The following is a 57,671-nucleotide window of genomic DNA, read 5'->3' as shown; positions in this document are numbered from 1 at the left end:
AAGCCATTCTTTATCGGAGCATTCTTCTCCGGTATTGCAGGAGCGATCACCGCAGTAGCCGGAGCAGGGGCGCCGGCGCTTATCGGTACCAGTCTGCTGACCATGTCGGCTTATATTGGAGTTGGATTTGCAGGCTTCTGCGTTGCATGTGCGATCGCATATTTTGGTTCTGCAATCGTTACGTATCTGTTCGGATACAGTGACAAGATGCTTCTTGATGGAACGCCGGAAGTCTCTGCTGCTTTAGGGGATGCGAAAAATGAATCAATAACAGCGCCTGTGAGCGGTAAGGTAATTCCATTATCTGAAGTAAAGGATGAAACATTCTCAAGCGGAATGCTGGGGAAAGGAACGGCGATCATTCCGGCTGACGGTATGGTATATGCACCGGTAAACGGAACCATCATTACGGCATATCCACATGCAGTTGGCCTGATCACGGAATCCGGTGCTGAGGTGCTCGTTCACTTTGGACTGGATACTGTGAAACTGGATGGGAAATATCTGGAACTGAAGGGAAAAACCGGTGATAAAGTAAAGGCCGGTGACCTTATGATAGAAGCAGATGTTGACAGTATGAAGCGTGAGGGATACGATGTTACAACCATAGTATTGATCACCAATACCGATAATTTTGCAGATATTCTGCCGACATCAGAAAAGGATATAAAAGCCGGAGATGTAATTTTAAATTGCATTTCCAGGTAATAGAAATACCGGAGGTTTCCTATGAGTAAGTTAAAAATACACGAGAATGGAAGAAATTTTATATTAGATGGACAGAACTTCTTTTATCTTGCGGATACCGTGTGGAGTGCATTTACCAATGCAACCATGGAGGAATGGGAGTTTTATCTGGAAAAAAGGTGGTCCCAGGGCTATAATGTCCTTCAGATAAATACGCTTCCGCAGTGGGACAGATGCCTGACTGATGTAAATATATATCCATTCTATACAGAAGACGGTCAAAGATATGATTTTGAACGGTGGAATGAGGATTATTATACCCGGGCGCGCAAGATGTGTAAAATGGCAGTTGACAAAGGCTTTCAACTGTCCCTGGTGGTACTGTGGCTGAATTATGTTCCCGGTACATGGGGGAGCAAAATGGTTGACATCAATGTAATGCCTAAGGATTTTGTCCGTAAATATGCCGAAAAGGTCGTTACAGAATTCGATGAATTTGACCCGATCTATCTTATAAGCGGGGATACGGACTTTGATACGAAAGAAGCGGTCGAATATTATGAGATAGCACTTGATACAATATGTGAGAAATCTCCAGAGTCTTTAAAGGCAGTGCACGTGAAAAGAGGTTATGATTATATTCCGGAACAATTTCTGGACAGATTAAGTTTTTATATGTACCAGTCAGGACATAATGCCGATGGGCAGGAAATGGCTTATGCGCTTGCGGAACATTTTTACAGGAATTATCCCAGAAAACCCATTGTAAACGCGGAGCCCTGTTACGAACAAATGGGTTACAGCCGTAAACGCTATGGACGGTTTGGGCCTTATGATATACGCAAAGCTGCATGGAGCGGAATTCTGTCCGGCGCATGCGCCGGAGTTACCTATGGAGCCCATGGAGTATGGAACTGGAAAAAGACCGGGAAAAGGCAGAATCCGGTATTGGGAGAAGGATTTGATGAGTCATTCCCAGTGCAGGAGGCGATTCATTTTCCAGGGGCCTGGGACTATGGATTTATCAGGGATTTCCTGGAAACCAGGGGGATCGTAGAGCTTAAGCCTGTGAATGAGCTGCTGATTGATCATTCACAGGAGATTCGAATGGCTCAGACCGAGGATGAAAGATATTTGATTTATATTCCATATACTACGAATCTGGTGATTGGAAGATGTCTGGAAGGATACCATGCAAAAGCCATAGATCTTGCTGACGGACGAACAGCAAGAGTTCCGGTGGAATGTGAAAATGACCGGACATTGATTCATATACACGGTTTCCAGAATGATGCATTGATTATTTTATGGAAATAAAATAGAAACATGGAGGGCAGGTTCTTTGGAACCTGCTTTTTCATTGATGCATAATAAGAGGAAAGTGACATTTCATGAAAGAGGACAAGAGATGGATTAATTTTTTATTTCGTGGTAGAATACAGGTAATTATAACGTTAACAGAAATTCTTAAGAGGTCGGAATATGAAATTTATCAGGAAAATTCCTCAGGAGGATTGCGGCAGGACGAAACAGTTATCAGAAGATGGCTGGATTAAGCTAAAGGAACCGAAAACGGTTGAGGCAGCCATCCTATGGGCTTTGCCGCTTTCCGTTCTATTGATGCTGCTTAGCTGCATATGGTGTTATTTTCTTTATCCGTCTTTTCAGGCGCTTGTAAAGGGAGAAACAGAATTCATGATAGAGTTTTCCATTGGTTTTAAAAGCCTTTTGTATGTGGCCGGGGTCATCGCTTTTCTTCTGGTACATGAACTCATCCATGCCTTATTTATTCCCAATGTATGGCGCTCCGATCAAACCTTCTGGGGATTTAACGGTGTTTTTGGATTTGTGTATACACAGGAAATGATCTCAAAGGGACGTTTTCTTCTGATATCTGTTATGCCATTGGTTGTACTGTCTTTTATTTTTCCGTTCATAATGTCAGCTGCAGGCAGGATGAATGGGTATATCATGTTTTTAAGCGTGTTGAATGCGGGAGGAGCCTGCGTGGACTTTTTAAATATCATACTTGTATCCATACAGGTTCCAGGCAGCGGAAAGATCGTGTCCAATGGGTTGGTTACATTTTATCAATAAATAGAACATGCCGGAAAGTCCTGCGCAGGACTTTCCGGCATGTTCTGTTTATTGTGTTATTTTCCCGTTTTTAAAGAGAAGAATCATCTCATGGGTCAGGCTTATGTTGGTAAAGCCGTCGGGGATTTCCTCCGGAGTCATCCACACTGCTGCGGATAACTCTGTTTCATCCAGATGAATTTGTGGAGAACCATCCAGTTCTGCCCAGTATCCCACCAATAAGGAATCGCTGAATGCCCAGGGCTGGTTCTTGTAATAACGGATATTCTTAACCCGGAGCCCCACTTCCTCCATCACTTCCCGCTTTACGGTCTCTTCCAGGGTTTCTCCGAATTCCGTATAACCGGCGATCAAAGCGTACCGGGTGTATTCCCTTCCGGCATATTTGGTTAACAGAAGCTTTCCTTCATGTAAAACAGCAACAATGACAGCGGGAGCGATCTTAGGATAAACCGTATTCCCGCAGGAAGAGCAGACCATGGACCGCTCTTTTTTGCTTTTCATCATGGAAGAACCGCAGCAGCCGCAAAACCGGTTGGATGAATAGAACCGGTGAAGCTGTTCGGCAGATGCAGCCGCGAAGGAGACCCACATAGGCTTTAAGTCCCTTATGATGCTGGTTTTATAAAAGCTCAGGGAATCGTTTTCTTCTAAGGAGACACAGGTTTCATCGATAAGAAAGAAATTCATTCGGTCAATGGAAAAAAGATAATCGCAGTGGGACATGGCCTCCTGTTTTAAGTCTTTTAATGCTTCAAATCGGGGAGGTTTCGGGGAATTCTCTTTTTTAAGCAGGAGGCGGCCATCCTGAAAATACAGAAAATAACTGTCTTCCCGGGGAGTTTTTATTTCAAATTCGTTATGGAATACATGTGGGAAAATTTCCTGAATCATATGTGAAAAACCTTCTTTTTGATTATTTATCTTTCAGACATTTTAAACTATTTTAAGTTCCAGAATGCATTCTGTCAAGCTTGGGTCCCGTAAATAAACCTTGAAAGGTGAAAAATTTTACATCTGCCCACCTTCTTCATTAATCAGAGTGTTCCAAAAGCCCCTGTGTATACAATGTGGCCAGTTCTATAAAATATTTTTCCGGTTTGGTTAAGTAACTGCCTTTTAAAAATGCGACACACCGCATCCAGCTCTGGCGGGGAGGAACGGAAAAATATGCGACCGGAGCATCCGGTTCTACGTAAGACTGAGGAAAGAAGGAGGGGCAGACCTGGTTTTTAACCATATTGACAACGGTTAAGGTGCTGGTTGATTCAAACAGTATCTGCGGGCAGAAACCGGCAAGCTCAAATGACCGGCTAATCATGTCTCTCATTTTGGTTTCTCTGGAGATTAAGGAAAAGGATTCATCTTTCAACAGCCGCAGGTCAATTTCAGGGAACCGTTCCCAGCTTCTCTCACCGGCCAGATAAGCAAGGGGATGACTGGCCGGAAGCCCGAGAATCATCAACTCGTCCGCCATATCAAAATATTCCAGCTCAGGATTCTTTGAATCGCTGGTGTAGGTCAGGCATGCCAAAGAGACCTCCTTCCGGAGCAGAAGCCACGGAGATCTCTCCTGCAGTCTCTTCCGTTATATCATGAATAATCTTATAAGTTTCCTGTTTCATATCTACCATCCGGTGAGCCGTAGCCAGATAAGTCCGTCCGGCAAATGTGGGTATCATACTGTGCTTTCGCCGCTCAAAAAGCTGGATTTTTAGTTCCTTCTCCAATCGGAGAAGCTGCTGGTTTAAGGCAGACTGTGTCAGATAGAGTTTTTCGGCAGCCTTCGAAATGCTCTGCTCTTGTTCAATAGCAATGATATTTTCAATCATGCGTAAATCCATAATACCCCTCCATTTTTTGAAATATATTCCATGTGTAGACGGAATTTGTGCATTATTTCTTCGATATGGGCTTATTAGACTTAATTTATATAAGATAAAATATAAAAAACAATAAGTTGGAATAAGTCTACGCTGATATTATAATCAAAATACACAAAAAACTCAAGCCGGCTGAGAATAAATAGTGCAAATATGAGAAGGAGAGAATGATATGTCATTTCGCTGTACAAAACCAATTCTACATCCAGTAAAAACTCTGGCTTATGAGCCATGGGAAATCGCAATTAAGCCATTCCAGGTGTCTCCTCAGACCTGGTATGTATCAGGACAGACCTGGGTAGGCTGCTATCTGATTGATACGGGAGACGGGCTGATTCTAATTGACACTGCGATTCCGGAAAGCGTGTATCTGCTGGTGGATTCCATTTACCGGTTAGGGTATAAACCGGAAGATATTAAAAAGATTTTACTGAGCCATGCCCATTTTGACCATTTTGGAGGAGCGGCGGCTATGAAGAAGCTGACCGGAGCACAGCTTTATATGTCAAAGGAAGATTACGATTTTTATAAAGCCTGTCCGGAGGAGACCATGGTGTTGGATCCGGATTCCCATCCGCAGGATTTTGAAGCAGATGCATTTTATTCCGATGAAGAGCCGGTCAGATTAGGAAACATTTCCATTCAGACCATGCTCACTCCGGGACATACCATTGGCTGCACCAGCTTCTTCTGGAAAGAAAAAAATCCGGAAAATGGGGAGACTTATGCGGTTGCCATGCACGGGGGCGTAGGCGCTAATACCATGAATGATGAATACTATTCTACCAGCAGGTATCTGACCCCGGATTTAAGAATCAGATTTATTGAGGATTCTGAAAAGCTGAGAGCAATTCATGTAGACATTGCTCTGCCCAGCCATCCAAACCAGATTGAGATTGTGGACCGGGCAGGTCAGTATACCCATAAGAACCAGCCATATCTGGATGACACAGTTTGGCCAGATTTTATTGATAAGAGAATTCGGCAGGTAAAAGTGCTGATGAAATAACGGGAAAGGGCAGACTCGAATGAGAAAGTGGGAGAAAAACTATGGAAATGTATATTGTTTTAGCGGTAACAGTGTTTATGATGGTTTCGTTTATTTTACATAAAGTACCATTCGGCGTAACCACAATGGTTTGCTGTCTGGTACTTGCTATGACCGGTATCATGGATATCCAGACGGCCTTCAGCGGCTTTGGAAATAAGATTGTGGTATTGATCGCTCCTATGTTGGCCCTCAGCACCGTGCTGACGAAGACCAGCCTGGTTGTCAGAATCAGTGAGATTATGAATTGCATAAAAGGAAGACAGGGAATGCTGCTGGTTTTTTCCTTTTATCTCGTGGGCGCTATTTTTGCGCAGTTCATTCCAACAACGGCTGCGATCACAATTTTAGTCATATTCCTGGCAACCTTGGATAACACCGGCGATATTACGCCCAACCGCCTGCTTCTGCCGTTATTGGGCGTTATGGTTGCATGGAAATTCCGTTTCCCGATCGGTTTGGGTGCGTCGGTCTTTGCCACGGTTAACGGCATGTATGAGGGGATTATTTCAAACCCGGAATATCAGCTTACCATGCTGGATCCGTTTATCTTTTCTATTCCTTCCATAATCGTGCTGACACTTTACTGCCTGTTTTTCTGGAAGTTGATGCCGAAGGGGAGGGAGGTCGACCAGTCCAAGCTAAAGGAAACAAAGAAGAAAGAAATGCTGTCCCGCGGACAGGAGACGCTGGTATACATTGTATTTGTAATCGTTATGCTTCTGATGATGCTTAATAAATGGACCGGTAATCTGTTATATCTGGCTCCGGCTTTTGGTGTTCTGGTGCTGATTTATGCGAAAATCCTGAAGGTTGAAGAAGCAGTAAAGGACATGACCGCCGATATGGTATGGATGATTGCAGGCGTTCTGGTCGTAGCGGATGCCCTTGGGAAGTCAGGAGCAGGCAATGCTATCGGAAACCTGATTCTGAGCCTTTTAGGCGACAACCCAAGTTCCATGAGCGTAATGCTGCTGTTCGCAGCAGCTACGGTTATCATGACCACCTTCTTATCCAACATGGCGACTCAGACGGTTCTGATCCCGATTGCAGCATCTGTGGCTCTGGCCGGTGGCTGGGACCCAAGAGGAATCGTTCTGATTATCGGTACCTGCAATTACTTTGCACTTGGATTCCCCTCTGGTTCCGGGGAAGCGGCTGTCTGTTATGCAGCCGGCGGCTACAATCCGATGAAGGTGTTGAAATTTACCTTTCCATTCATGATTCTTGCGATCGTGACCTGTGCGGTTGCGGCCAACTTCATGTATCCGATTTACTGATGGAAATTCGTCAGATAACGAACCTGTATTAATATTTTAACCTTATCAAGGAAGTTCAAGCTCTATGAGCAAGTAGCGAAGCGGATTGCGAATATCCGCTTTGACTTCCCTTTTTAAGCCGGAAGTCAGGGCTGAAATCCTCAAACCAGGATTTCAGCCCTGACTTTTTCTACCTGGGTTGGAGGTGCCGTTTTGCAATGCATTTGACAAAATGGGATTATAGCTGTCGTGAAATCAGCCTTCGTAAGGGAATACCGATTACAACTGCGATGACAGTGAGGATGATATCCTTTGGAATAAATGCGACCATGGAGTAAGCAAATACGCCCCAGACAGACATATCTCCGGATAATGCCGCCCATTGAAGGCCGCCGATTGTTTCATTGATCAGCGTACCTAAAATGGGAAACAGAAACGTAAGGAAGGTGTTTAAATGCTTGCTGCCTGTTTTGGGCCTTATCCCGCATAAGAGCGCCATCAAAGGCCAGGCCCATATGTAGCCGCCGGTAAATCCAAATAAAGAATTTAACCCCCCTTGGAAATTTGCAAAAATGGGAAGGCCCACGGACCCCAGAAGGATATAAACAAGGGTCGCTAAAAAGCCAAGCCTCGATCCCAGGATCGTGCTTACAAGTGCCACGCCGAAAATCTGGATGGTAATCGGAACACCTGTAGGCATGGGAATGGATATCTGGGAAATCACGGCAAGGACAGCCGCAAATATCCCGGTCAGAACCAGTTCCTTTGTTGAAATCGGACGCTTAACGGCTGATGCCGTATCCGTTTGAGAAAATTGTGCTGCATTCATAATGTCAGACTCCTTTATCGTAGTATGAAATTCTATTGAAATGGTAACACATGAAAAAATAGATGTCAACTATAAATAAATACGAGGTTAACAATGAAAAAGAATGGAGGTAAAATGAAAATTTATAGGTAAAAAGAGATATAAAATATGAAAAAATATGAGGCTTGATTAAACATAATACACAAATAGGAAAAAATATAAATATCTGGAAAAATAACCGGTTTGTAACCAGCCTGATGTATACTGATACAAAAATGTGTAACCTTTTTTAGCTTATAAATAGATACTGATATTGAGGGGGAAGGGAAATAAAGGAGGATTTGGGTATGAAGGGCGCTATAAGGAACGTACACCGCTTAAAAAGGGTAATTGCCTGGTTACTGACAGCTGCAATTGTTACCGGAAACATATCACAGCTTACCGTTACTACGGCATACGCTGCGGAAACATCGGAGCGTAAAACCGCATCTTCTTCCAATGCGGGGAAGGCATCTCCATCAGAAGCGACCCCGTCAGAGGCAAGGCGGATCATTGATGTCAGGGTCACTCAGTCTGCTATTGAGAAGGTTTTAAAAAAGGATTTTGACAACAGACCGGAATTAAAGGAGGAACTGGTTCCTTTTGAAGGGGAACAAAAGGAACTGGTAATACAAAAGCTGTATGAAGAGCTGGAGGAGAAGACCCTGGTGCTTCAGAAAAAAGTAGGAAAAGCCATGTATATGGTAGTGGTTTCCGATACTCTGGATGGAGAGCCGTTTTTTGAAACCGAAAAATCGGAACGGATCAAACAGGAATCTGCTCTTCAAAATGTTCGGATCATTGGTGTGAACGGCTATAAAGACCGGGAATGTGAATTCCGGCTTCGGATCTTAGGCGATGATTTAACAGTAACGAATGCTGAGCTGGAGGAGTACGAAGTTGTTGGAGAAAATGCACAGGAAGAAGCGGTCACGAAAACTTCGGCGGCCGGAGATCATTCCGGCAGCTCCGGTATCAGGGAAACAACCGCTGTAACAGAAGGAGAGACAAAGGCGGATGAGACCAATGTGGCAGAAAAAAACAGTACGGAACCGGTTGAAGAAATCCGGGAAAAGGCCGGAGAAGTTAAAACAGATGACACAGCGGATGAAACAGAGGATGCAGCGGAGGATTCAATCGAAGCTGTTGAGGCTTCTGAGGATGTGGTTCATGAAGAGGATGTGAACCAGGAAGAGGAAATCAGCAATGACAATGCTTCTGATGATGAAAAATCCGATGAGAGAGATGCCGGGGCGGACGGCGAAGCGGTTTCCATAAGCAGGCGCATCACAGGAGCGGATGGAGTTACCTTAACAAAGCATGAAGTTCCTGTACTTTTCCGTACCGCGGATTCGCTTGCAACGGATTCCGAAGCAGCGGGTGAAACTTTTTATCAGGAAGAGCCTGATATTATTTCCGTAGGTGAAACCAGGGTCTTATCAGAAGAGGAAAGAGCTGCTCTGATGGGAACGGATGCAGACGAAGGAAATGACGGGAAAAAAAGCGTAAGTTTATTCTCCTTTACCAGCCAGCCATCATTCAGCATGGTGGTCCGCAGCTTAGGAATCACAACGTTAAACACGGAAGTGAGCGGTGAAGAGGAAAAGCTCACGCCTTATGAAACCGCTCTGACCTATTATGGACCGGATTCCACAGAAAAGAAGGATACCGTTGAAATTAATCTGGCACAGAGCAAAACCGGCTCCATAAAGGCGGGAATTCTGTATACCTATACCATCACCTATACCATGCAGGCAGCGCCCCTTTATGAATATGCGGCAGGCGGGAAGCTTTCCCTGTTTGATACCTATGAGAACTCAAGGATTGAATTTACCGTTCCTGCCGGCATTGCGTTAGAGGAGCAGGCAGGAAAAGTGAAACTGATCTCCTCCAACGGCAACAGCAAGGTCTATGAAATCCGTGTGGGGGATGAGCAGAATGCGATCCGTCCGGGTAAGTCAGACAGCATTGCCATAAATGCGTTTATTGACGGGAATGGGGAAAGAGCGGTAGGAGAACACTTTAAGTTACCTGAGGACAGCGTTGCTTTTTATGCCGATGTTAAGGTTGCAGATAAGACAGATAAGGACAATGTTACCTACCCGGGAAACATTGAAACGGTCACTTATGCGGAACAGCCGGAGAACACCTCATTGATACTTCAATCCGATGATGTATGGCATATCAAAAAAAGAGTATATCCCAATGATCAATCTTATACGGTCGTAAGGGATGATGCCGGGAATCCGGAGTTTGTGGACATTACGTATCTTATTGAAATGGGTATATATGGAAGCTCGGGCGAAATATCCAGGCAGCCGGGAGGCACCATTTATCAGACGTATGGACGGACCGGTTTTCTAAAGGATAGCTTTCAGATCACAGATTCCTTAAAAATCACTACACCCAATGCCCCGGAGGCCATGAAGCCTGTCTCTGTAACCGCAAAATGGGGAGATGGCTCGAAGGTGAATTTCACTGACAATCCGGATGGGTCCATCACCATCGATGAATTCAAGACACAGGGGCAGAATGCGGCAGACCATATATTTGTCTCAGAATCAGCGCCTACCTACAGTTCCTATCTGGTAACGGCCCGCTATCCATATGAACCGTTTTTACTGAAGTACAACGATGAACGGGCTGGAGATGATTCGGTATTTACGGTCAACAATTATGCCCGGCTGGAGTACACCAAGCTGGGAACAGCTCAAAAGGTGACGGAAGACTCTGCTGCGGCTGTTGCAATACATGAAGTTAATAAACCGGCTGTGATTAAGATTAAAAAAGAGATTGATGAAGGCGTTGGGGTCATTCAGAAATATGGTCTGGCCATGGAGAAGGAATACCCCGGGATGGCAGGTTTTGAGATATTTTCCCTGGATTCGGACAACAAACGGATTCCGTACACTAACTACACGGTTATAGACAGATATAACAAAAAAATTGACAGTGATAAAATTGTAGTTAATCCATCAAACGGGGAAACGGAAAACGGTTATTATACTACAGGCGAGGATGGTTCCATTCGGGTTCAGGTTGATCCGGGAACGTATGTCATTAAGGAAGTGAATCAACCGGTAGGAACCGAATTCAGCTCCGCGGCGGTAGGAACTGCAGCCGTTGGGAAAGAGGAAGACATTAAGGTCACTCTGAAGGCAGGGGAAACTGCAGAGGTTACGGTTATTAACGGAGTCATAGGTAAAGGAGCCATAGAATTTTATAAGAAGGCCCGTACCTGGAACAGCGCGGATCTGGCTGACAAGGATCTTAATTCCCTGGAGGGAGCGGAATTTTCTCTTTATCAGAAGAATAAAGAGGGGAAGCTGGAGGAAGTCAAAACTGTAAAATCGGATGGGAACGGAGCTGTCTTATTTAAGCCGGTCACACCGGGCCAGTACGTTGTAAGAGAAAAGAGCGCCAATGGCTATATCGTTGATACGAAGGATTATGCTGTAACCGTGGCTGCCGGCCAGACTTCTCCAATCAGGCAAAATGGGAATTTTATTGTTAATACATTAAATGAAGCAAAAGTAAATGTTAAGAAGTGGATTCAAAACGATCAGGGCGGTTATAGTAAGGTGCCGGAAAGCTTCCGGGGAGATTTTAATGACAGATTCTGGTTTGAAAAATCCACAGATGGGATCACATGGACAAAAGTAAGCATTGATTCCAGGGTCACGTATTCTCTTGACGGCAGCAGCCGGTTTATGGCCACACTTCCTGTTTCCGATGGGGATAACCGTAAGATTCTTTACCGCGTTGCAGAGGAGGTGCCGGAGGGATATTCAGACGGCAATGGATATGGAAACGGCTATTCCTGTGAAACAAAGGATAACAGGACCTATGTTTATAAGACCTTTTCGTTAGAACCTTTAAAGACAGCTTTCGTTGACCTGAAAAATAATAAAGGAGGTACGTTAAAGCTTCAAAAGGAAGCATGGTCAATCAATTACGGGTCGTTAGACAAGAATGCTTCAAAGCGGGGATTTCAGTTTAAACTTTATGCTGCATTTAAGTACAGCGGCTATTTATATGAAGTATCGCCCGGAACCATCTATACCACGGACAGCAACGGTGAAATCACAGTCAAAGGCCTTGATGTTACCAAAGATTATTATTGGTGTGAGGTCGGAAGCGACGGCAGGCTGGAAGTGGATGATACTGGAAAAATGAGGAATATGTGGACTTTTGAAGGGATCAAGCCTTTTATCGGTCCTTATGAGGTAAACAGGGAAAGTGATACGTCTGTAAAGGCATACAACATTCCGCAGAAGATCCCTTACTGGCTTTATAAAACCGATATTACAGATAAAGACAATGATATTTCCGCAGAGTTTGAAATAACAAAAAAGGGGAGTGGAGAAGTCGTATGGAAAGATTACGTTTCCAGGGACGGCAGATATGTTTCCCTTGATCCGGGAACCACTTATACTGTCGAAGAGATAACGCCGCCTTTCAATTTTGAAAAAAGTGGGAATCGTGATATTACGACTCCGTCCGGGCCTGTAACAAGGGAAAAGCTGGAAAAATGGTTTGGGGAGAACAGCAAAGAGACTCGTCTGACCTTTGAAAACAAGCCATATAAATCGGTTCTGATCAGAAAGATACAGTATTATACCGGTGACCGTGAGGATGAGAGTGCCAGAATCCCATTTGAAGTTTATGTAAAAAACAATGGCAAATTCGGAAAGACGGGCAGCCTCTACTCCAATGAACTGACCCCGCTTGCTCCCGGAACGTATTATTTTAAAGAAGTTGTTCCCAGTGGATTTATCAATTCCTATTACCTGCTGTCCGATAAGGCGGAAGGGATTCATCCGGATTATGAAGTTCGCGGGACTGATGTGTACTATGGGCCGGTTATTGTAACTGCTGCATCAGCAGCCAATGAAAAGAATCAGGAAATCAATCTGGGAAAAGGAAACAAACCGTTAGAGAATTACCAGGACTATGGAAAGGTAACAGTAACCAAAAAGGATGCCTTAAGAAATACTGCCCTGAAAGGAGCGGTGCTTGGTATATTCAGGGCGGACCAGTTTGATGTGAATCACTGGGCGGACAGCATAAAAAAACCGATCCAGAAGTTAACCACCAGTGGAAACGGCCAGGTGACCTTTGACAGCAGGAATTTGAAAATTTTTGATGGCAGCGGAAACAGGATCTCCTATGTTATTGCTGAAATCACACCTCCGACCGGTTATCTGCAGTCCTATGAAATTCTTACTACTGCGCTAAAGGAAGGCACGGTCATCACTACGGTCAACGGAGATGCGGGCGGCAGTGCCCTTGTCATTCAGAATGAACCAAAGCTGACCATCCGCACTCAGAAATACTGGCAGGATGAATGGAGTTATCAGTTCTATCCGGTTGACCATGTTCTTGGAAATGTAAAGCTGGCGCTTTATAAGGTAAACCAGGCCGGCATTGCGGAGTATGTTAAAACGGAAACCACCAATGCCTATGACGGCATTGCAACCTTCTATGATATTAACCGGAATGATACCTATTATGTGGTTGAAGTACGGGTTCCGACCAGGGAAGAAACCGGATTTGGCTTTGACTTGAATATGAAAGATAAAACACCTTTGGCGGAAGGAAACGGAGAACCTCCGAAGACGCTTTCGGCAGCAGACTTAGAGGCAGGAAAATACAATGCGGTTAAATATACGGGAAAGGACCTTGTAAATACTGCGGATTCTCTGATCCAGTATACCGGTCCGCTTTACAACTATAAGCCCTGGGTTCAGTTTCATATATTAAAGACCTGTGATGGGATCGCAGCCGACGGAACCCGGCACACGCCGGAGCCGGTTAACGGAGCGAAGTTCACCCTCTATAAGATGAAGGCGGAAAATAAGAATCTGTCTAAAATCAAATTAGAAGATCTGGAGGATGAAACCCAATTTGAGAAAGTAGACAATTATGAAAGCGGTACCCGGATCGATCCGGCCACAGAGAAAAGGGCAGACGGCCAGTTTGATACGGCCATTCTGGAAACCGGCAAGGTATACTGGCTGGTAGAGGAAGAGGCAGCTCCTGGCTATAAATTACCTGGCGGACGTCAGATCGTAGCCGTATTTGCACCGGAAAACTCCGGATATAAGGATTATAAGGGAATGCTGCATTTGTATAAAAGCGGCCGCAATGAAAAGATCGCTGTGGTGAAAAACCAGCATGGGGAAGACCCGGGTGGACTTTCTGCGTACTATTTCCAGATTGCATTAAATAAATGGCTGGGGGATGATACAAAACCAAATGCTGAGCCAACGCTCTTGGGTGGAGCGAAGTTCCGGATATGGCTGGTGGATCCTGAGACAAAAGAAAAGCTGCTTCCCATTGAAGTGGTTGAAACCGGTCTGGAATCGGATGATCATTATAAAACAGGCTATGCTCTTTCCCAGATGATCAACATGGGGAAGCTAAAAACTGAGCTTGAGAATAAGGGGCTTGATCCGGAAAAAGTTCTTAAGCTTGATGAAGGCAGGGAACAGGTAAAGGCGGTCTTTGCCCTGGAAGAGGTTTATGCGCCTTCCAAGGTCCAGATGGATACAACGCTTCATTATCTTGAGGCAGCGGTTCCGAAAAATAAGGATTATATTGATGAACAATATTTCTGGAAGACAGGAAAACCGGAGGCGTTCCGCCTGATAAATAAGGTGTCCGGGGAATATCCGGTAACATTTGTAAAATACGGATACCGGCCTGATACCGGCACTTTTGGTAAAACAGATGAGGAACTGGCTGGCCTGGACATTGATAAAACTCCGTTAAGCGGAGTGAAATTTGAAGTCTGGCAGTATCAGTGGAAGGATACCGGCTACAGCTATGTTAAAACGGGAACTTATACGACCGGAAGCGATGGCCGGGTAACGGTTCCGGGTGGCTTAAAGGCCGGGCATTACAGGCTGAAGGAAACTCTGACAGGCGGGCAGCAGAAGAAATATATCACCATGTATACCGGCCAGAGCAATCTTTGGAGATATTTTACGGTAGGGAGCACGCCTTCCACTGTGACTGTTTACAATCCGGAGAAGCCGGATCTGGAGATTGAAAAAACCACATGGAACGGGGATCCTTCCATAAGCCTTAACGGAATTGCATTTACCATCCAAAAGTCCGGGAGCAGTGAGATAAAAGCTGTTACCGGGAAAATGGAGGACGGCAGATTTGCTGCCAGCTTTAAAAACCTGGACAGCGGCGTTTACACCATAAAGGGAGAAGCCTTAAGTGTTGATGCGGCAAAAGCCGTAACCAATGTTTATTTTGAAACGTCAGCGGTAAATGTGGGATATATGGCCAAAGCCGAAGGGGAAAAGGTGTATTTAACTCCTGCAGGAGACAGCGTGACAGGTAAGACCGTGTCCGCAGCCGTTAAAAATCCGCGTCTTGCGGAGCTCGTTATCCATAAAACAGATGCGGAAACGAAGGAAAGTGGCCCGGTGATGGCAGGAGCTTCCTTTCAGCTGGAATATTTGAAGTTCCGGTCAGGCACTGACTTAATCGGCGGCGTGCTGCAGAATGTGCAGGATGAAGGTTATCAGAAACCGGAACAGGGCTTTGAGGCCATATCAGGAAGTCTGACCGATAACGGAGACGGCACCTATGCGCTTAAGGACTGTTCGCCGGGCTGGTATAGGATTACGGAACAAAAGGCTCCGGAAGGTTATACGGCTGCCGCACAGCCAATGGTTACGGCTGTTGTGGGAGATATGGCAGCAGGCTATGAAGAAACGGCCGATGTGACCTTTGAAAACAGAAAGAAAGCAGAATTAACAGTAACCAAAAGGCTTGATTTCGGCGATGGTTTCCGGAACGATGGGGACATCGCGCAGAAGCTTCCGGCTGAAATCGTATTTGATGTTTACACGTATTCCGATCATGCTTATAAGCGGGTATTGGATGAAGGAAATAAACCGGTCCAGGTAAAAATTCGGAACTTTAGGGCTCAGGATGGTTACTATACCGCAGCCGGGACCGTACTTCTTCCTCAGAATCCGGAAGGCGGTGCCTACTATCTGAAGGAACAGGAAAATCCGGACTGGATGATTCCGGCAGAAGGTGGAATTCAAAACGGAACGCTTTGGGCAGACGGCTATATTCAGGCAGGAACGGGAGCCGAGTTTACTTCCGGCAGCCCGGTATCCGTTGTGGTTAACAACCAATATGCGAAGGCAAAGGTAAGCCTGACCAAGGTTGACGGTGCGGATCCTTCAAAGAAATTATCCGGGGCAGCCTTTAAGCTGTATTCCGATCCGGATCTGACCAAGGAGGTCGGTGATTTCACGGAAATCGGGCAGAGCGGTGTATACGAAATTGTATTCTCCACCAAGTCTTATAACCCCGGAACATATTACGTAAGAGAAGTAAATGCTCCGGCAGGCTACATTGCGATCCAGACAGCCATACCGGCGGAGGGGTTAACAGTCGAAACCGGTATGGAAAGCCCGCTCACCGTACAGAATCAGGGCGGCATTGATCTGCAGATCACCAAATACAGCGGGAATGGAGGCACGGAATCATTAAAAGCCGGATTAGACTTTGAACTCTACCGGAAATCCGGCAGCGGCCCGTGGAACTATGTTGCCGGAGGAACCACCGATTCCGGGGGTGAACTGGCATTTCGGGGGTTGGAGCTTCCGGCAGGCGATTCTTATGCCGTTTATGAGGTTACGAAGAAGGAGCAGGGGTTTGAAACATACCGTATGGCTTCCTTTGAAGGGGAGGAAGGAACCATCCTTCCGACAACCGCGGATGTGATAAAGAACGGGGAAACAATAACCGGTGTTGACCTTTATGTGCTGACAGGAAGCGGAACCGTTTCTCCGGGTGTATATGGATTTAAGGCCCATAACCAGGAAGCTCTGCCTTTAAAGCTCATTAAGAACGATGTAAATAAGTCTGATAATCCGGATGGTGCAATTACAGCATTTATGAAGGTTACAGACGCAGAAACCCGCAGACAGGTGGGGGATTTAATCGCCGTACCATATGGGGAAACGGGCACAACCATACAGCTGTTGCCGGGAACCTATGAGATTGAAGAGACTGCGGTCACCCGGAACAGCCAGGGCTATGTCATCAACAAGGATGATGCCAGAACAATTTATAAGAAAGAAGTAACAATTAAAGAAGGAGAAATTCCCGGTTCCTGCGAGTTCACAAATGTGAAACAGAAGACCGGAGTAACACTGGATAAGACATCTTCCGCAGCTGCGTTAAAGGATCTTTGGTGGAATGACGGCCAGACTGTAACCTATACGCTGACTCCGAATGTGACCAACAGCATACCGCTGGATCAGTTTGTGATCAATGATACAGGATTGCAGATGCTGGATGCAGGTAAAAATGTTCTTTCTGAGGATGAGTATACCTATGAAAAATATACGATCACCTCAGTAAAGCCGGGAAAAGCGGCGGAGCAGAACCGGATCAGGGACGCAAAGACAGGAACCATTATGGCGGATGTGACTTTCTATGATTTTAATGGAAATCAGGTGGGAGAAGTGCAGAGTGTCCGCGTATCCGGTGACGGTGAGATCAGTCCGGTAAAACCGGCCGGCGGCAAAAAGGTGAGATCCTTCCGGATCAGCTACCGGAATGACACCCTGAAAGGCTCTACGGAGAACCAATATGTTCTCGGCCAGGATTTTGTGCCCGGAAGCGTAGAGGTCACGGTTAAGCTGAGCCGTCAGGATGCAAAGCTGTCCAATGGAAATTATAAGAAAGAAATCAAGTATATCCGTAATCAGGCCGATGCGACCATGTACTTCAGGAAATGGGATTGGAACGGAACACTGACCCAGGGTCAGGAAACGAGTGAGGCAAGGAAGGACTGCGACCTCCAGGTTGTTCAGAGCCAGGCGCCGGTTATCTCGGTAAAAAAGAGCGTTGATCCGGTCAGAAGCATACAGCCGGATGATACCCTGACATATACGCTTTATGTAAAGAACGCTACCACAAGTGACGATTCCGGCATTGTACCGATGAGAAGGCCGGTCCTCATTGACCATGTTCCGCCTGGAGTTACCGTTTCCGGAGAATCCAACGGAGAAAACCGCCTGTTAAAGGCCGTTGAGTTAAAGGATGGACCGAAAGGAGTTACGATTGAAAAAACCATCAGAAAGGTTGATGCGAAAACCGGTCAGGAGACTCTGTTCATTCAGCTGGATGGGGAGTTAAAGAAGGGGGAATCCGTAACGGTCCAGGTAAAATCGCAGATTGCCGGGAGCATTATCAATTATGGAAAGAATATTCTCAATGAGCTCTACGTTACAAGTGATGTTCTGCAGCCTGCATTTTCCTTAAACCAGACAGGTGCTTCCTTTATGATTGAGACCTTGACCGGAAGCAAATGGCCCAGCGCGGACTTACCAAAGGATGTGCAGCTGCCGGATGAAAAATACCGCACCTACGGGTATGCCTCGGACTCCGCCGAAAACACCATGAGCACCGGAACCGGGCTGATTCTCCATAAGGAGGTAAAGGGGAACTTAGACACGAGATTTGTATCCGGAACAACGGTGGGCAAGGTAGCAAAGAGCGCGGAAGATGGGGATATGACCGATTATGACGGTACCGTATTATACCGGCTTACTGTGAACAATGCTTCTGCCACGGATTTTGTGACCCAGCTGCAGCTCATGGATATCCTTCCGGTCAAGGGAGATTACAGTACCGGCAATTTTGAACGGCTCAGTGATTACCGGCTGGGATATGAGAATATCCAGTCGATCGCCATTGAGAACAGGACAGATAACACGGCGGGACGAAAGGTCCGGGGCTTTGACTATCAGGTGACTTACTCCGGCGAGGCGTTTCAGAACAAAGAAACAACAAGAGCGGGCAGGGACTCCATGCTGAATGATAACAGCGATGGATTCTGGAACGGCGGTATCAGTGATCCGACGGCCATCCGCATTAAAATCACGGATCCCGGGTTCTATCTGGCTCCGGGCGAGAACCTGGTGGTGACTTATAAGGCGGCGGTTCCGTATACCACAATGAAGGAACTGGATGAGGAAGCTTATGGGTATGCGGTAAACGATTTTGCAACCTCCTACAGCTATAAGAAAAACTTATCAGAGACTTCTGACACCAAATTTTCACAGGTTCAAACCAGCAATGCGGTTCAGGTAGTTCTGGTTCCTGGCAATGTAAAGGTATCAGGACGGATCTGGATCGACGATAATAACAACGGAATACAGGATGAAAGTATTGAGAAGGATCATCTGCTGACTGATTTGCTTCCGGTGCTTCAATCCGGTTATTTTAACGTCAGCCTGCTAAAGTACAGTAAGAGCGGTGACGATGAAGCGGCAGGTACGGCAGGGTTAAGCGATGCCAGATTCTTATTTGATGGGCTGACCCCGGCTAAGCCGTTCGGAATAACCGGATCCGAATTCACCAAAGAGCAGGAAGACAGCTGGTACAGCGGTCAATCGCTGATCCCTTCGAAGCTGAAAGGGGAAGATCCTGCCCATTACCGGATTTATGTGACCACCGGCACCATGCCGGAAGGATATGAGGATCTGGTGCTTAAGCTGGCGAAGCCTGTTATGCTTGCAACAGGGGTAAATCAGGAAGCCGGAAGATCCAGGCTGCCTCAGACTCTGGCAGCAGGGGGCAGCAATTACGGGGAAAGCCTTGACAGCAACTTTAACGAAGTCAAGGGCTCTTATGCCTCTGAAGATTTCTTCCTGTGGTCGGCAGGAGATGACTATGACAAGACAAAGGACATTGGTTTCGTACCGTACAGAAATGTAACAATTAAAAAGATCAACCAAGCCGGTAACCCTGTGGAGGGCGCTCACTTTAGAGCATATGGCCCGTTTACCAACGAAGAAATGAAAACATTTCGTGAAACCGGAATTACGGACGCAAGCATTCTTGGTGCTCCGGCGGCTGAGGGAAGTACTGTCCTGTCAGACGGTGAGGCAGTATGGAATGCCGGGGAACTCCTGTATTATCGGAATTACATCATTGTAGAGGATGGTGCTCCCGCCGGATATCAGATCGCTGATGCAAGGACCGGGGATATGAGTGTCATGGAATCCTATCAGGTGAACGGTCAGAAGGCCTGGGTATTGCCCAGCAAGGAGTTTAAAACGGCTGAGAATGCGGTACCGAGCACCATAACGGTTCAGAACAGCTATGTGTCGGGAATGCTGGAGTTTACGAAGGAAGACGGACTGACTGGTAAAGAGCTGGCCGGAGCAGCATTCCGGATCGAGAAAAACGGTACGGTGGTAGAAGATGCATGGAAAGCATTTACGGCAGCTATGAAAGCTGATCCGGACTCCATGGGAGTGGCTGAGGTAGAGGCCACAGACAGCTCAGTCGATTTTGAAGTGGCATCAGGCAAGGTAACACTGACAGGAATTCCATTTGGAAGCTACACCCTGTCGGAGATCCGGGTGCCGGATGGATATGATATCACAAAGAAGCCGGCGGATATGACATTTCACATTGAAACCGACGGACAGAAGGCAGTGCTTGCGGACCATGAAGGAAACATCATTAAGAATACCAGGACAGAGTACGGCTTAAGCCTTAAGAAGGCAGATAATGCCGGAAATGATAAGGTATCCGGAATAAAGTTCGCCATTTACGGTCCCGGAAAGTATGGGAACAGTTCCTGGATCCCGTTTGGCAAAACGAAATTTAAGTTAAACGATCCGTCCGGGAACGGATATGAAGTGAAAGAAACCAATGCAGAGGGCCTCGTTACCTGGAATCTGCCTTATGGGGATTACAGGATCGAAGAGTCGGATGCAGCGGGGTATGAGACGGTTGAGCCATTTTACGTGAGAATTGATGCGAATGGAACGGTATCCCTGTTGGATGCCGAAGACCGCAGCGAGCTTACGTTAAACAGCGCGGACCAGAAGCAGATCAACGTGGCAGTGACAAATGAGGTCAGGACGGGAGAGCTTTCCATTGAGAAGGTCGACCGTGAGAGCAGAGAAGCCATCGCGGGAGCTCAGTTTGAGCTCAGCGGAACCTCTGTGATCGAAGGGGCGTTCGCTGCTTACCAGAAACATGTTACCGGGCTGGGCGTTTCCGGTGTATCGGCAGGAAACGACGGCGGAAGGCTCTGGATCCGGTTCCAGGTGGATGGAAGTTCAGATTCAAAGACAGGACTTTTGACACAGATTCCATACGGCAGCTATACGCTGAAGGAAATTAAGGCGCCGGAAGGATATCTGTTCAGCAGCGGAAGTGAATGGACCAGGGAGTTTAATATTGAAAGCGATGAAGGGATCCGTCTGACAGGAAACGATGCAGTGGTTAATATTCCTCATGAACTGAACATTGAAAAACGGGATAAGGTGACGGATGAGGTGCTGTCCGGTGCTGTATTTGTATTAATGAATGCAGATGGAAAATATGTCAGCCTGAATGAAGATCATTCTTACAGCGGGTTTAACGACAGCGAATTGGATGGTTCCAGGTTCACAACCGGAAACGACGGCAGGGTTACCATAAAACGCCTGCCGGCAGGAAACTATATTTTGAAGGAAATCGAAGCGCCTGCCAACTATGCAGTATCTGCAGATCAGCCGGTCACGGTACTGCAGTCAGGCAATACAGAGACTGTAATCGTATATGATGTGAGGAACAGGGCCCAAATACGTATCAACAAGGTTGCGTCCCACGATCATGAAAGGAAGCTGGGCGGAGCAGTATTCGGGATTTACTCCGATGAGGGTCTGACAGCACTTGCAGGAACTATGACAACTGGAAACGACGGCTTTGGGGAATCAGAAATGCTTCCTCTGGGGACCTATTATGTGAAGGAGCAGAAGGCTCCTGCAGGTTATGAGGCAAGTGACAGAGTATACGAAGTGACATTAAAGGATGACAGCCAGGTCTTTACGGTCCGGGCAGATGGCAGTGATTTTATAACCAATGACTATGGAACCGGTTCTCTGGTATTTGATAAAGTTGACCGCTTAACAGGAGAAGCCCTTGCGTCGGCCCGGTTTTCTCTGACAGGGAAGGAAACGGAGGTAGACGGTGCCTTTGATCATTTTGCAGCAAATCTGGTTCAGAGGAGCCAGGAAGAGCTGGAGGCAATGGGGATCAGCGGCGTTGAGACGGAGGCCAGTGTTATCCGCTTTACGGCGGTAAACGGTCATGTAAGCATGGAAGGGCTCCCATACGGAACCTATACGCTTAAGGAAGAGAACGCACCAAAAGGATATTTAAGCCTGAATGGAAAGGCTGAGTTTACCTTTACCATTACAGAGGATCAAAAGGCGGCTGACCTTGGCAACGGCAATCAGGTTGTCAACGAGCGGGCACAGTTTGAACTCCGGCTTAAGAAAGTGGATGATCTTGGACGCAGCATCAGCGGAATGCAGTTCGAAATATTGGGTCCGGGCCGGTATGAAGAGGAGGGTATTTTATCCGTTTTTGGGGCTGGCCGGTTTAACGCGAGTGCAGAATCTGACACTGGGTTATTTACGACTGACGGCGACGGACTGATTCTTCTGGGCTTAAAACACGGCGATTACCGGATAAGGGAGATTTCTTCCGGCCGGTATGATCCCATTGGTCCATTCTATATCAGAATTGATGAGGAAGGCAATGGAAGCATCTTAAAGGATAACAGCGGCGCGGCTGCTGTTTCAAAAGACTCATCTGTAACCCTGACAATAACCAATAAGATCAGTACCGGAAATCTGGAACTGGAGAAGGTAGACAGCGAAAACACGGATAAGAGGCTTAACGGAGCAGAATTCACGCTTACGAACCTTTCAACCCTGGTTCCGGGAGCCTGGGACAGTTACCGCTATCAGGCAGCGTCAGAGGGCGCTTCCTGGACGACAGGGGATGTGGCCGGAAATACCATAACCTTTGTGCTGAGCGGAAGGGGAGTCATTACAAACCTGCCCTATGGAACCTACCGGCTGACAGAGACAAAAGCGCCGGATGGGTATATCCTGGGCAGCGAACCATGGACCGCAGAGTTTACCGTCAATGAAACAAGTAAGGTGATCCGGCATACTGCACCTGTGTTATTTACAAAGACCAACGGCGCAATTGCCAATATGCCTTCAAAGATCACCGTAATAAAGACCAATGCGGTCTATGCGGATACAAAGCTTGGCGGTGCCGGGTTTATCCTGAAAGCTTCGGATGGCAGATACGTAAAATTGAATGGTGGTTCCTTTGACGGATATACAGACGAGAAGGCGTCCGCCGGAACGTTTGTAACTGACAGCGACGGACAGTTTATCATTAAGAGACTGCCGAAGGATACCTATACCTTCATTGAGACAAAGGCTCCGTCCGGATATTATATTAACGATCACATCCCGCCTGTAACTCTGGATGGAATCAACAGCTTCACCATTACCATACAGGATGAGAAAATAAGGAACAGCGGGGGAGACAGCGGCGGCGGACGTTCCCCGGGAGGTTCTTCCGGTGGAGATCCTTCAAACGGTCCCGGTGTTGTGACGATTATACCGGACCAGGTGCCTCTTGCCGGTCTGCCAGGCGACGGATCCGTTGATCTACTGAATATTGACGACGGAAACGTACCGCTTGCCAATCTGCCTAAGACGGGCGAACGGAAAAATGCCGCCGGAAAGGTGATGGTAGCATTATCCGGATTCATGATGGCTCTTTATGCGGCACTTAGCAAAAAGAAAAAGGAAAATTAATAAAATAAAGTAAAACCGTTTATTGACTTTATTAAATTAACTTGTTATAATTTTTTACAGGTTATGCGAAGGCAATGGGGCCGGAACTTGAGGGAGTTCTGGCCCCTTTTTGCCATTTTTACGTAACTTAATATTATTAATGGAAGTGTGTATAAAATAATCTAAGGAGGAAAGAAAATTATGTCATATGTGGATGAAGTCTATGACAGAGTAGTGAAACAGAACCCGGGGGAAGCTGAATTCCACCAGGCCATAAAAGAGGTGCTTGATTCCTTAAGGCTGGTCATTGACGCCAATGAAGAGAAATACCGTAAACTGGGACTTTTGGAGCGTCTTGTTGAACCGGAGAGAATCATCTCCTTCCGCGTGCCGTGGGTGGATGACAACGGACAGGTGCAGGTAAACAAAGGATACCGTGTACAGTTCAACAGCACAATCGGGCCATACAAAGGAGGCTTGCGTCTTCATCCTTCCGTCAATCAGGGAATCTTAAAATTCTTAGGCTTTGAGCAGGTATTCAAAAACTCTTTAACCGGCCTTCCGATCGGAGGCGGCAAGGGAGGTTCTAATTTTGATCCCAAGGGAAAATCAGATAGAGAGGTAATGGCATTCTGTCAGAGCTTCATGACAGAGCTGTCCAAATACATTGGGGCCGACCAGGATGTTCCAGCCGGTGATATCGGCGTAGGAGCAAGGGAAATCGGCTTTTTATATGGCCAGTATAAGCGGATGACCGGCTTATATGAAGGCGTGCTCACCGGGAAGGGCCTTACCTACGGCGGCTCTCTTGCACGCACCCAGGCTACCGGATACGGCCTTGTTTACATTCTGGACGAGATGTTAAAGCACAACGGCAAGGCACTGGCAGGAAAGAATGTGGTTATTTCCGGTTCAGGAAATGTAGCGATCTATGCCACGGAAAAGGCCCGGCAGTTAGGCGCAAGGGTCATTGCATTAAGCGATTCCAACGGTTATATCTATGACAAAGACGGCATAAAGCTTGAGGTTGTCAAGGAAATTAAGGAAGTACGCCGCGGGCGCATCAAAGAATATGCAGATGCGGTTCCAACGGCTGTTTATACGGAAGGAAAGGGGATTTGGACCATTCCATGTGATATCGCTCTTCCGTGTGCGACCCAGAATGAATTAAACTTAGATGATGCAAAGGCACTGAAAGCAAACGGATGCTTTGCAGTTGCAGAGGGAGCGAACATGCCATCCACCAGAGAAGCGACCGATTTCTTCTTGGAGAGCGGAATGCTGTTCATGCCGGGAAAGGCAGCCAATGCAGGCGGCGTCGCTACTTCCGCTTTGGAGATGAGCCAGAACAGCCAGAGGCTTTCCTGGACCTTTGATGAGGTGGATGCAAAGCTTCATGACATTATGGTACAGATCTATGCAAAGGCAGCCGCAGCCGCAGAGCGTTACGGTGTAAAAGGCAATTATGTGGCAGGTGCGAACATCGCGGGCTTTGAAAAGGTTGTTGACGCCATGATGGCACAGGGAATCGTATAAAAAATAGAGGTTCGAACCTTTGAGAGGAAGGGGCGGACCTCATTTTTTAAAATACAAAAATTTTACTGGCATTATCTGCGTTTATGGTATATAATAAGCGATAAGGCTTGAGGCGGAGTATTCTTCGCCTTATTGTTTTCCTGAAAATTATCTTAGAAAAACAGAAAGCAGGTGATGATTCTATGCACAAATTCTTAAGAACCATTGGTTTCAGTCTTTATCAAAAAGACAGGGACATAGAGAAATTATTGGATAAGCTCTGCGAAGATTTATCCGGCATGAAACGGATACAGATTGATGAGGAGTCCAATCTCTGTGAGCTTCGTAAGGAAGTGGCCCCGGGTATGGGAATTGCCATTTTTGGAGAGATGGACCGGGAAGGTAACTTTCAAAGAAGCTATTATTATCCGTATTTGAAAAGCAATGACATGACATCAGATGTGTCCTGTTCCATCCAGCGCCACACGGAGCGGGAAACCTATGCCGGCCTTTTGGATGAATATAAAGTGGGGATTTCCCTGATCTTTTATATAGACAATTCCTTTGAATGCAGGGAACGGATGATAGATCATCATCCGCTGGATAACAGGGATTCATGTCTGTCCGGCCTGGCGGTAAGCGGAAAGATCCTTCTTCCCATCCAGAAAACGGAGAAGCAGAGGGAAAAGGCCAGAGTGGCGGCAAAAGACCGCAACACGCTTTTGGAAGCGGCAAAGAACGGCGATGAAGACGCTATGGAAACCCTGACGATCGAAGATATCGATTTATATTCCCAGGCTTCCAGAAGGGTGATGAAAGAGGATCTGTATTCCATTATTGATTCCTGTTTTATGCCTTGCGGCGTGGAATGTGACCAGTACTCCATTATCGGTGAGATCATCAAGATCGATGAGAAAAAAAATCAGATCACGGAAGAAGAGGTTTATGATTTTACACTGGAATGCAGTGATTTGATTTTCCATGTGGGAATTGCCAAAAAGGATCTGGTGGGAACTCCTGAGATCGGGCGCCGGTTTAAGGGACAGATCTGGATGCAGGGAACCGTGAATTTCGCAGAGCCGATGGAATAAAGGCGGAATAAATATAAGTTTTGTCTTGACGAAAAGGGTAATTGTGAATATAATAGTAAACGGACTGTGTTACAATGTTTGTTGCAGCACAGCCATGTTTCCGTAGCTCAGCTGGATAGAGCGACCGCCTCCTAAGCGGTAGGTCGGGTGTTCAAATCACCTCGGGAACGCTGGAAATAATGCCAAAAACCTGATTTTGCCGGGTTTTTGGCTTTTTTTATTTTCCGTGTTACCTCTGGTTTTGCTAATATGCTAATACATTATGAAAAGTGAACCTTGTGTAAATTCCAGGTGAACTGCTAAAGACTGAAAATCTATCTGCTAATAAAATCATTCTTAATTAACGGATTGGATAGACCTGACGATTTCCATTAGCAGTTATGTATCAGTTCGGCCTACCCTCTTGTGGAGAAGGCAGACCCTGAGTGGTTTAGACAGCCAGGCTCTCATAGCGCCGGAAAGCGCCTTAGACCCTGTGTCTTTGGACAGGTTGTTATTTGAGATTCCGAAAAAGACAGAGACCTGTTTCAGGATTTTGAGCCAAATATGCACTTCTTACTTTTTCAAAAGTTTGATTACTAACGATATGCTCAATCTGACAGGCATCCTGCTCTGCGGTCTTTTCATCTACTCCCAGTGATGTGAGGATTTCCGCAAAACATTCATGCCGTAAATTCCATTCACCATCTACGGCCAACAATCCCTTTTGTCTGAGGAGTTTTACCGCATGGCTGACACTTGCCTTTGAAAAATTCATATATCTGGCGACATCCACAGACCGGACAATGCCAAGTTTTTCTTTCAGTATCAGAATTGTTTTCAAATAATCTTCCAGAGATTTTCCAATCATCAAAGAATCACCTCCTATTTTGCCTGCATGCTGTCAGTTTGTCAGTAGAATGTTCTTAAGTTCCATGAATGCTTTCCTGTTTGTAACAGGTGTTACTCATTTCAGCTTCCACCCAATTGCTTTTTTTCGTACACCAATAAAATCAGCATATATTCCCGGTTGCGCCAATAATTCTTCATGGGTACCCCTTTGAACAATATTTCCTTCAGATAAGACAAAAATCTGATTTGCATTTCTGACAGTTTTCAAACGATGAGCAATCATAATTACAGTTTTGTTTTCCGTCAATTTTGTAATAGCATTCATCAGCAGGCTCTCATTCTCCGGGTCAACACTGGATGTAGCTTCGTCCAAAATTATGATGGGCGCATTTTTTAAAATGGCTCTGGCAATAGAAATTCTTTGCTTTTCTCCGCCGGACAGCGTGGCCCCTCCTTCACCGATTATGGTATGGTAACCGTCTGGCAAGCCCATAATAAAGTCATGACAGCATGCTTTTTTCGCTGCCGCGGCAACTTCCTTGTGTGAAGCATCAGGGTTTCCAAATTTAATGTTGTTTTCAATTGTGTCTGCGAATAAATAGACTTCCTGGAAGACTTCACTGATATTAGTGAGCAAGCTGTCCAATGTATAGTTACGAACATCAATACCGCCAATTGTGATTTGACCGCCATCAACATCCCAAAAGCGGGCAATCAAATTGCACAAGGTGCTTTTACCCGCACCGGAAGGTCCTACGATAGCTGTTGTCGTTTTTTCCGGTATTGAAAAACTGACGTGCTCCAAAATTTTATGCTCACCATAAGAAAAGGACACATCTTTGAAGGCAATATGGTAATTGTCGGGAATCTGCGGTTTTCCGTGTTGGTCTATAACAGGTGTTTTGTCGATTTCTTCCACACTGTCAATAGACGCATCCAGTAAACGCAGTAAAGACGAAGTATTCCCTGCGGATTGGAGCTGCCCGAAAAGCATAAAGGAAGCAACTGCCATTAACAGGCAAACGGACAAATCCATGGTGCCCTTCAGATAAAAGAGCAGAGCCTCTGCAAGAACGATGACACCGGTTCCATAGAGAATCATTTGCTGAAGGATATTATAAGGTACAAATGAGCGCTCTAATTTCAAGTTTTTATTCTTGCTTTCCGTGATTGCCTGTTTTATTTTGCTGTTGGATCGCTTTCCCAGATTAAAAGATTTGACAATCAGCATTCCCTGTACATATTCCAGCACATTAGATACAAGGAATTCCTGTGCCGCCTGCCTTTGAGGAGAAACGGCTTCCGACTTTTTCTGAAGACTGCTGATGCACCATGTAAATAACAAGATGCCGCAAAGGATTGTTAAACCGGTCCGCCAATCAACGCAAAGCATTACAGCTGTAATAACGGCGGCGTGAATATAACCTCCTAATATATTGGCCAACACCATAGATGCGCTATTTTCAATTTCTCCCATGGCCGTAGTCACAACGGAAGTAAGATTACCAAGATTGTGGTCGCTGAAATAACCCATTGGCATATATTTAATGCGGTCACCAATGTGAATGCGTTTTTCTGCACACATAAAGTAACCAACTTTAACTTTGTAAAAATCCGTGATGTAACTGCATATCATTTTAAAAATCATGCCGGAAAACATAATTCCAAAAATCATCCAAATTTTTGCCGTGGTAAATCCGCTTATTATTCCGGAAAAGGTCAGTGCCAAAGCTGCAAAAGACATCATATCAAAAATTGAATGTAAAACTGAGAACAAGATGGAAACCTTCAAAAGCCCTTGTGTTTTTCCGGAGAACCGATATATTTTTCTTAATGTGCTTATCATTTTTTTACCTTACACCTCCTGTGCATCCTCTTTGGTATCTATGTGTGCTCTCCACATTTCCTGATATAAAGTACAGGATGCAAGCAGCTCCTCATGTGTCCCTTGCGCTTCAATATGTCCTGCTTTCACCACCACAATTTTATCTGCATCCGTAATGGTAGAAAGACGGTGAGCAATCATTAATACAGTTTTTCCTGCAATTACCTTCGCCATAGCTTCCTGAATCAAAGCTTCATTTTCAGCGTCAATGTATGCAGTCGCTTCATCCAGAATAACAATGGGAGCATTTTTGAGTACTGCTCTGGCAATCGCGATTCTTTGCCGCTCCCCTCCGGACATATGTCCCCCGGCACCTCCTGCTAAAGTCTGGAATCCATTTTCTAATTTTAGAATAAAGTCACAGCAGCCACAGTCCTTTGCCGCCTTAAAGACTTCTTCATCCGAGGCTGAGGGCTTACCCATACGAATATTTTCAAGAACTGTTTCATCAAATAAATAATTGTCCTGCGAAATATATGAGATTTGATCCATAAGCTGTTCCAGTGGAATTTTACGGATGTCAGTACCGTCAAGCTTTACCACCCCGTCAGTTACATCCCAAAAACCTGCGATCAATTTTGTAATGGTAGATTTTCCGCCGCCGCTTGGCCCTACAAAAGCTGTAATTGTTTTTTCTGGAATAGACAGATTTACATTTTCCATCAGAGATGTTTCCTTCTCATAAGAAAAGCTGACATCTTCCATGGTGATATTGGACGAGTGTATTGCTATGGGCTGTGTGGGACGATCCAACTCTTTTTCATCCAGAACGGAGCAAATTTCTCCTATCACAGATTTCATTTGTGCAATGCTGTCCGTAAAATTCATTGCATTCAAAAGGGGAGTAATAATTCCCAATGAAAGAACAATGCAAGTAATAAACGCAGTTGCGCTAAGGCTCCCATTGCGATACAGCAGACAGCCGGCAGGAAGCACGCAGACCAACACACTTGGCCAAATAGTAAACAGCATTGATTTGTACCACTGCACGCTTTTCATCCAATTAACGGCATAGGCTGCATGATCCAGGACAGCATCCGAATATTTCTGATAGGAATTTGCCGATTGGTTAAATGCTTTGATCACTTCAATGCCGCTGATGTATTCCACAACTGTATTTGTCATTTTCCGAACACGAAGCATGAGTCCCTGAAATTTTTCTTCATAGCCATTTGCCATACCTTTATAACAAAGCAATCCAACCGGCAGGGTAACCAAAGCGGCCAGTGCCATTCTTACATCCAGAAACAGCAGATAGATAAAGATGCAAACAGGTATACAGATGTTAGCTGTCAGTTCCGGAACTAAATGTGCAAGAGTTGTTTCCATTCCCTCTACCCGATCTACCAAAACATTTTTAAGCTGGCCCGAAGGAGTATTTAACATATATCCCATTGGAAGCCTGGTAAGCTTGTCCGCAAGCCTGAGACGGATTTCCGCCAAAGTTTCAAATGCTGCCGTATGGGAAACCAGTGTGGAAAGGTTTGCAAAACAAACCTTCGCTAAAAAACCGATGCCTGCTATCCCGCACCACTCCATATAGACACGTGCTGAAGTTTCTCCACTCATTAAAAGCAGCACAATTTTAGAAACAACAAAAAACGGAAGCAATCCTGCGGCAACACCCAGAATTGCTAAAATAACTGAAAGAATATATTTGCTCTTGTATGGAGCTGCAAGTTCCATCAGTCTGGACATAGGATTTGTATTTTTATCCATGACATTTTCTCCTTATCATAATAATAGAGGTTGGTTAACGAAAGCTAACCAACCTCTATTATAGCTATTTGATTATTTTCCGCCACTCTGATGCGGCGTTTAATCCTCTATTCAGACAGAAAGTTTCAGTTTATTCCACAGGCTTTACATTGTTGATATCAAAAAACTGCGGAACACTGGAGAATGTATATCCGGCGACTTTTGCTGAATTATATACTACCAAATCTTTCGCGTAAGAAACAGGCAAATCAATTACGTTATCATTTGAAATATTTAAAGCAGCAGCAACCGCGCTTTGGACAACGGTTGAATCCGCAGAGGTGGAGAACTGATTTACCGCATCAGAATATGTCTGGAAATCTTCAAGAGCCTGCAAAGAAATTGCATGGGGATCGGCACCAAGAGATTCCTGAAGGTATTTATGCGCCTCTGTATAGGAACCTTCCGTATTCCATGTGGTGATATCATAGTTACCGGCAACACCTTCTGTCCACCAAGTCATCTGATCCTGCCCGGTTGTCACCACATCGATGCCTGCCTTGGCAAGCTGTGTCTTAATGGCCAGTGCCATATCCTGTGCCAAAGAAAGATCCGTCCAATAGGTGTAATTCAGCGTCAGAGTTTCGCCGTCTTTCTCACGGAAGCCTGTGCTTTTGTTTAACATCCAGCCAGCTTCATCCAAGAGTGCATTGGCTTTATCCAGGTCAAAATTCCATGTTGTATTATAAGTAATATCGGTGTACGGTGCATTTTCACCAAAGAGAGCTGTGGCTGGGGTTTCGTAGCCGTAGGTCAGGCCCTCGGTAATTTCCTTCTTGTTCACTGCACAAGCAACCGCCTGGCGCACTTTCACATTACCCAGTTTGGAACTGGAAGCGTTTAGTACAAGGTTTCTGGTCAACGTGGAACCGTCATTAATGGCGCCCTCAATATCATCCAGTGAAAGAGCCTGATTATAGTCGTCATAAGTAATCAGGTCTGCTCCATAAATCAAATCGACTTCGCCGGTTTGCAGAGCCTGAAGGCGGGACGAAGCCTCCGGTATGTACTTAACAACCACTTCATCGTAGTATGGTGCTTCACCCCAATATTTTTCGTTGCGGACAAACCGGGTGCAGTCGCCGGAAATAAATTCCGCTCTTACATACGGGCCGGTGCCAACAATATCCGTAAAGGTCTGGAAATTCTCTGCTTCAAACACATTTGGTGACATCATGCCTGCAACATTCTGGAAGCAAAAATCATTCAAATACGAGTAGCAGGGAGCTTCATAATGAACAGCTACGGTGTACTCATCAACAACCTCTACACTTTGAATATTGTAAATGCCTTTAATGCCGCTGAAATTTGGGTTGGACTTATCAAATTCCAGAATCGCTTTTACACTTTCGGCATTGAACAGCGCTCCATCCGTAAATGTAATTCCCTCATGCAGCTTAAACGTAAGAATTGTGTTTGTATCGTCCCAACTCCAGCTTTTTGCAAGCATCGGAACAATTTCACCATTTTTATAGCTGACCAGAGTTTCATACACAAGGCCGCAGGCGATATTGTTCTCCTTATTCATTGTCAAGGTGGTGAGGCTGTCCAGTTCCTTAGCGGTAACAACTGTCAAAACCCTGGTTTTGCTTTCTTTTTCCTCTGAGAGCGGTGTCTGGCTTTCTGTAGATGTGGCCGCACTTTGATTGCCGCAGCCAACCAGGTAAAGCGCCATAAGTGCGCAGCCCAGGACAGCTGAAAGCAGTTTTTTATATCTGTTTCTCATAATCTTCTTGTCCTTTCTGTTTTTAAATTAATTTATCAGATAACCCTGCTCCGCAATTTTCCCATTTCTCATGATTATAATCCTGTCGGAAATCCGCATAGCATCTTTTCTGCTATGTGTAATAAAGATGCAGGAGCAATGGTGAAACTGCACAGAGTTTTCTACTAAGGTTAATACAGCATCAGATGAGATCAAATCGAGGCCACTGGTCACTTCGTCCATTATCAAATATTCCGGCTGCACAGCGATGGCACGAAGCAATGAAAGGCGGCGCTGCTCACCGCCTGATAACTGACGGACAGGGGTGCGAAGAAGCTTGTAATCCATATGAACAGCATCCATTAGTTCCAGAATGCGGTTTTTTCGTTCCTGTCTGCTTAAATTCGTCAGGTTAATCAAAGCCTCTTCCACATTTGCGTAAGCAGACCGTGCCGGATTTAGTGTTCCGGAGGAATCCTGAAATACAGCCTGTATTTTCTTCCGATGCTTCTTCCATGTGGAATAATTCCAATTTGTAATATTCTCGTTGTCCAATAGAATTGTACCGGAAGTTGGTTTTTCCAGGCCAATCAATAACCTGGCCAAAGTACTTTTTCCTGACCCGCTCTCTCCTTCAATTGCCAAATTTTTTCCTTTTACAAGATGGAAGTTAACGTTGGATAAAGCGTGAAAATCCCCAAGGCTTTCGTTATGATAAATTTGATTTACATCCTTTACTAAAATTTCTCCCACTTCCAATCACCCTTGCTTTCTTCTTGACTTAATTTGGAAAATTGCTTCATCCAATCTGTTTTTGGTGTTGATAACAGCTGTTCCATTGAGCCTTGTTCAATTATTTTTCCGGCCTCAAGAACGTATATCTTTTGACAGAGCCTGCGAAGCGCAGCTACGTCGTGTGACACAAATAAAATCCCTTTATCCTGCATCTGCTTTCCTATGACATCCAAAAATAGATTTCTGTTTTCCGCATCAAGTGCGGCGGTTGGTTCATCGGCAAGGATATAATCCGGTGACATTCCCAATAAAATAGCGGCGGCTATCCGCTGAAGCATACCGCCTGAAAGCTCGGAGGGGTATGCGTTTAAAACTCTGTCGGCCTCTTTTAAATTGACGAAAGACAATTTTTCTCTTGCCAATGCGAGAGCCGATGATTTATCAAGTTTCAGCCGTTTCATAAAAGTTTCCCGCATCTGAATCCCTATTTTTATTCGGCTGTCAAAAGCGGTCATAGGGTTTTGCGGGATAAAACCCACTTTTTTTCCGCAAAGTGAGCGGTGCTCTTTCCTTGAGAGTCTGATTAAATCTATATCATCCAAAAAAATATTTCCGCAGCTTATTATGCAGCTTCCGTGCAGCATCCCAAAGATGCTTCTTAACAATGTTGTTTTTCCAGAACCGCTGTGTCCGGTAAGACCGACAATCTGTCCGACCGGTATTTCCACAGATACCTGATCTAACAGGAAACGGCCTGATTTTTCCTGGACACTTAATCGATCTATGGTTAACATCAGACCGCCTCCTTTTTTGTTAATTGTCTGCCAAGTATATTGAAACAGAGTGTAGCTAGAACAACAGCACCAATGGGATATAAAATCATAGTCGGATGGAGAACTAATGCCCCACGCGCATCCAGAATCATACTTCCCCAATCAACCACATTATCACCCAGTCCCAAGCCAATAAAAGAAAAGCCGGTAACCGCCAAAATCATATCGGCGCAGGACAGACTCAGGAAACGAATCATCTCCGAAAGCAAGTTCGGAAATATATGTATTAACAGTATTCTGAATTTGGAAGCGCCCGAAGCGATTGCGCACATGACATAAGCTTTCCCCATTTCCATGTCAGTCCTTGTACGTACTAATTTGATATACCGCAAAATATAAGATACCGTTAGTGCAAAAAGCGTTGTTTTAGCGCCGCTTCCCCATGCGCCGATAAAAACAATCAGGTAAGCAATTGGCGGAATCGCTGTAACTGCATTAATCAATCCGTCAATCAGAGCATTTTCTTTCATAATGACACGGCTCACAGCCATTCCAAGGAAGGTTCCCATGAAAAACACAATAAATGAGCCGCCCAGCACAATTCCCAAGGTCGTCCATCCGCCATAGAGGATTCGGGATAGGATACATCTTCCAAGTGCATCTGTTCCGAAAGGATATTCAGGAGAAGAGGGCGAATATCGCAGCAGGAGATTGGATTCCATTGGATCATTGGGTGCGAATAAAAACCCTGCAAAAAAGAATACAATCATAGCCACAGAAACGAAGATGGAAATCCACTTTACAATCTGGTTTGACTTCATTTACTGCACCCCCTTTTTCAATCCGATGGACCATTGAATGAAGTCTGCCGCTATATTGCAAAGCGCTATCGCCAATGCCAGAAAGAATACTTCGGCATGAATCATCGGTGTATCCCGATCCAGCACATGATTTACAATTAAATATCCAAAACCGGGAATTGAAAAAATGGATTCAATTACAGTTGCATTTGCCAGGGCAAGTCCGATACTTTGTAAAAAATTCGGTACTAATCCTATCGCTGCGCGCGGAAGAAAGTGAGAAAACAAAAGAGTGCTTTCCGAAAGTCCGCGGCAACGGGCATAAAATGCATAATCTTCATTGCTTTCATGCTCTAAAGCATCCATCAAAAGCGGCGTATAAAAGGATGCTCCAAAAACCCCGATACAAATAGCCGGCGACACATAGCTTAGAACAGTGGTATTTCCAGCCACTGAAATTATGGATTTTTGTACGGCAAAATAGTCCAAAAACACAGCCGCCAAATAGAAAGACGGAACGGATACTCCCAGAATGCAAAGAAACCTGATTGCAGCCTTTGGAACTTTCCAGGGAAGTAAAAAAGCTATGCAGCTGATAATAACAATAAAAACCATCTGAAATACTGCTGCCAGAAAAACAATTCCCAACGTTTTGGGGAATGCCGTTGCAATATCTGTCCAGACATCATGCCCGTTTGCCAGGGAAGTTCCCAAGTTAAAATGAAGCAGATCCCATACCCAGCTGCCATACTGCACCAAGAGCGGCTTGTCAAAGCCTAACTGTACCCGTATTTTGTCAATCTGCTCTGCAGTGGGATTTCCAATCATCCGTTTTGCATATGCAGTTGCCGGATCAACAGAAGATAGCCGCATCAGCAAAAAAGACAACAAGGTGACTAAGAGCAAAGTAAATAGTAATTCAATCAGTTTTTGTAAAATATATTTCTTCATTTCTCGTTTCATACGAAAAAATCCTCCACCAAGTTAGATGCGACTAACTATAAGGTAAATAAAAAAGAAGCACCGCGTGCGGCGCTCCTGTCATCTGCTCACACAAATGGGAGTATACTTTATCCTGTGTTTTTCCGCTACTCCGGAAAGACCAAAAAACCTCTATTTAGACAACTTCTTTCTAAATTCAGAAGGGAGTTCGCCAACCTCTTTTTTAAATACTTCAGAAAATTTGCTTGGATTATCATATCCCATTTTGGCGGCAATTTCGGTGATGCTGTCAGAAGTATCCCGAAGCAGAATTGTGGCTGCCTGCATTCGGTAAGATTTCATATAGGCATACACGGAAGACCCGTAAACGCCCTTGAAACAAATTTTCATCGTAGTAAGGGGGATTTTAAATTTATCAGACAATTCTTGCAAAGTATAATGCCTTTTTAGGTTGGCCGTCATATATGCCTGTATCTGTTTAATAATCTGAACCTGATTTCTCGCAAAATATCTACGTTCCTTCTGACAGTCATCGACAGACATATGATTCAAGAACATAAGTAGTTCCAAAACCTTAACTTTAAGGTAATATGCAATCATTTTAGGAGAAACACAGTACAATTCAGAAAAGATGTGTTCAATTTCTCTTTGACTTCTTAAAACAAGGCATGAATCATTTTTGCAGAATTTATCTGCAAGATTAAATATGTCTATATTCAGTCCGCCAATAACACTTTCAATCTGATTTAGGGTTTGCTTCGCTTTATATAAATCAATTGTGATAGATATCCCATGATAATGTGATAGTGGAAAATAGGTAGAACTTGTTTCATTGGTCAGGTGATTAATCGCCAAATCACCGGCTCCGACATATTGATAGTCTCCGCTGCTGAATATACACTCAAAGCGGCCCTCCCGGCAGTGGTTGATTTCAAGAACATCCGGGTGGGGGATTTTATTCTGGTTCTGCCCGTCACTCATATGAAAATCATTATAAAATAATTCAATTCCCGGAAGTATTTCATATCTTGTGATAACACCTTCTCCGGTGGCGTTCTTCATTTTGTATATGGAGCAGCCATCTTCGCTGGCAATTCGTTGTACTTCCGGATCAAAAAAATCTGTAAACGGTTTTTCGCCCATTTCGTTCACCTCATTCCTTAGTAAATTATCTCCCGCTAATTACGTTCACTATAACACGTTTACCTTCTTATAGTCCACCGTATTTTTCTGCAATCACGAAGTTAGGATGCTTAGAGGCGCGTATTCTGACCGCCTTTTTCTTTGGCATACAAGACCTCGTGATGCAGATAATATCATGGAAGTACAACTTGCTGTGGGATTACCGCCAGCTCACTATGGTGCGCAGTACGAGAAGTTTGAAAAATACTTTTCTAAGAATAATGATATAATTGAAATCGAGTTTCAAGACAAATCCTATGCTATTTATATCAGTGATGTTATATCATTTCCGCAGGCATATGCTGCTGCAATACCGGTTTATAGTCAAAACTCCACTTACCCAAAGGCCATTATTGTTGATAACCATATGATTGATGTAGGGGATGACTGCATTGCAATTAAATCAGGAACATTTCATGCTGGCTTCGCTGATTACAATTGCATTTCCGGTCATCATTACCCGGCATTTGGGTTTTGATCCAGATACCGCCAATCGGTTATATGGATACGCGCAGGGTGTTCTTTTTCCATAGTCGCAGGTGGAGTTGCTTTGCAAATATTATTTCAAATATTAATTCAATAGAAACTTGACAAAAGCGTATAGCAACCATATACTATAAGCATGGATAAAGTTATTAATAACAAACATCAAATTGCATACAATTCTCTGTATTTAGCACTTGCTTTAGTTGATCTGGATAAAAAGACTCGTTACTACGGAACGGATGTGCCGATTTTTCACTCTGAAATACATGTAATAATGGCCATCGCCGAACATCCTGGCATTCATGTGGGTGGTCTGGCCGAGATTCTGGGAGTAACAAAAGGGGCCGTTTCCGAAATTCTCAAAAAGTTAGAGAGAAAGGCTCTGGTTATAAAGGAAGTTGATGATCTTAATTTATCCAGATATTCATTGAGTCTGACTGAAAAAGGTAAAAAAGCTCATAGCAACCATATGTACTATCATTCTATTTTAAACAGTATGGTTGAAGATGAGCTGCAAAATGCCTCCGTACATGAATTGGAATTTTTGTCAGACTTTCTGTCGTCCCTGATAAACAAGGTTAAAATTTTCAATGAAAATTTTGATGAGTAAAAATTTTACACAAGTGTATAGTTACTATACACATTTTTATTATTGTTGAGTTAGGAGGTACTAACATTAAAAAGAAAAAATCATCAAAGCCATGTGTGGCTTCTGATAATCGTGGAGTGAATGAGCGGAGGTATAAGCAAATACTTGAAGCTGACGAAAGGGCTTTATGGGCTATCTATAATTCTTTAGCCTCATGCGTTCCCTTTTGTTTTTATCTATATGCATACCCAATGTTTCCACAAGTCAATCCTTTTGACAATAAGTTGGAAAATAATAAAATTGATAAACATTTAAAAAAGCAAGATGAATAAAGAATTGTATCAAGGCGTATAGCAGCCATATACATCTTGCTATGGTTAAGGTAAGGAGGAGCAATGGTGTATCAAAATATGCGTTGTCGTTCGGGAAAAAAACTTAGTCCCTCAAAGGAGGAATATTTAAAAGCAATATATAAGTTGTCTGAAAAAGCACAAGCAGTACGTTCAATTGATCTTTCTGTTTATTTAGAAGTTTCAAAGCCAAGTGTTAATCATGCTGTGACTATATTGCAAGAGGAGGGACTGGTCGTTAAGCCTTTAGGTGGTGAAATCCATCTTACTGATGAAGGACGTAAACAAGGGCGGATCATTACAGCTAAATTTCACCTGATAAAACAATTCTTAATTACTTGTTGCAATATTAATGAGCGGACAGCAAGTGAAGATGCCTGTAAAATCGAGCATCTCATCAGTGATGAAACTGCTATTGCTTTAGAAAAATATTTTATCAAGTGTAAAGAGATATCCCTCGTATAATAAAAAAGTTTAATGACTAAAATAATTAATATTATATCTTCTGATTTTCTTAAAATGCTTTGACTACGGATGCAGATCCTGTAACAGGCGTGATTGGAATGTAGGAGGTAAGGAGTAAAATATGTCTGGAAAATTTGGAAGTAACGGTGCCTGCTGGTGCGGCAGCGGACGTGAATACAAAAGATGCCATGCCCTCATTGAGGATCGAATGGCAGTCTGCCGTTCAAAAGGGTATCAGGTACCCGGCCGCAATCTGCTGAAAACCCGACAGCAATTGGAAGGAATCCGGGAAAGCAGCAAACGAAACATTGCCTTGCTGGATTTCATCGGGCCTTATGTTATTGAGGGAATTACCACCGGAGAACTTGACCGGCTCATTTATGAAAAAACCGGGGAGCTGGGAGGCATACCGGCTCCGCTTCATTACAATGGATACCCTAAAAGCGTCTGCATTTCGATCAATGACGTTGTATGCCACGGCATCCCATCCAATCGGACAGCCCTGAAAAATGGAGATATTGTAAACGTTGATGTGTCTACGGTTTACAACGGTTTTTTTTCGGATTCTTCCCGCATGTATTGTGTCGGAGACGTATCCGACGAGAAGCAAAGGCTTGTTGATGTCTCAAGAGAATGCATGGAGCTTGGCATTGAACAGGTCAAACCCTGGGGATTTCTTGGGGATGTAGGGCAGGCGGTCCATGAACATGCCGGTAAAAATGGCTATTCTGTTGTCCGTGAAATCGGAGGTCATGGTATTGGCCTGCAATTCCATGAAGATCCCTGGGTCAGCTTTGTGTCCAAAAAAGGAACAGGGATGGTTTTGGTTCCTGGCCTTGTTTTTACCGTAGAGCCAATGATCAATATGGGGAACGACGAAGTGTTTACAGATGAAAATGATAACTGGACCGTTTATACTGCCGATGGAAAGCCCTCGGCGCAATGGGAAAAAACGGTGCTTGTGACAGAAACGGGCTATGAAATATTAACATATTGAAGGCATATCATTTATTTCACAGGTATTTCGATTAACCTTGTCCGAAAATTGTAGTATTGAAATGGAATTACTTATGGTATGACACTAATACTTTAAGGTTCTTTCATTGGAAAATATGTATATGTATACTATATCTAATACCTGTAGTATTAATAAAATACAACGAATGGAGTATGCCAATGGATAGAACCTTGTTAGGGAAAAATGTACAGCTGTTTCGGGAAAGAAAAGGCATAAGTCAGGAAGTTCTGGCGGAACAGGCTGGTCTGAGTACAGCTTTTATTGCAAGCATTGAGCAGGGAGTCAAAACCCCCAGCCTGGATAGTTTTATAAAAATTGCCAATATCCTGTCTGTTTCTGCAGACGATTTGCTTGGATATCAGATCCGGACCCATTATGAAATAAAAGGTTCAAAGCTTGGTGAATTGATTCAAGGTCTTCCGTTTGCGGAACAGAAAAAGATATATGATGTAGTGGAAGTCATGGTTAAAAATGCAGACCTGAACAGGTGAATGCGATGATATTCATGATTTTTGATACGGAAGAAGAAAAGAGCAAGTTTATCCGGCTTTATGACAAATACAGAAAGTTCATTTTTTATACGGTAAAAAGATTCATATCCAATGAAGCTGATATTGAGGATTACTTACAGGATATTTACTTGATTGTTGGTGAAAATCTCAATCGGATTGATGAAAATAATGAGAGAAGGACCAGAAATTATGTAATCACATTGACGCGCAATTATTGTATCAGCCGTTGGCGGAAGAATAAGAATGTAAAGGAAGAAGAATTCTCTGATACAGTGGATTATCAGAATGAAAGATTTGATCCTTTAAATATTGTGATTAATATAGAATCCTATGAGATGCTTGTAAAAGCCCTGGATAAATTGGATTATAAGTATCGTGCTGCATTGGAACTGAAATATATCAATGATCTCAGTGATGATAATATAGCTAAGATTCTTAATATTAATAAAAAAAATGTACAAATGAGAATTTACCGCGCCAAATTAATGGTACGTAAATATATGGAGGAATTATCAAGTGGCGAGATTGGATCGTGAGGATGCGCTTTTTGAAACGCTGCTAAGAACTGCCGTAATCGAGCGCAGCTATAAAGAACTGGAAGCGTATCCCGCAGATGACATAATCAACAAAGTTGATGACAGCCAATATGATAACAGGATTCGAAAATACATTAAGAGACTTGAACAAAAATTTTTTGTTCAGAAACTGTATTTATACGGCAAGATAGCAACAGCAGCGATAATTATGGTAATTGGAGTAACCTTTGCGGGCTTTATGAATGCAAAAGAAGCCGGAGCTTCCTGTGCCCGTTTTATAAAGACGATCTATGAGAAATTTATAGAATATAAATTTTTGGATTCGCCGAAGGAATCGGCCATGGAGTATAGCCTGGGTTATGTCCCGGATGGCTATGATGCGGTGGGCGTAGAACAAAGTTCCCTCCTTAAAACCATTACATACGAAAATGACAATCAAGAGGAACTGACGGTTGAGTTTTTCAAGGAAGGGAACAGCGTCAGCCAGATCGATCATGAGGATTGTACCGTGGTGGATTGGAAAATAAATGGTTGGGAATGTGAGATTTATCTTTATGATAATGATAAGGTCAATAAGCTCATTATGAGTTCGGACATTGGTCTGATCGTAATCAGAGGAAACCTGGATGAGGAAGAATTTAAAAAAATTGGTAAAAATATAAAATAGCTCGTAGTAAAATTTCCCAATATGCGTTTATAAACATAAATCATATTTTGAAAGGAGACTACATATGAAATTGAAAAAGCTTTTACTGGTCCCGCTGGTGACATTTCTGCTTCCCATGAATTGTCTGGCAGCATCTACGAGCGCAACCCCTGCGGAAGAAGACTCTTCCATGTATCAAATCATCATGCCTCAGTTTGTATATACCAATGATACTCATCTGGCTTTGGATTTAAGCGGTAACTCCGCAACATGTCTTGTTAAAATTGTGGGGTATGAAAATGTGACAAAGATATCCGGTACGATGACTCTGTACAAACAGCAGTCAAATGGGAGCAAAACGAAAATATCTTCCTGGAGCCTTTCCTCCAATGGTAAGATATTGCAAAGTGAAAAAAATGCGTCATTAAGCGGATCCGGAAAATATGTACTCACATTTTCCGGAAAAGTATATGCTGGCAGCAAATCTGAGACGGTTTCATTGACAACAACAAAGACAAATTAATAGATTGACATGGACATGTCGGCAGCAAGAGCAGCTATAATAATGAAAAAAGTCGTAACCACGCCCCGAAGAATGGAATAATATAAAATAAAAGATTATGTGAAATGAGATCATGGGCTATTATATAACTGTTGATGGTAACGTAAAGATTTATGTTGAAGATTTAAATCCGGACTGTAAAAAAACGATTTTGTTTCTTCATGGCTGGCCGGGAAGCCATAAACTTTTTGAGTATCAGTTTAATGTGCTTCCTAAAATGGGATTTCGCTGTATCGGAATTGATACTAGAGGCTTTGGGAATTCCGACAAGCCTTTTTGCGGGTATGATTATGACCGGTTAGCAGATGACGTAAGAGAGGTCATCAATGAGCTGAAATTACAGGACATTACTTTGTTGGGACATTCCACCGGCGGAGCCATCGCAATCAGATATATGGCCAGGCATAAGGGCTTCGGGGTATCGAAGCTTGTTCTATGTGCCGCTGCCGCCCCAAGCCTGATTAAACGTCCGAATTTTCCTTATGGGATTGATAAGGAGGCAGTTGTTCAAATCATTGAGGGGACCTACGCCGACCGCCCGCAAATGCTGAGCAATTTTGGTAATATGTTCTTTTTCCAACATATCACCGGACCGTTTTCCGACTGGTTTTTCCAGTTAGGTCTGCAGGCAGCCGGCTGGGCAACTGCAGAGGTTGCCAATACCTGGATCAAAGAGGTATTGTTTACGGATTTAAACGCAATCAGGGTTCCAACCTTAATCATTCACGGGATCCATGATAAAGTTGTACTATTTCCTTTGGGTGAGATTCAGCATCAATCCATTAGGAACTCGGTGCTGGTACCATTTGAGTTCAGCGGTCATGCCACATTTTATGATCAGAAGGATGAATTTAATAAAGTATTGTCTGAATTTGTGAAAGGAAAATGTTAAAGAGTGAAATTCCTAAAAAGGGCGAAGCCTGATAACAGGTCTCGCCCTTTGCATCTGTTTTATTTGGGATTCTGGCTTTTTCTTAATATCATGGCAATAATGTTCATGTATTTTCCAGCTCCGGCTTCCATAGATTTTCTATCGTTCACCGCATATTTGTTGTCACAGGAGAGCCAGTCATTCCAGCTCTCCTCAAAGCATTCCATTTCCCAGACCGTAAGCAGTTCTGCGCCCTCCGCAGAGCCAATGATGTTTTTCCAGTAATCCATATCGTGCAATGTTTCAATGTCCTCTGCAGTCCAAGAAAGTAACATCTCAGATGGGATGTTATCATGGATATCCTTCTTTAACCCTGGGAAAGCGAGCAAAAGGTATCCTCCGCATCGAACAAGCGGCAATAAATGCTGATTCAGATAGGTCTTATCCCGCCCAAAGTAATGGTAGGAGTCAATACTGACGGCCGCATCAAAGAATTCTTCCGCAAAAGGCAGGTCATGGGCTTCTCCCTTAAGAGGGATGATCTGCTCATTAGTCAGCCCCATTTCATCAAATGTTTTTTTATTATCGGTAGGTGAGATCCAGAGATCTACAGCAAAAACCTTTAATCCGTATTCTTTTGCGAGGAATACGGAAGTGACACCATGGCCGCAGCCAAGGTCAAGTACAGTCATATCTTCCTTTAAGGGTTCCATGGCAAGCAGTTCTTCTGCGATTTTCATGGGATTAGGGCCCATGATGTTTTTCGCGATAAAATCCCTGTCATATTTTTGTGAGAGTGAATCATTCATCATTCATCTTCCTTTCCATTGTGCGATGCTTTTATCTGCAATGACAATTTTGGAATATGTCAGATTAAAAAACCGGGCATAGCAAGCACTATGCCCGGACCGTTATTTTATTAATTTGGTTTGACATAGTTCTGTATGAAACATAATTGCATCACAAATAAAAGCAACCAAATCATTGCGTTTTTGTATGATTACAAATAAAAATGCTCCTTACAGAACAATAGACAAACAGACACCACCTTTTCGTTTAAAATATGACTTGACTTTACCATGATTTCAGCCTTATGTCAATACTTCTGAGAGCGTGATTCTTCCCTGTATTTCTGAGAGAGCGATTCTTCCCTGGGCTCCTCAGCAGCGTCCGGGGCTTTCGAAATGTTCTGGGAATAATGCTCTTTCGGCTGCGTATTCAGCCGGAATCTCCCCACTTCTTCGCGCAATGTATTGGCCTGGGCGCTCATTTCCTCACTGGCGGCTGAATTTTCCTCGGCTGTAGCAGCATTTGTCTGTATTACGGCAGATACCTGTTCCAATCCTGACCGGATCTGTTCAATGGAAGAGGCCTGTTCCGAGGTAGCGTCGTTGATTTTATTGACGATATCATTGATCTGACCGGTTGTTTCATCAATATCCTGCAGAATCTGTGCGGTCTTGCGCGTTATCTGGGTACCTTCCTGTACTGCATTCACAGAATGCTGGATCAGCTCGGCCGTTTGCTTGGCAGCTTCTGCAGACTTGGCAGCCAGGTTGCGGACCTCGTCGGCTACAACGGAAAAGCCTTTTCCTGCTGTCCCGGCCCGTGCAGCTTCAATTGCAGCGTTGAGGGAAAGGATATTGGTCTGGAAAGCAATATCTTCGATTACTTTTGTAATATTCGTAATCTGATCGGAAGCGGAGCCGATATTATCCATTGCCTCAGTAAGCTGCCGCATATGGGCACCGCCGTTTTTTACATTCTGACTCGTCTGTTCCACATACCGTGTTGCTTTATATACATTTTCCGAATTCTCTGCAGACTGTTCTGCAATGCTTGCAACGGATGCGGATAATTCCTCCACAGACGATGCCTGTTCGGTAGATCCTGCGGCCAGTTCCTGTGCTCCCGCAGAAACCTGTTCCGTTCCGGTGTTTACCTGTCCGGCGGCATTGTCGATCAATACCAGGGTCTGGTTCAAGGATGAAACGGTTTTTAAAATTGCCAGCTTAATGGCTTTAAAGTCGCCGATATAATCCAGGTCCACGGAAAAACGCATGTCTCCCTCTGCCAGAAGATTGAGCTTTTCGGTAATGTCACGGATATAGGAGGTAATGGAAGCGTTTGTATTTCTTATATTTTCGGCCATACTGCCCAGTTCATCCCGGCTTTCATATGTGATCTGAGCCTTTAAATTTCCTTTTGATATTTCCCTGTAAACAAGGTCTATCTCCTTTACAGGATCCAGTATGGATTTCCGGATGGCTCCTGTAATAAAAAATGCGAACAACAGGGAAAATCCAAGAGACAGGACAAGCATCAGCCATGCTGAGTTCATAAGGCTTTGTGCTTCCTGCTTCTGTGAAGCTGCGAACTGCTGCTGGATATTGGAAAAGCTTAAAAGGATTTCTTCCGCCTGGTCCAAGACCGGTATATAGCTGCTTTCATATAGCTCATAGGCTTTGCTGCCGCTTTCTTTTGCAGGATTTTTGAGTATTTCTGAAATCTCTTCCCGGATGGTCTGAGCTTGCGACAGCAAATCTCTTAACTGTGTAATATCCTTCTCTCTGGCATTGGAGGACTGGTTTTTGGCGAAATCCTCCAGGGCATTTGAAACGCCTTGAGCTTGTTCCTGTGCTTTTGCCAGGTTATCCTGAGCGGATTGGGATTCATCCTCAAGAATTGCCTGCAGCAGATACTTTTGAGCCGATACCAGGCCGGATCTCATGGTCCACGTACTGTTGGTATTCGGTACGGTATAACGGTAATAGCGTTCTACCTGGAATCCGATATTTTTCGTGCTTAATGCGGAGAGACCGGTGGAGGCCATGATTAACAGCAGCATGATACCAAAGCCCAGAATCAGTTTTTGGCTGATTGACAGGTTCTTAATCAATGAGCCTTTTTTCCTTTGGGAATCTCCTGTGTTGTCGTTCTGTTTCTTCATCTTATCTTTCCCTTTCCAGTTGTTGTTTTCTGCCCCTGTTTTTGCAGGGGGGAATGCCGTAAGCGATATATTATATATCGGAAATATTCTGTTAATCATAAGAATCTTCAGAATATATTATCGGTTCCAGGGAAGGGATTCCGGGAAGCCAGTCAAAGCGGCGGCACAGTCTCTGGTGCTGATTGACAGCCACTCGCAGAGTTTTCTCATACTGCTTCCTTTATCCGCAGTAGAAGAAACGATTTGAAAACAATTTTTTTCAGTAAAACAACGGAAGGTGCTGATCGGCAGCAGATGTTTAAGGGAGGCTGTTTCCGGTTCTCTCCAGGCCCGGCTGGAGGGCTTTTCCAGAGTGATCTTATATACGGAACCATCGCTTTGATAAACCCGGAGCCGGTACCCGTACTCTGCCTGTTTTTGGTCAAGAACAGGAAGGAAAGATGCATCAAGCGTATAAAATACCTCCTTTTGAATCCGCTTTCCTTTTCTTTTTAACAGAATGTGTGCTCCTCCGGCGAATATTCCGCCGTCAAACAGATGAAGGATATCCCTGCACCGTCTGGCAGCTTCTTTATAGGGCAGCGAGGTGGCAAGAAAGAGGGGACCGTGCTCTTTTACAGCCTTCAGCCAGGAGATGACTGCCGGGTCCACCCTGTCCGACCGGTCGAAAACCAGTGTTCCGTCAATGTCGAAAAAGAATGCCTTTGGCTTCCAGGGGATCCGAAACAGGGGATAAGGCCCAAATCTGCCGGAATGATCATAGTCCGCTCTCCCTCCGTAAGCAAGATAGCAGGTGCATGCCGCTCTGCCGCATTCCGGAGACGGAAGGCTTCCATTGCAATTGTACCAGTTTTCCTTTAAGGAATGACCTATGTTGCAAAGTCTGAGTTTTCCGTCTCCCTCTACGAATAACCGGTTAAGGCACTGGCTTTTATCCGCCTGTCTGCGGCCTAATTCCTGGGCAAAAAACGGGTCGATGCTCTGAAAGGCTGCCTGTTCGTCAGCGGTATAGGGACGTTTTACCCCATCCATGCGGTTGATCCATAAGTAGATCTCTTCCGGGAGGCATTCCCGAAGCTGTCTTAACAGGTCAAGATTTTCCGGAATTCCAACGGCCCCTACGGAAAAACTTATTCCCTCTTTTATTAATTTTTTGCATTGCCTGATAAATTGGGAAAGGGATGTCATTTCGGGATGAAAGGTTGCCCAAAGCCGGAGTTTTTCCCGATGTCCGCCGGCTGCGGCATATTTTTTTAAGCATTTTGCCATGGAAAAGCTTAAATTGGTCTGGGCTCCGACCGCCTCTATTGTTTCCATGCTGCTTATGCGGGCAAGACCTTCCCAGTAATAGGGATGGATCAGGATCTCTCCATATGGTACGATCATCAGGGCTTCGGTTCCAAGCCTGGGTGCCTGTTCCCTTAAGCTGTTTATGAATCGTTGAAGCTGTTCCTGGTCCTTTGCCAGCTCTCCTCTGGAAGATTTATGTTTGGAAAACGGGCAGTAGGAGCAGTTGTAATTGCAGCTTTTTAAAGAGCCGCGGTATAGTATTGTCTTAATAGCCATAGGTTTCCTCCCATAATTCCCCATCAGAAAGCAGATAACCATTGGTAATTGATTTTCCTGTTTGCAGATAGATTTATGATAGCATATTGCGGCAGCGATTCCTAGTTAAAAAATGTAAAAAATGGAAGATGCCGGATTCCGCATCAAAGGGCCCTTTCACTCAATAATAGCCATTCACAAACGCCTGCAAATGCGTTATAATAAACCTATTACACCAGAATCTGGTAACAGAAGGTGAGATATGGAAAGACGAGGGAATGTTTATGAATGTTAAAAAAATCTTGTCACTGGTGGTTGCTGCGGCATTGGCAGCAGGGCTTCCCTGTACGACTGCAATGGCGGCATCCAGAAAGAAGATCACAACGGTGAACTTAACCGTGGCCGCAGATGTAGTGCCGGGACGTTCCGTTTCGGAACAGCAGGCCGAGGTAACATCAAAGAGCAGCAGGATTGAAGTGGGGGATTGTGAATTCATTAACGACGGCTTTCAGTGGTCGGAACAGGATGTTCCCAGGCTGGAAGTGAAGCTGTATGCAGAAGACGGATATTATTTTGCGACTACCGATACCAGCTTTACGATTAACGGCGGAACCTATGTAAAGCAGAAGAAAGAAGATTTCAGTCAGACACTGACCGTTACCATAGACCTTCCTAAGGTCAGCGAATTTACCCAGGCCATAGCAGGAGCTGAATGGAGCTCTTTAACCACAGCCAGCTGGAGTCCGTCGGCCGGGGCCGGAAGTTATGAGGTGAAGCTGTACCGTGATGGAAAGAGCGCGGGGGAGGTGAAGACTACCGGCGAGACAAGTCTGGATTTTACGGATGCCATGATAAAAACCGGAAACTATTCGTTCCGGGTGCGTCCGGTGAATAAGCAGAATGCAGAGAATAAAGGCGACTGGATCGAATCTTCCGTTAAATATATTGATGCGGCAGCTGCAGAGCGAAACCGTTTAAGCACAAACGGAAGCAGCGGATCAGCCGGCGGTGTGAGCGGCTGGAAACAGGATCAGACCGGCTGGTGGTACAGAAACGGTGACGGAAGCTATACGGTGAATAACTGGCAGATTATCAACAGCCAGTGGTATTTCTTCAATGAGGGGGGCTATATGGCAACAGGCTGGATCAATTGGAACGGAAAACAGTACTACTGCGATCCCGCAGGAGGTCAGATGCTTGTGAATGCATCAACTCCTGATGGAGCCAAGGTTGGAGCCGATGGAGCAAAACTTCCTTAGGATCTTAAATAAAAAACTGGCGGGCTGCTTTTGCAACCCGCCTTTTTGACCGCGGCGGAACACTGGTTCCTCTTAAAAATGCTTGTAGGATTAACGATTCTATCATATAATAACACGAAGGAGCAGACAGGAATGACGGGAAAAAAGATAGGAAAATTTTATAAGCGCTTTGTGGCGGCTGCGGCCATTTTTATGACGCTTTGTATGGCAGGCTGCAGCGGGGCTGTCACAAGTCCTGCCGATTTCATGCCCGGTAAAGCCGGGCAGGCGGAGAATGGGGGAGAAGCGGATACCGCAGCAGATTCGGATTTAAAGGTACATTTTATTGATGTAGGCCAGGGAGACAGTACCCTCATTGAACAGGCCGGACATTTCATGCTGGTAGATGCAGGAGAACAAGATCAGGGAGAGGCTGTTATTTCTTACTTAAAGAAGCAGGGAGTTAAAAAGCTGGATTATGTAATCGGAACCCATCCTCATTCAGATCATATCGGCGGCCTGGAGGCGGTTATCCGGGAATTTGATATTCAAAAGGTCATGTTGCCGGAAAAGGAACATACCACAAAGATTTATGAACGTCTGCTCGATGCCATAGCTGATAAGGATTTAAAAATCACCCTTCCAAAGGTGGGAGACAGCTATGTGCTGGGAGATGCGTCCTTCCGGATCATTGCTCCGAACCGTGATTATGGAGATAACTTGAATAACTGGTCTGTGGGCATCCGGCTGGCTTATGGAAAAAACAGCTTTGTCTTATGCGGGGATGCGGAAAAAGAATCAGAAGAGGATATGATAGCCAGCGGCCTGGATTTAAAAGCCGATGTGCTGAAGCTTTCCCATCATGGAAGCAGCACCTCATCCTCGGAACCGTTCATGGATTTAGTGGACCCGGACTATGCGGTGATCTCCTGCGGAAAGAATAATGATTACGGACATCCTCATAAAGAGATCCTGGATATGCTTCATAAGCGCAGCATTCAGACTTTCAGGACCGATGAACTGGGAACCATCCTGGCGGTCAGTGACGGATCAAAGGTATCCTTTTCCGCAGCCAGGTCAGATGAAAAAGAAAGCCGGGATACAGCAAAGGTACGGACAGAGACCGCGTCCGTAACCCGGGAGTATGTAATCAATACCAATACGAAAAAGTTCCATCTTCCGGATTGCAAGTCAGCAGCTTCCATGAAAAAGGAGAACCGAAAGACCTATACAGGAACCAGAGAAGAATTGATACAAATGGGATATGAGCCGTGCCAGAGCTGCAGCCCCTAAAGCTTGGACGCGGACAGGGACAGGGAAAGGGGAATTGTTTATGCAGTATACCATAGATAGGATCGGAGAAGAAATTGTGATCTGCGAGGATGAACATGGCGGCAGAATAAAGCTGAAGGCCGCAGAGCTTCCTGAGGGTGCAAAGGAAGGAGATATCCTTAAAAAAGCGTCCGGGGAGTGGCTGCTGGACGAAGAGGAGACCATGAGGCGCAGGCAGAAGATGCGTGAGAAACTGAAAAGGCTGATAGAATAAAGGATTAAATTATGAAAAATTACATTGTACTGGACCTGGAATGGAACCAGAGCGCTGGCGGAAAGGAGGAGGCGGTAGAGCATTTTCCCTTTGAAATCATAGAGATCGGGGCGGTCAGGCTCAATGAATCCATGGAAGAAGTAGAAGAATTCAGACGGCTCATTAAGCCCCGGGTTTATCCGGAGCTTCATGAAAAGATATTAGAAGTGACTCATATGGATAAGAGGACCCTGATGGAAGAGGGAATGGACTTTGAGGAAGCCATGAAGGAATTCCTTTTGTGGTGCAAAGAGGAAGCCGTGTTCTGCACCTGGGGTTCCATGGACTTGACCGAGCTTCAGAGGAATATGACTTTTTACGGGATTCCGATTCCATTTCCAAAGCCATTTCTGTACTATGATGTGCAAAAGCTTTACAGCCTGCATTATGGGGACGGCAAAGAAAGGCAGTCCCTTGACATTGCAGTATCAGAACAAAAAATTATGGAACAAAGGCCCTTTCACAGGGCCCTTGATGACGCTCATTATACCGGGCGTATCTTGAATAAAATGGATTTTGAGAAGGTAAAGCCATACTGGTCAACAGACTATTACCGCCTGCCGGAGAGTAAGGAGGAAGAGGTATATCTGGTGTTCCCGGAGTATTCCAAATACATCTCAAGGCCGTTTGAATCAAAGCAGGATGCCATTGCGGATAAAACGGTTACAGACTTAATCTGCTGTAAGTGCAACCGGATGCTCCGCAAGAAAATCAGATGGTTTTCCGTAAACCAGAAATTCTACACTGCCCTGGGATGCTGCCCGGAACATGGGAATGTGAAGGGGAAAATCCGTATGAGGCGGAGCGATGACGGCCAAATCTACGTGGTTAAGACCATGAGGCTGGTGGGGGATGAAGACATCGGTGAAATATACGAAAAAAAGGAAGAGGCCAGGAATAAGCGGGTGGAGAAAACCAGGATCCGAAAGCAGAATAAAAAGAAGGGGGTTCCCCCCCTTTCTTAAATTTCGCTTTCCATCATCCGGTAGCCTACGCCGATTTCCGTAAAGATATATTTGGGCTCCGCCGGATTGGATTCTATTTTTCTTCGGATATGTGCCATATTAACGCGGAGAATCTGGTTGTTGTTGTCCGCAAAAGGCCCCCAGATATGGCTGATGATAAAATCATAGGTCAGGACCTTTCCGGAGTTTTCTGCAAGAAGGGATACCAGTTTATATTCGATCTGGGTCAGATGGATCTTATTTCCCCCCAGTGTGACCATACGTTTGTTAAAATCAATGAATAAGTCCCCGCTTTGGTATGGCGTCTGTACCACAGAGCCGCAGGCGGTGCTGACCGTGGGTTTTCCGTGGCGCAGGGCTGTACGGATTCTTGCCAGAAGCTCACTGGTACCGAATGGCTTGGTTATATAATCATCAGCGCCGAAATCAAGGGCGGCCACCTTTTCCTGCTCCTGGGTCCTGGCGGAGATGACAATGATCGGAATGGCAGTCCAGCTTCTCACACTTTTTATGATATCGATTCCGTCCAGATCCGGAAGCCCCAGGTCTAATAGGATTACGTCCGGGCAGATGGAATTGATGAGAGCCAGGCCATCCCTGCCGTTTCTGGCGGTATTCACCTTATAATCATGCCTTTCCAATGCGCTTTCGATAAAGTTGCAGATATTCTTTTCATCCTCAATCATTACGATCGTAAACTTACTCATAAGTATCCTCCCCTAATGGTAATGTAAATGTAAAAACTGCGCCGTGTTCCTCATTGGCGGCCGTAATGCTTCCGTCATGAGCAGCCACTATGGTTTTGCAGATGGACAGGCCGATTCCCATTCCCTTATGGGAATCACCGCTGCTGTTGGGTGATGAGGTATAACCGTCAAATAAAGTAACCAGCCGTTCCGGTGAAATTCCCACACCCTGATCCCGCACCTCGAACCAGGCGTATCCGCCGCGTACGTAAATAGACAGGCTGATCGGCTCCGTTGAGTTGGAATGATAAACGGCATTTTCCAGAAGATTGATGATAACCTGTTCGATCAGAGTGGCATCCATGGGAACCATGACCAGTTCATCCGGTACGGTTACATGAACGATGGATTGGGGAAGCCGTTTGTGAAAGCGATCTATGGCTTCGGAAGCCACTTCCTCCAGGGGCTCCAATTGCTTGGTGACCTGAGCGCCGGTATCCCGTATCCTGGTGACACTTAATAAGTTTTCCACCATGTTTAAGAGCCAGTTGGCATCTTCCCGGATGTTGGAAACCAGGTTGGTTTTCTCTGTATCCGGCATGCAGCCGGAATTCTCTAAGTATGCGCTGCTGGCACCGATGATCCCGGTTAAGGGAGTCCGAAGGTCGTGGGAAATAGCCCGCAGAAGATTTGCACGCATGGTTTCCTTCTCTGCTTCCATTAACAGCTTTTCCCGTTCGTTGAGAATGCGGCTCTGTTCCTTTAAATGAGTGGTTGTAGCACTTGTGATGGAGGAAATGATGAGCAGTGCAATAAAGGTAATGGGATATCCCTCCATCGTAAAATTAAACGCCATATACGGGTAAGTAAATACAAAGTTTACGCAGATCACACTGATAAAGGAGGCAATAACTCCCGGAACGTAGCCGTTGGAATAGCGGGAGATCAGAACAACCGCCATCATGTAGACGATTCCCACATTATTGGTATATCCTCCCAGAAACAGCATCATGTAGGATCCGATGGTCGCGAGAAGCAGACAAGTTAAGGTAATTATGATATTCCGCAACAATTCTTTTTTTGACATCTTCCTGTGTTTTTCCATGTGATTTCCTTCTTACCTATCGGAATTTTAACCGGCTCCCGCGCCGTCCTTTCCGTTTTGAGGAATAGGCACTTCGCTTTTGCTCCAGGATGGAATTGAATTCATCTGCTGAAATACCGGAATCCTGGAGGCGTTTCATGCGTTGTTCCCGGCGGATAAGAAAATCCTGTTCATCCTTGTGCTTTTTGTATATCAGGAAGGATCCTGTCCCTCCGATCACTGCGATGGCTCCGACGCTTCCCAGGATCAGCCAGGCGGCTAACGGTATTTCAAACGGTTTCAGCGCCTTTTCCCGGTAATCTTCCGATACGGAGGCACTTGGCGGTTCCTTACCGGCTGAGCGGTCAGGGGAACCTTTGGCGGCTATCTCTTTTGCCGATGCATCCACTGCATCTGCGGATTCAGAAAAAGCTTCGGCTTCCGAGCCGGAAGCGGTTTCCGGAAACAAAGCGCCGTTCACCTCTAAAAAGGTGCAGCCCACCACGCGGTCATTGTAACGGTAGTTGATCTTTGCGATGGCACCTTGAGGGTCTCCGGATGAAATATCATAGCTGAGTTCTGCGGCAGCATCGGAAAAATCCGCTGTCTTGGGCAGGATGATCCGGCTGTCAGGGTCCAGGATCAGGGCCTCCGGCCTGGTAATGGAAAGTCCGCTGAAATTTAAATCACTGGTAATGGAACTGTAGGTTTTCTCATAGTCCGCTGCCTTTAAGGAAACAAAATTTTCGAAACCGAAATCAAGAAGGTTTTTGGTGTCCGTCCAATACTGGGGGGTGGATCCCTTTAAGATGATGGTAATCAGCTTCATGCCGTTTTTTTCCGCGCAGGTCACCAGGGTGTTGCCGGCCAGTGTGGTATAACCTGTTTTACCGCCGACGATGCCCGGATAATAGTAGGGGCTGCTCTTTTTTAACATCTTGTGTCCCGGATAGATGGAAAGCCCTTCCTGGTTAATGGAATTAGGCGGAAGCTTATAATAAGTTGTGGAATCAATCTCTTCAAAGATGGGATTGTTAAATGCTGCCCGGGCTATGAGGGCCATGTCATAGGGGGAAGTATAGTGCTCCGGGTTATTAAGGCCGCTTGGATTGGCAAAATGGGTATTGGTGCATCCAAGCTCCTTTGCACGGGCGTTCATCATGTCTGCAAAGGCTTCGGTGCTTCCGGCCACATGTTCCGCAAGGGCATTGGCCGATTCATTGGCTGATTTAAGCAGCAGAGCATAGAGACAGTCCTTGACTGACAGCTCGTCCCCCTCGTTGATTCCGGCATTGCTGCTGCCGGATTCCACGTTAAATACGGCGTTATGGGAAAATGTCACGGTCTCATCCAGACTGCAGTTCTCGATTACCAGAAGTGCGGTCATGACTTTGGTAATGCTGGCCGGAAAATATTGATTGTGTATATTCTGGCCCCAAAGAACGGTTCCTGTGTCCGCGTCCATCAGTATGGCTCCCTGGGCCTGGACTGATACATTGGCCGGCCATTCTGCAGCGGCCAGGGCAGTCCCGGCAAAGGAGGAGACAAATAGAAGCAGACACAGGAAAAATATAGAAATCCTTTTCGTAAATTGAGTCATATTGAGTAATCTCTCCGTATATTTGATTCAGTTTCAAATAATAGTCCAATCTACAGTATAGGTTATTTGTTGTAACAAGTAAAGATTATTTACAATTTTTCCCGTATTTGTGCATAATAAAAAAACAGATGGCGAAGATAAGCAGGACGCAGAAAAAGTAGATAAATCCTATGAGAAACACGGTATCGCGGAAGAAACCTTCCGGTACGATATTGATCAGCATGTCGGTTGCCGGGTCCAATATCCATAAGTCATTTTTAAAAAACATATGATGGAACATTATGAAATATCTGGTAAAATCCGTTGAAATGATAAGTGCTATGCTTGCGGCCGCAGCGAAAAAAAGTCCGGTCCCCGCACAGACTGCCCGCGGAAAGGTTCTCTTAATATCGGCCTTTAATAAAAGAAGCAGGATGAGACATAAGGCCATGACCATGAGGCAGGCCCTGCGTATGGAAAGGGCACTTATAAACAGTCCGCGGACATCCTCCATGTGGGCGATTTCGCGCTCATTAAAAAATTCCCGGTTTACGCCCCCCATGGTGGTTTCCACGTGGAGATCGTCTCTCTTTCCGCGAAGGTAAGCCATCATCTGGCCGGTGACGTCAAGTAAATCATCCATTGTCATGGATACGGCTTCGGTTACATTATATTTGGCGTATTCCTTTTCGAAATACCCGGGGATCCAGTAAACAGCCGCCTCGACAGAGGTGAATAAAAGAGCGGTCATAAGGGAGACGGCAAAAATGATTCCGGTGGTATATTGCAGGATTCGGTTCATGGGTTTCCTCCTTGATATAATTAATGTTTGGTTGCCGTAGGCAGATTCCAGCAAAAACGGGTTGCCAAAAGGCGGATCAAAATCACAGAGCAGGCGCCGGTCAGCATGGCGAGATTTCCGTTTATGTGCTCCATGAGCCCGGCATAGAGAATGGCGCCTGCAATGGAAGCGCAGGCATAAATATGTTTTCTGAGCACATAAGGGGTCTGTCCGGCCATGATGTCCCGCAGGATGCCGCCGCCGACCCCGGTGATGACGCCTAAAAAGATGATGAGGAAATGATATTCTCCATAGCCGGAAAGCACTGCGGTATCGATCCCGACTACAGTGAATGCGCCAAGGCCTATGGCATCAAATATGTTCATAACCTTTTCGTAGGTTTCCATGGAGCGTCCGGTCAGAATTCTCTGGTTCATCCTCACGATGACAAATAAAAGCATAACCGTTATAAAGGCCAGTGATACATAGACCGGGTCTTTAAAAAGGGCAGGAGGCACGTTCCCAATAATGATATCCCTCAGCATACCGCCGCCTACCGCAGTGGTGACCCCCAAAACAACAACTCCGAGAAGGTCCAGCTGTTTTTTGATGGCAACCATGGCTCCGGAAGAGGCAAACGCTATGGTGCCGATTGCTTCTACAAAGAAAAATAAGGAAAGATCTGTTTTCATCAACAACCTCCGATTCATTCCCATTAGGGAAATTAAGGAAAGTATAAGTTTTGGAGGGGCTTTTGTCAATATGCCGGAGACGTATAAAAATACAGCAAACTTCATGGCTGAAAAAAATTAACTTGCTTTTTTTCTTAAAATTATATATTATATTGAAAAAGTTCAAAAGTGAACGATTGGAAATTCTTAGCAGTAATAGAGAGGAGATGACGCAGGCTTACGAAGCCCAGTTGGGATGGCAGTGTGTTTTTAAGCCGGAGGACTTCCAAAAAAGCAGTGGAACTTGATAATTTGATTTCAGAAAGAGGTGTTTTTATGATCAATCAGAAAGAATTTATGAAAAATATGGAAGAGTGGTCCGATATCTGTTTAAATGATGAAAAAATTGACTTAGAATCCTACGAAAAGTTTGATGTGAAACGGGGACTCCGGGATAAAAGCGGCAACGGTGTTGTGGCGGGTCTGACCAAGGTTTCAAAGATTTTATCAAACAAAATCGTAGATGGGGAAAAGGTTCCGTGTGAAGGCCAGTTGTTTTATCGGGGCTATAATATATATGATCTGGTAAACGGAGTGGTAAGGGAGGGGCGTTTTGGGTTTGAAGAAATTGCCTATCTTCTCCTTTTTGGGGATCTGCCGGATAAAAGCCAATTGGAACGTTTTACCCAGACTCTGGGCTACAGCCGGACTCTGCCTACTAATTTCGTAAGGGATGTGGTCATGAAGGCACCCAGCCACGATATGATGTCCTGTCTCGCCAGAAGCATCCTGACCCTGTCCTCTTATGATGAGAAAGCCAGCGATATTTCCGTACCCAATGTACTTCGCCAGAGCCTGATGTTAATCAGTGTCATGCCTATGCTGGCAGTATATGGATACCACTCCTTTAACCATTATGAGCGGGGTGGAAGCATGTATATCCACCGGCCGGATGAGAAGCTGTCTACGGCGGAAAATATCTTAAGGCTTTTAAGGCCGGATATGAAGTATTCCAAGGTGGAGGCCCACGTTCTGGATCTGGCACTGATCCTCCATATGGAGCACGGCGGCGGAAACAACTCCACCTTTACGACTCACGTGGTCACCTCCTCCGGCACGGATACTTACAGCGTGGTGGCTGCAGCACTTGCCTCTTTAAAGGGACCCAAGCATGGCGGAGCCAACATCAAGGTTGTGGAAATGATGGAGGATTTAAGAAACGAAGTTCATGACTGGGGAGATGAGGAGGAAGTGGAGAAATACTTAAGAAAGCTTCTTAATAAAGAAGCTTTCGACCGGAAAGGCCTTATTTACGGCATGGGACATGCGGTTTATTCCAAATCCGACCCCCGCGCGGAAATCTTCAAAGGCTTTGTAAAGCAGCTTTCGGAGGAAAAGGGGCGCATGGAAGATTTCAATCTTTATTCCATGATCGAGCGTCTGGCTCCTAAGGTCATTGCGGATGAAAGAAAGATTTATAAAGGCGTAAGCGCCAACGTGGACTTTTACAGCGGCTTTGTATACAGCATGCTGGACATTCCCAATGAGCTGTTCACCCCGATTTTTGCCATCGCCAGGATCGTGGGATGGAGCGCACACCGCATTGAAGAGCTGATCAACATGGACAAGATTATTCGTCCGGCCTATGTCAGTGTAATGCAGGAAGAGGAATATAAGCCGCTTAAAGACAGATAAAAAAATTTTTTATGAGGTATCCGGGTGATTTATCAATAAGATAAATCACCCTATTTTTATTTTAGAGGAAGATGTTACTGATGTGACAGTGCGTCAGCGCTTGAGTCTGACAAGTCAGACTCTTTCTAGTATAATAAAATAGTTCTAAAATCTCTTTTTAAGTATA

43 protein-coding genes and 1 tRNA gene (1 of these 44 only partly in view) are annotated in these 57,671 nt (G+C 45.0%); 23 read left to right on the top strand and 21 right to left on the bottom strand.

The window, feature by feature from the left end; genetic code table 11:
* The 3 genes from BQ9856_RS21455 to BQ9856_RS21445 all read left to right on the top strand — a co-directional run.
* Window positions 1-708 carry the 3' end of a beta-glucoside-specific PTS transporter subunit IIABC gene (locus tag BQ9856_RS21455; protein WP_077612828.1) on the top strand. It extends 1,146 nt beyond the left edge of the window, so the window shows 708 of its 1,854 coding nt (coding positions 1,147-1,854); the start codon falls outside the window, past its left edge; its stop codon occupies window positions 706-708.
* A gap of 21 nt (window positions 709-729) precedes the next feature.
* A complete protein-coding gene (locus BQ9856_RS21450; RefSeq protein ID WP_077612827.1) occupies window positions 730-2,004 on the top strand; it encodes an apiosidase-like domain-containing protein in 1,275 nt (424 codons plus the stop codon).
* A 165-nt stretch (window positions 2,005-2,169) separates the two neighbouring features.
* The gene (locus tag BQ9856_RS21445; RefSeq protein WP_077612826.1) at window positions 2,170-2,784 is read left to right on the top strand and encodes a DUF3267 domain-containing protein; all 615 of its coding nucleotides are present in this window, start codon (window positions 2,170-2,172) and stop codon (window positions 2,782-2,784) included.
* 48 nt (window positions 2,785-2,832) lie between these two features.
* On the opposite strand, the gene nudC is transcribed toward BQ9856_RS21445, so the two are convergent.
* From nudC to BQ9856_RS25375, 3 genes are all read right to left on the bottom strand, one after another.
* On the bottom strand, window positions 2,833-3,678 hold the full coding sequence (gene nudC, locus BQ9856_RS21440; RefSeq protein WP_077612825.1) for an NAD(+) diphosphatase: 846 nt from the start codon (window positions 3,676-3,678) through the stop codon (window positions 2,833-2,835).
* A gap of 139 nt (window positions 3,679-3,817) precedes the next feature.
* Window positions 3,818-4,318 carry a LysR family transcriptional regulator substrate-binding protein gene (locus BQ9856_RS25380; protein ID WP_235839281.1) on the bottom strand — a complete coding sequence of 167 codons (501 nt, stop codon included), beginning with the start codon at window positions 4,316-4,318 and terminating at the stop codon, window positions 3,818-3,820.
* Window positions 4,278-4,628, bottom strand: coding sequence for a LysR family transcriptional regulator (locus tag BQ9856_RS25375; RefSeq protein WP_235839280.1), 351 nt, complete (start codon window positions 4,626-4,628; stop codon window positions 4,278-4,280). Before BQ9856_RS25375 ends, BQ9856_RS25380 begins: the two co-directional genes overlap by 41 nt.
* Window positions 4,629-4,839: 211 nt before the next feature.
* Here BQ9856_RS25375 and BQ9856_RS21430 point away from each other — a divergent pair, with 211 nt between their 5' ends.
* Both BQ9856_RS21430 and BQ9856_RS21425 read left to right on the top strand, forming a co-directional pair.
* The gene (locus tag BQ9856_RS21430) at window positions 4,840-5,676 is read left to right on the top strand and encodes an MBL fold metallo-hydrolase (protein ID WP_077612824.1); all 837 of its coding nucleotides are present in this window, start codon (window positions 4,840-4,842) and stop codon (window positions 5,674-5,676) included.
* 41 nt (window positions 5,677-5,717) lie between these two features.
* Complete coding sequence (locus tag BQ9856_RS21425) at window positions 5,718-6,995, top strand: SLC13 family permease (protein WP_077612823.1); 1,278 nt, start codon at window positions 5,718-5,720, stop codon at window positions 6,993-6,995.
* A gap of 217 nt (window positions 6,996-7,212) precedes the next feature.
* Here BQ9856_RS21425 and BQ9856_RS21420 read toward each other — a convergent pair whose 3' ends face one another.
* Window positions 7,213-7,803 carry a biotin transporter BioY gene (locus BQ9856_RS21420; protein WP_077612822.1) on the bottom strand — a complete coding sequence of 197 codons (591 nt, stop codon included), beginning with the start codon at window positions 7,801-7,803 and terminating at the stop codon, window positions 7,213-7,215.
* 326 nt (window positions 7,804-8,129) lie between these two features.
* On the opposite strand from BQ9856_RS21420, the gene BQ9856_RS21415 reads away from it, so the two are divergent.
* The 4 genes from BQ9856_RS21415 to BQ9856_RS21400 all read left to right on the top strand — a co-directional run bounded on the left by BQ9856_RS21415 (window position 8,130) and on the right by BQ9856_RS21400 (window position 26,250).
* A complete protein-coding gene (locus tag BQ9856_RS21415; RefSeq protein ID WP_077612821.1) occupies window positions 8,130-23,495 on the top strand; it encodes a doubled motif LPXTG anchor domain-containing protein in 15,366 nt (5,121 codons plus the stop codon).
* A 180-nt stretch (window positions 23,496-23,675) separates the two neighbouring features.
* Window positions 23,676-25,010, top strand: a complete 1,335-nt coding sequence (gene gdhA / locus BQ9856_RS21410; RefSeq protein WP_077612820.1) for an NADP-specific glutamate dehydrogenase — start codon at window positions 23,676-23,678, stop codon at window positions 25,008-25,010.
* 182 nt (window positions 25,011-25,192) lie between these two features.
* Complete coding sequence (locus BQ9856_RS21405) at window positions 25,193-26,080, top strand: DUF3881 family protein (RefSeq protein ID WP_077612819.1); 888 nt, start codon at window positions 25,193-25,195, stop codon at window positions 26,078-26,080.
* 96 nt (window positions 26,081-26,176) lie between these two features.
* Window positions 26,177-26,250 (top strand) — tRNA-Arg (locus BQ9856_RS21400).
* A 323-nt stretch (window positions 26,251-26,573) separates the two neighbouring features.
* Here the strand turns inward: BQ9856_RS21400 and BQ9856_RS21395 are convergent.
* From BQ9856_RS21395 to BQ9856_RS21355, 9 genes are all read right to left on the bottom strand, one after another.
* On the bottom strand, window positions 26,574-26,930 hold the full coding sequence (locus tag BQ9856_RS21395) for a metal-dependent transcriptional regulator (RefSeq protein WP_328587267.1): 357 nt from the start codon (window positions 26,928-26,930) through the stop codon (window positions 26,574-26,576).
* 96 nt (window positions 26,931-27,026) lie between these two features.
* Window positions 27,027-28,757: an ABC transporter ATP-binding protein gene (locus tag BQ9856_RS21390; RefSeq protein WP_077612817.1), complete on the bottom strand. Its 1,731-nt coding sequence runs from the start codon at window positions 28,755-28,757 to the stop codon at window positions 27,027-27,029.
* A 9-nt stretch (window positions 28,758-28,766) separates the two neighbouring features.
* Window positions 28,767-30,515 (bottom strand): ABC transporter ATP-binding protein, encoded by a 1,749-nt coding sequence (locus BQ9856_RS21385; RefSeq protein ID WP_077612816.1) that lies wholly within the window; start codon window positions 30,513-30,515, stop codon window positions 28,767-28,769.
* Window positions 30,516-30,645: 130 nt separating this feature from the next.
* Complete coding sequence (locus BQ9856_RS21380) at window positions 30,646-32,280, bottom strand: nickel ABC transporter substrate-binding protein (RefSeq protein WP_077612815.1); 1,635 nt, start codon at window positions 32,278-32,280, stop codon at window positions 30,646-30,648.
* A gap of 27 nt (window positions 32,281-32,307) precedes the next feature.
* Window positions 32,308-33,012, bottom strand: a complete 705-nt coding sequence (locus BQ9856_RS21375; protein WP_235839279.1) for an ATP-binding cassette domain-containing protein — start codon at window positions 33,010-33,012, stop codon at window positions 32,308-32,310.
* Window positions 32,997-33,788 (bottom strand): ATP-binding cassette domain-containing protein, encoded by a 792-nt coding sequence (locus BQ9856_RS21370; protein ID WP_077612813.1) that lies wholly within the window; start codon window positions 33,786-33,788, stop codon window positions 32,997-32,999. The genes BQ9856_RS21375 and BQ9856_RS21370 overlap by 16 nt, the downstream gene beginning before the upstream one ends.
* Window positions 33,788-34,588 (bottom strand): ABC transporter permease, encoded by an 801-nt coding sequence (locus BQ9856_RS21365; RefSeq protein ID WP_077612812.1) that lies wholly within the window; start codon window positions 34,586-34,588, stop codon window positions 33,788-33,790. The genes BQ9856_RS21370 and BQ9856_RS21365 overlap by 1 nt, the downstream gene beginning before the upstream one ends.
* Window positions 34,589-35,530, bottom strand: coding sequence for an ABC transporter permease (locus tag BQ9856_RS21360; protein ID WP_077612811.1), 942 nt, complete (start codon window positions 35,528-35,530; stop codon window positions 34,589-34,591).
* Between the two features lie 150 nt (window positions 35,531-35,680).
* Window positions 35,681-36,652, bottom strand: a complete 972-nt coding sequence (locus tag BQ9856_RS21355; RefSeq protein ID WP_077612810.1) for a helix-turn-helix domain-containing protein — start codon at window positions 36,650-36,652, stop codon at window positions 35,681-35,683.
* Window positions 36,653-36,827: 175 nt separating this feature from the next.
* Here BQ9856_RS21355 and BQ9856_RS24390 point away from each other — a divergent pair, with 175 nt between their 5' ends.
* The 9 genes from BQ9856_RS24390 (at window position 36,828) to BQ9856_RS21310 (ending at window position 42,747) form a co-directional block, all read left to right on the top strand.
* On the top strand, window positions 36,828-37,169 hold the full coding sequence (locus BQ9856_RS24390) for a glycosyl hydrolase family 28 protein (protein WP_139348746.1): 342 nt from the start codon (window positions 36,828-36,830) through the stop codon (window positions 37,167-37,169).
* Window positions 37,170-37,313: 144 nt separating this feature from the next.
* Window positions 37,314-37,787 (top strand): MarR family winged helix-turn-helix transcriptional regulator, encoded by a 474-nt coding sequence (locus BQ9856_RS21350; RefSeq protein WP_077612809.1) that lies wholly within the window; start codon window positions 37,314-37,316, stop codon window positions 37,785-37,787.
* Between the two features lie 374 nt (window positions 37,788-38,161).
* A complete protein-coding gene (locus tag BQ9856_RS21340; RefSeq protein ID WP_235839278.1) occupies window positions 38,162-38,581 on the top strand; it encodes a metal-dependent transcriptional regulator in 420 nt (139 codons plus the stop codon).
* A 121-nt stretch (window positions 38,582-38,702) separates the two neighbouring features.
* Entirely contained in the window at window positions 38,703-39,578 is an 876-nt protein-coding gene (locus BQ9856_RS21335; RefSeq protein WP_077612807.1) for a methionyl aminopeptidase, read from the top strand.
* 179 nt (window positions 39,579-39,757) lie between these two features.
* Window positions 39,758-40,090, top strand: coding sequence for a helix-turn-helix domain-containing protein (locus BQ9856_RS21330; protein ID WP_159442059.1), 333 nt, complete (start codon window positions 39,758-39,760; stop codon window positions 40,088-40,090).
* A 5-nt stretch (window positions 40,091-40,095) separates the two neighbouring features.
* Window positions 40,096-40,647: an RNA polymerase sigma factor gene (locus tag BQ9856_RS21325; protein WP_077612805.1), complete on the top strand. Its 552-nt coding sequence runs from the start codon at window positions 40,096-40,098 to the stop codon at window positions 40,645-40,647.
* A complete protein-coding gene (locus BQ9856_RS21320) occupies window positions 40,628-41,314 on the top strand; it encodes a DUF4367 domain-containing protein (protein ID WP_077612804.1) in 687 nt (228 codons plus the stop codon). Before BQ9856_RS21325 ends, BQ9856_RS21320 begins: the two co-directional genes overlap by 20 nt.
* A 64-nt stretch (window positions 41,315-41,378) precedes the next feature.
* Window positions 41,379-41,816: a hypothetical protein gene (locus BQ9856_RS21315; RefSeq protein WP_077612803.1), complete on the top strand. Its 438-nt coding sequence runs from the start codon at window positions 41,379-41,381 to the stop codon at window positions 41,814-41,816.
* Window positions 41,817-41,928: 112 nt separating this feature from the next.
* Complete coding sequence (locus BQ9856_RS21310; RefSeq protein WP_077612802.1) at window positions 41,929-42,747, top strand: alpha/beta fold hydrolase; 819 nt, start codon at window positions 41,929-41,931, stop codon at window positions 42,745-42,747.
* Between the two features lie 59 nt (window positions 42,748-42,806).
* Here the strand turns inward: BQ9856_RS21310 and BQ9856_RS21305 are convergent, their stop codons facing one another.
* From BQ9856_RS21305 to BQ9856_RS24955, 3 genes are all read right to left on the bottom strand, one after another.
* A complete protein-coding gene (locus BQ9856_RS21305; RefSeq protein WP_235839277.1) occupies window positions 42,807-43,538 on the bottom strand; it encodes an SAM-dependent methyltransferase in 732 nt (243 codons plus the stop codon).
* A gap of 284 nt (window positions 43,539-43,822) precedes the next feature.
* A complete protein-coding gene (locus tag BQ9856_RS21300; RefSeq protein WP_077613488.1) occupies window positions 43,823-45,676 on the bottom strand; it encodes a methyl-accepting chemotaxis protein in 1,854 nt (617 codons plus the stop codon).
* 117 nt (window positions 45,677-45,793) lie between these two features.
* Window positions 45,794-47,242: an STM4011 family radical SAM protein gene (locus BQ9856_RS24955; RefSeq protein WP_200801336.1), complete on the bottom strand. Its 1,449-nt coding sequence runs from the start codon at window positions 47,240-47,242 to the stop codon at window positions 45,794-45,796.
* Window positions 47,243-47,505: 263 nt separating this feature from the next.
* Here BQ9856_RS24955 and BQ9856_RS21290 point away from each other — a divergent pair, with 263 nt between their 5' ends.
* From BQ9856_RS21290 to BQ9856_RS21275, 4 genes are all read left to right on the top strand, one after another.
* A complete protein-coding gene (locus BQ9856_RS21290; protein ID WP_077612800.1) occupies window positions 47,506-48,480 on the top strand; it encodes a cell wall-binding protein in 975 nt (324 codons plus the stop codon).
* A gap of 132 nt (window positions 48,481-48,612) precedes the next feature.
* Window positions 48,613-49,752 (top strand): ComEC/Rec2 family competence protein, encoded by a 1,140-nt coding sequence (locus tag BQ9856_RS21285; protein WP_077612799.1) that lies wholly within the window; start codon window positions 48,613-48,615, stop codon window positions 49,750-49,752.
* A 40-nt stretch (window positions 49,753-49,792) separates the two neighbouring features.
* Entirely contained in the window at window positions 49,793-50,005 is a 213-nt protein-coding gene (locus BQ9856_RS21280; RefSeq protein ID WP_159442058.1) for a DUF3006 domain-containing protein, read from the top strand.
* An 11-nt stretch (window positions 50,006-50,016) separates the two neighbouring features.
* The gene (locus tag BQ9856_RS21275) at window positions 50,017-51,009 is read left to right on the top strand and encodes a 3'-5' exonuclease (protein ID WP_077612797.1); all 993 of its coding nucleotides are present in this window, start codon (window positions 50,017-50,019) and stop codon (window positions 51,007-51,009) included.
* On the opposite strand, the gene BQ9856_RS21270 is transcribed toward BQ9856_RS21275, so the two are convergent.
* From BQ9856_RS21270 to BQ9856_RS21250, 5 genes are all read right to left on the bottom strand, one after another.
* On the bottom strand, window positions 51,006-51,716 hold the full coding sequence (locus tag BQ9856_RS21270; RefSeq protein WP_077612796.1) for a response regulator: 711 nt from the start codon (window positions 51,714-51,716) through the stop codon (window positions 51,006-51,008). The genes BQ9856_RS21275 and BQ9856_RS21270 overlap by 4 nt on opposite strands.
* Complete coding sequence (locus tag BQ9856_RS21265; RefSeq protein ID WP_077612795.1) at window positions 51,709-52,800, bottom strand: sensor histidine kinase; 1,092 nt, start codon at window positions 52,798-52,800, stop codon at window positions 51,709-51,711. The genes BQ9856_RS21270 and BQ9856_RS21265 overlap by 8 nt, the downstream gene beginning before the upstream one ends.
* A gap of 16 nt (window positions 52,801-52,816) precedes the next feature.
* The gene (locus BQ9856_RS21260) at window positions 52,817-54,379 is read right to left on the bottom strand and encodes a D-alanyl-D-alanine carboxypeptidase family protein (protein ID WP_077612794.1); all 1,563 of its coding nucleotides are present in this window, start codon (window positions 54,377-54,379) and stop codon (window positions 52,817-52,819) included.
* 85 nt (window positions 54,380-54,464) lie between these two features.
* A complete protein-coding gene (locus BQ9856_RS21255; RefSeq protein WP_077612793.1) occupies window positions 54,465-55,160 on the bottom strand; it encodes a TIGR01906 family membrane protein in 696 nt (231 codons plus the stop codon).
* A 20-nt stretch (window positions 55,161-55,180) separates the two neighbouring features.
* Window positions 55,181-55,831: a trimeric intracellular cation channel family protein gene (locus tag BQ9856_RS21250; protein ID WP_077612792.1), complete on the bottom strand. Its 651-nt coding sequence runs from the start codon at window positions 55,829-55,831 to the stop codon at window positions 55,181-55,183.
* 315 nt (window positions 55,832-56,146) lie between these two features.
* On the opposite strand from BQ9856_RS21250, the gene BQ9856_RS21240 reads away from it, so the two are divergent.
* The gene (locus BQ9856_RS21240) at window positions 56,147-57,505 is read left to right on the top strand and encodes a citrate/2-methylcitrate synthase (RefSeq protein ID WP_077612790.1); all 1,359 of its coding nucleotides are present in this window, start codon (window positions 56,147-56,149) and stop codon (window positions 57,503-57,505) included.
* Window positions 57,506-57,671 lie beyond the last annotated feature (166 nt).

This window comes from Clostridium sp. Marseille-P2415 (assembly GCF_900155545.1).
Classification (GTDB): Bacteria; Bacillota; Clostridia; order Lachnospirales; family Lachnospiraceae; genus Lacrimispora.
The sequence above is the reverse complement of the archived record's forward strand: the minus strand, read 5'-3'. Positions and strand labels throughout refer to the sequence as shown.

Coding starts and splice junctions, on each gene's coding strand:
- BQ9856_RS21450 (WP_077612827.1), top strand. CDS start 730: ATGAGTAAGTTAAAAATACACGAGAATGGAAGAAATTTTATATTAGAT.
- BQ9856_RS21445 (WP_077612826.1), top strand. CDS start 2,170: ATGAAATTTATCAGGAAAATTCCTCAGGAGGATTGCGGCAGGACGAAA.
- nudC (WP_077612825.1), bottom strand. CDS start 3,678: ATGATTCAGGAAATTTTCCCACATGTATTCCATAACGAATTTGAAATA.
- BQ9856_RS25375 (WP_235839280.1), bottom strand. CDS start 4,628: ATGGATTTACGCATGATTGAAAATATCATTGCTATTGAACAAGAGCAG.
- BQ9856_RS21430 (WP_077612824.1), top strand. CDS start 4,840: ATGTCATTTCGCTGTACAAAACCAATTCTACATCCAGTAAAAACTCTG.
- BQ9856_RS21425 (WP_077612823.1), top strand. CDS start 5,718: ATGGAAATGTATATTGTTTTAGCGGTAACAGTGTTTATGATGGTTTCG.
- BQ9856_RS21420 (WP_077612822.1), bottom strand. CDS start 7,803: ATGAATGCAGCACAATTTTCTCAAACGGATACGGCATCAGCCGTTAAG.
- BQ9856_RS21415 (WP_077612821.1), top strand. CDS start 8,130: ATGAAGGGCGCTATAAGGAACGTACACCGCTTAAAAAGGGTAATTGCC.
- gdhA (WP_077612820.1), top strand. CDS start 23,676: ATGTCATATGTGGATGAAGTCTATGACAGAGTAGTGAAACAGAACCCG.
- BQ9856_RS21405 (WP_077612819.1), top strand. CDS start 25,193: ATGCACAAATTCTTAAGAACCATTGGTTTCAGTCTTTATCAAAAAGAC.
- BQ9856_RS21395 (WP_328587267.1), bottom strand. CDS start 26,930: ATGATTGGAAAATCTCTGGAAGATTATTTGAAAACAATTCTGATACTG.
- BQ9856_RS21390 (WP_077612817.1), bottom strand. CDS start 28,757: ATGATAAGCACATTAAGAAAAATATATCGGTTCTCCGGAAAAACACAA.
- BQ9856_RS21385 (WP_077612816.1), bottom strand. CDS start 30,515: ATGGATAAAAATACAAATCCTATGTCCAGACTGATGGAACTTGCAGCT.
- BQ9856_RS21380 (WP_077612815.1), bottom strand. CDS start 32,280: ATGAGAAACAGATATAAAAAACTGCTTTCAGCTGTCCTGGGCTGCGCA.
- BQ9856_RS21370 (WP_077612813.1), bottom strand. CDS start 33,788: ATGTTAACCATAGATCGATTAAGTGTCCAGGAAAAATCAGGCCGTTTC.
- BQ9856_RS21365 (WP_077612812.1), bottom strand. CDS start 34,588: ATGAAGTCAAACCAGATTGTAAAGTGGATTTCCATCTTCGTTTCTGTG.
- BQ9856_RS21360 (WP_077612811.1), bottom strand. CDS start 35,530: ATGAAACGAGAAATGAAGAAATATATTTTACAAAAACTGATTGAATTA.
- BQ9856_RS21355 (WP_077612810.1), bottom strand. CDS start 36,652: ATGGGCGAAAAACCGTTTACAGATTTTTTTGATCCGGAAGTACAACGA.
- BQ9856_RS24390 (WP_139348746.1), top strand. CDS start 36,828: ATGGAAGTACAACTTGCTGTGGGATTACCGCCAGCTCACTATGGTGCG.
- BQ9856_RS21350 (WP_077612809.1), top strand. CDS start 37,314: ATGGATAAAGTTATTAATAACAAACATCAAATTGCATACAATTCTCTG.
- BQ9856_RS21340 (WP_235839278.1), top strand. CDS start 38,162: ATGGTGTATCAAAATATGCGTTGTCGTTCGGGAAAAAAACTTAGTCCC.
- BQ9856_RS21335 (WP_077612807.1), top strand. CDS start 38,703: ATGTCTGGAAAATTTGGAAGTAACGGTGCCTGCTGGTGCGGCAGCGGA.
- BQ9856_RS21330 (WP_159442059.1), top strand. CDS start 39,758: ATGGATAGAACCTTGTTAGGGAAAAATGTACAGCTGTTTCGGGAAAGA.
- BQ9856_RS21325 (WP_077612805.1), top strand. CDS start 40,096: ATGATATTCATGATTTTTGATACGGAAGAAGAAAAGAGCAAGTTTATC.
- BQ9856_RS21315 (WP_077612803.1), top strand. CDS start 41,379: ATGAAATTGAAAAAGCTTTTACTGGTCCCGCTGGTGACATTTCTGCTT.
- BQ9856_RS21310 (WP_077612802.1), top strand. CDS start 41,929: ATGGGCTATTATATAACTGTTGATGGTAACGTAAAGATTTATGTTGAA.
- BQ9856_RS21305 (WP_235839277.1), bottom strand. CDS start 43,538: ATGATGAATGATTCACTCTCACAAAAATATGACAGGGATTTTATCGCG.
- BQ9856_RS21300 (WP_077613488.1), bottom strand. CDS start 45,676: ATGAAGAAACAGAACGACAACACAGGAGATTCCCAAAGGAAAAAAGGC.
- BQ9856_RS24955 (WP_200801336.1), bottom strand. CDS start 47,242: ATGGCTATTAAGACAATACTATACCGCGGCTCTTTAAAAAGCTGCAAT.
- BQ9856_RS21290 (WP_077612800.1), top strand. CDS start 47,506: ATGAATGTTAAAAAAATCTTGTCACTGGTGGTTGCTGCGGCATTGGCA.
- BQ9856_RS21285 (WP_077612799.1), top strand. CDS start 48,613: ATGACGGGAAAAAAGATAGGAAAATTTTATAAGCGCTTTGTGGCGGCT.
- BQ9856_RS21280 (WP_159442058.1), top strand. CDS start 49,793: ATGCAGTATACCATAGATAGGATCGGAGAAGAAATTGTGATCTGCGAG.
- BQ9856_RS21275 (WP_077612797.1), top strand. CDS start 50,017: ATGAAAAATTACATTGTACTGGACCTGGAATGGAACCAGAGCGCTGGC.
- BQ9856_RS21270 (WP_077612796.1), bottom strand. CDS start 51,716: ATGAGTAAGTTTACGATCGTAATGATTGAGGATGAAAAGAATATCTGC.
- BQ9856_RS21265 (WP_077612795.1), bottom strand. CDS start 52,800: ATGGAAAAACACAGGAAGATGTCAAAAAAAGAATTGTTGCGGAATATC.
- BQ9856_RS21260 (WP_077612794.1), bottom strand. CDS start 54,379: ATGACTCAATTTACGAAAAGGATTTCTATATTTTTCCTGTGTCTGCTT.
- BQ9856_RS21255 (WP_077612793.1), bottom strand. CDS start 55,160: ATGAACCGAATCCTGCAATATACCACCGGAATCATTTTTGCCGTCTCC.
- BQ9856_RS21250 (WP_077612792.1), bottom strand. CDS start 55,831: ATGAAAACAGATCTTTCCTTATTTTTCTTTGTAGAAGCAATCGGCACC.
- BQ9856_RS21240 (WP_077612790.1), top strand. CDS start 56,147: ATGATCAATCAGAAAGAATTTATGAAAAATATGGAAGAGTGGTCCGAT.